This window comes from Nocardiopsis flavescens (assembly GCF_900141985.1).
GTDB lineage: Bacteria > Actinomycetota > Actinomycetes > Streptosporangiales > Streptosporangiaceae > Nocardiopsis > Nocardiopsis flavescens.
This window is the reverse complement of sequence record NZ_FQZK01000016.1, coordinates 55,594-111,221: the sequence shown is the minus strand read 5'-3', so window position 1 is coordinate 111,221 and position 55,628 is coordinate 55,594. Positions and strand designations below refer to the sequence as shown.

At 74.9% G+C, this 55,628-nt stretch carries 54 protein-coding genes and 1 tRNA gene (2 of these 55 only partly in view); 26 read left to right on the top strand and 29 right to left on the bottom strand.

Going from position 1 to position 55,628, the window contains the following annotated elements:
* The 10 genes from BUE45_RS22830 to BUE45_RS22785 all read right to left on the bottom strand — a co-directional run.
* On the bottom strand, positions 1-597 hold the 5' portion of the coding sequence (locus BUE45_RS22830; protein ID WP_084737665.1) for an ABC transporter permease. Its footprint begins 276 nt before the window's first position; only the first 597 of its 873 coding nucleotides appear in the window; the start codon lies at positions 595-597; its stop codon lies off the left edge, out of view.
* Positions 597-1,451 carry an ABC transporter permease gene (locus BUE45_RS22825; protein WP_073381500.1) on the bottom strand — a complete coding sequence of 285 codons (855 nt, stop codon included), beginning with the start codon at positions 1,449-1,451 and terminating at the stop codon, positions 597-599. The genes BUE45_RS22830 and BUE45_RS22825 overlap by 1 nt, the downstream gene beginning before the upstream one ends.
* Positions 1,448-2,551 (bottom strand): ABC transporter substrate-binding protein, encoded by a 1,104-nt coding sequence (locus BUE45_RS22820; RefSeq protein WP_245833414.1) that lies wholly within the window; start codon positions 2,549-2,551, stop codon positions 1,448-1,450. Before BUE45_RS22820 ends, BUE45_RS22825 begins: the two co-directional genes overlap by 4 nt.
* 340 nt (positions 2,552-2,891) lie before the next feature.
* Entirely contained in the window at positions 2,892-3,866 is a 975-nt protein-coding gene (locus tag BUE45_RS22815; protein ID WP_073381497.1) for a LysR family transcriptional regulator, read from the bottom strand.
* Between the two features lie 449 nt (positions 3,867-4,315).
* Positions 4,316-5,995, bottom strand: a complete 1,680-nt coding sequence (gene ptsP, locus BUE45_RS22810; protein WP_073381495.1) for a phosphoenolpyruvate--protein phosphotransferase — start codon at positions 5,993-5,995, stop codon at positions 4,316-4,318.
* A 95-nt stretch (positions 5,996-6,090) separates the two neighbouring features.
* On the bottom strand, positions 6,091-7,131 hold the full coding sequence (locus BUE45_RS22805) for a zinc-dependent dehydrogenase (protein WP_073381493.1): 1,041 nt from the start codon (positions 7,129-7,131) through the stop codon (positions 6,091-6,093).
* 250 nt (positions 7,132-7,381) lie between these two features.
* On the bottom strand, positions 7,382-7,837 hold the full coding sequence (locus BUE45_RS22800; RefSeq protein WP_073381491.1) for a PTS mannitol transporter subunit IIA: 456 nt from the start codon (positions 7,835-7,837) through the stop codon (positions 7,382-7,384).
* Entirely contained in the window at positions 7,827-8,135 is a 309-nt protein-coding gene (locus BUE45_RS22795) for a PTS lactose transporter subunit IIB (protein ID WP_073381490.1), read from the bottom strand. Before BUE45_RS22795 ends, BUE45_RS22800 begins: the two co-directional genes overlap by 11 nt.
* Positions 8,132-9,244 (bottom strand): mannitol-specific PTS transporter subunit IIC, encoded by a 1,113-nt coding sequence (gene mtlA, locus BUE45_RS22790; RefSeq protein ID WP_073381489.1) that lies wholly within the window; start codon positions 9,242-9,244, stop codon positions 8,132-8,134. Before mtlA ends, BUE45_RS22795 begins: the two co-directional genes overlap by 4 nt.
* Before the next feature lie 137 nt (positions 9,245-9,381).
* Positions 9,382-10,143, bottom strand: coding sequence for a DeoR/GlpR family DNA-binding transcription regulator (locus BUE45_RS22785; RefSeq protein ID WP_073381488.1), 762 nt, complete (start codon positions 10,141-10,143; stop codon positions 9,382-9,384).
* A gap of 317 nt (positions 10,144-10,460) precedes the next feature.
* Between BUE45_RS22785 and BUE45_RS22780 the strand changes: the two genes are divergently transcribed.
* Positions 10,461-11,414 (top strand): 1-phosphofructokinase family hexose kinase, encoded by a 954-nt coding sequence (locus tag BUE45_RS22780; RefSeq protein ID WP_073381487.1) that lies wholly within the window; start codon positions 10,461-10,463, stop codon positions 11,412-11,414.
* A 32-nt stretch (positions 11,415-11,446) separates the two neighbouring features.
* Complete coding sequence (locus tag BUE45_RS22775) at positions 11,447-11,710, top strand: HPr family phosphocarrier protein (protein ID WP_073381486.1); 264 nt, start codon at positions 11,447-11,449, stop codon at positions 11,708-11,710.
* Between the two features lie 152 nt (positions 11,711-11,862).
* On the opposite strand, the gene BUE45_RS22770 is transcribed toward BUE45_RS22775, so the two are convergent.
* Positions 11,863-12,627, bottom strand: a complete 765-nt coding sequence (locus BUE45_RS22770) for an SDR family NAD(P)-dependent oxidoreductase (RefSeq protein WP_073381485.1) — start codon at positions 12,625-12,627, stop codon at positions 11,863-11,865.
* A 212-nt stretch (positions 12,628-12,839) separates the two neighbouring features.
* Here BUE45_RS22770 and BUE45_RS22765 point away from each other — a divergent pair, with 212 nt between their 5' ends.
* Both BUE45_RS22765 and BUE45_RS22760 read left to right on the top strand, forming a co-directional pair.
* Positions 12,840-14,090 (top strand): MFS transporter, encoded by a 1,251-nt coding sequence (locus BUE45_RS22765; protein ID WP_073381484.1) that lies wholly within the window; start codon positions 12,840-12,842, stop codon positions 14,088-14,090.
* Between the two features lie 91 nt (positions 14,091-14,181).
* Positions 14,182-15,219, top strand: a complete 1,038-nt coding sequence (locus BUE45_RS22760; protein ID WP_073381482.1) for a nitronate monooxygenase — start codon at positions 14,182-14,184, stop codon at positions 15,217-15,219.
* A gap of 245 nt (positions 15,220-15,464) precedes the next feature.
* Here the strand turns inward: BUE45_RS22760 and BUE45_RS22755 are convergent, their stop codons facing one another.
* A complete protein-coding gene (locus BUE45_RS22755) occupies positions 15,465-15,929 on the bottom strand; it encodes a MarR family winged helix-turn-helix transcriptional regulator (protein WP_073381473.1) in 465 nt (154 codons plus the stop codon).
* A gap of 57 nt (positions 15,930-15,986) precedes the next feature.
* On the opposite strand from BUE45_RS22755, the gene fepB reads away from it, so the two are divergent.
* Positions 15,987-16,976, top strand: coding sequence for a Fe2+-enterobactin ABC transporter substrate-binding protein (gene fepB / locus BUE45_RS22750; protein ID WP_178378620.1), 990 nt, complete (start codon positions 15,987-15,989; stop codon positions 16,974-16,976).
* A gap of 326 nt (positions 16,977-17,302) precedes the next feature.
* Complete coding sequence (locus BUE45_RS22745) at positions 17,303-19,840, top strand: penicillin acylase family protein (protein ID WP_178378619.1); 2,538 nt, start codon at positions 17,303-17,305, stop codon at positions 19,838-19,840.
* Positions 19,841-19,895: 55 nt separating this feature from the next.
* Here the strand turns inward: BUE45_RS22745 and BUE45_RS22740 are convergent, their stop codons facing one another.
* On the bottom strand, positions 19,896-20,774 hold the full coding sequence (locus BUE45_RS22740; protein WP_073381469.1) for an oxidoreductase: 879 nt from the start codon (positions 20,772-20,774) through the stop codon (positions 19,896-19,898).
* A 79-nt stretch (positions 20,775-20,853) separates the two neighbouring features.
* Here BUE45_RS22740 and BUE45_RS22735 point away from each other — a divergent pair, with 79 nt between their 5' ends.
* Entirely contained in the window at positions 20,854-21,438 is a 585-nt protein-coding gene (locus BUE45_RS22735) for a TetR/AcrR family transcriptional regulator (protein ID WP_073381467.1), read from the top strand.
* A 178-nt stretch (positions 21,439-21,616) separates the two neighbouring features.
* Here the strand turns inward: BUE45_RS22735 and BUE45_RS22730 are convergent, their stop codons facing one another.
* Positions 21,617-23,137 carry a hypothetical protein gene (locus BUE45_RS22730; RefSeq protein WP_245833412.1) on the bottom strand — a complete coding sequence of 507 codons (1,521 nt, stop codon included), beginning with the start codon at positions 23,135-23,137 and terminating at the stop codon, positions 21,617-21,619.
* Positions 23,138-23,196: 59 nt separating this feature from the next.
* On the opposite strand from BUE45_RS22730, the gene BUE45_RS22725 reads away from it, so the two are divergent.
* From BUE45_RS22725 to BUE45_RS22715, 3 genes are all read left to right on the top strand, one after another.
* A complete protein-coding gene (locus BUE45_RS22725) occupies positions 23,197-24,804 on the top strand; it encodes a sensor histidine kinase (RefSeq protein WP_073381465.1) in 1,608 nt (535 codons plus the stop codon).
* A 9-nt stretch (positions 24,805-24,813) separates the two neighbouring features.
* Positions 24,814-25,491, top strand: coding sequence for a response regulator (locus tag BUE45_RS22720; protein ID WP_281256364.1), 678 nt, complete (start codon positions 24,814-24,816; stop codon positions 25,489-25,491).
* Positions 25,492-25,609: 118 nt separating this feature from the next.
* Positions 25,610-26,875, top strand: a complete 1,266-nt coding sequence (locus BUE45_RS22715) for an alpha/beta hydrolase family protein (protein WP_073381463.1) — start codon at positions 25,610-25,612, stop codon at positions 26,873-26,875.
* A 52-nt stretch (positions 26,876-26,927) separates the two neighbouring features.
* Here BUE45_RS22715 and BUE45_RS22710 read toward each other — a convergent pair whose 3' ends face one another.
* Both BUE45_RS22710 and BUE45_RS22705 read right to left on the bottom strand, forming a co-directional pair.
* The gene (locus tag BUE45_RS22710; protein WP_073381462.1) at positions 26,928-27,743 is read right to left on the bottom strand and encodes an ABC transporter permease; all 816 of its coding nucleotides are present in this window, start codon (positions 27,741-27,743) and stop codon (positions 26,928-26,930) included.
* Positions 27,740-28,657, bottom strand: coding sequence for an ATP-binding cassette domain-containing protein (locus BUE45_RS22705; protein ID WP_073381461.1), 918 nt, complete (start codon positions 28,655-28,657; stop codon positions 27,740-27,742). Before BUE45_RS22705 ends, BUE45_RS22710 begins: the two co-directional genes overlap by 4 nt.
* A 191-nt stretch (positions 28,658-28,848) precedes the next feature.
* Between BUE45_RS22705 and BUE45_RS22700 the strand changes: the two genes are divergently transcribed.
* The gene (locus BUE45_RS22700) at positions 28,849-29,043 is read left to right on the top strand and encodes a DUF1918 domain-containing protein (protein ID WP_073381459.1); all 195 of its coding nucleotides are present in this window, start codon (positions 28,849-28,851) and stop codon (positions 29,041-29,043) included.
* A gap of 129 nt (positions 29,044-29,172) precedes the next feature.
* Here the strand turns inward: BUE45_RS22700 and BUE45_RS22695 are convergent, their stop codons facing one another.
* The 3 genes from BUE45_RS22695 to BUE45_RS22685 all read right to left on the bottom strand — a co-directional run bounded on the left by BUE45_RS22695 (position 29,173) and on the right by BUE45_RS22685 (position 30,624).
* Positions 29,173-29,871 carry a hypothetical protein gene (locus BUE45_RS22695; protein ID WP_073381457.1) on the bottom strand — a complete coding sequence of 233 codons (699 nt, stop codon included), beginning with the start codon at positions 29,869-29,871 and terminating at the stop codon, positions 29,173-29,175.
* Positions 29,868-30,155: a hypothetical protein gene (locus BUE45_RS22690; RefSeq protein ID WP_143173448.1), complete on the bottom strand. Its 288-nt coding sequence runs from the start codon at positions 30,153-30,155 to the stop codon at positions 29,868-29,870. The genes BUE45_RS22695 and BUE45_RS22690 overlap by 4 nt, the downstream gene beginning before the upstream one ends.
* Positions 30,156-30,420: 265 nt before the next feature.
* Positions 30,421-30,624 (bottom strand): hypothetical protein, encoded by a 204-nt coding sequence (locus BUE45_RS22685; RefSeq protein WP_073381454.1) that lies wholly within the window; start codon positions 30,622-30,624, stop codon positions 30,421-30,423.
* Positions 30,625-31,255: 631 nt separating this feature from the next.
* Between BUE45_RS22685 and BUE45_RS22680 the strand changes: the two genes are divergently transcribed.
* The 3 genes from BUE45_RS22680 (at position 31,256) to BUE45_RS22670 (ending at position 33,513) form a co-directional block, all read left to right on the top strand.
* On the top strand, positions 31,256-32,122 hold the full coding sequence (locus tag BUE45_RS22680; RefSeq protein WP_073381452.1) for a DMT family transporter: 867 nt from the start codon (positions 31,256-31,258) through the stop codon (positions 32,120-32,122).
* 128 nt (positions 32,123-32,250) lie between these two features.
* Positions 32,251-32,817, top strand: a complete 567-nt coding sequence (locus BUE45_RS22675) for a dihydrofolate reductase family protein (RefSeq protein ID WP_073381450.1) — start codon at positions 32,251-32,253, stop codon at positions 32,815-32,817.
* Positions 32,818-32,910: 93 nt separating this feature from the next.
* A complete protein-coding gene (locus BUE45_RS22670) occupies positions 32,911-33,513 on the top strand; it encodes a TetR/AcrR family transcriptional regulator (RefSeq protein WP_073381449.1) in 603 nt (200 codons plus the stop codon).
* 37 nt (positions 33,514-33,550) lie between these two features.
* On the opposite strand, the gene BUE45_RS22665 is transcribed toward BUE45_RS22670, so the two are convergent.
* Entirely contained in the window at positions 33,551-33,988 is a 438-nt protein-coding gene (locus BUE45_RS22665) for a CoA-binding protein (RefSeq protein ID WP_073381447.1), read from the bottom strand.
* A 267-nt stretch (positions 33,989-34,255) separates the two neighbouring features.
* Here BUE45_RS22665 and BUE45_RS22660 point away from each other — a divergent pair, with 267 nt between their 5' ends.
* From BUE45_RS22660 to BUE45_RS33910, 8 genes are all read left to right on the top strand, one after another.
* Complete coding sequence (locus BUE45_RS22660; protein ID WP_073381445.1) at positions 34,256-34,462, top strand: hypothetical protein; 207 nt, start codon at positions 34,256-34,258, stop codon at positions 34,460-34,462.
* 16 nt (positions 34,463-34,478) lie between these two features.
* The gene (locus tag BUE45_RS22655) at positions 34,479-34,670 is read left to right on the top strand and encodes a hypothetical protein (RefSeq protein ID WP_073381444.1); all 192 of its coding nucleotides are present in this window, start codon (positions 34,479-34,481) and stop codon (positions 34,668-34,670) included.
* A 16-nt stretch (positions 34,671-34,686) separates the two neighbouring features.
* Entirely contained in the window at positions 34,687-34,887 is a 201-nt protein-coding gene (locus BUE45_RS22650; RefSeq protein WP_073381443.1) for a hypothetical protein, read from the top strand.
* An 87-nt stretch (positions 34,888-34,974) separates the two neighbouring features.
* A complete protein-coding gene (locus BUE45_RS22645) occupies positions 34,975-36,867 on the top strand; it encodes an alpha/beta fold hydrolase (protein WP_073381442.1) in 1,893 nt (630 codons plus the stop codon).
* A complete protein-coding gene (locus tag BUE45_RS22640) occupies positions 36,864-37,454 on the top strand; it encodes a hypothetical protein (protein WP_073381441.1) in 591 nt (196 codons plus the stop codon). Before BUE45_RS22645 ends, BUE45_RS22640 begins: the two co-directional genes overlap by 4 nt.
* Positions 37,451-38,263 carry a class I SAM-dependent methyltransferase gene (locus BUE45_RS22635; protein WP_073381439.1) on the top strand — a complete coding sequence of 271 codons (813 nt, stop codon included), beginning with the start codon at positions 37,451-37,453 and terminating at the stop codon, positions 38,261-38,263. The genes BUE45_RS22640 and BUE45_RS22635 overlap by 4 nt, the downstream gene beginning before the upstream one ends.
* Positions 38,260-40,062: an ABC transporter ATP-binding protein gene (locus BUE45_RS22630; RefSeq protein WP_084737662.1), complete on the top strand. Its 1,803-nt coding sequence runs from the start codon at positions 38,260-38,262 to the stop codon at positions 40,060-40,062. The genes BUE45_RS22635 and BUE45_RS22630 overlap by 4 nt, the downstream gene beginning before the upstream one ends.
* 113 nt (positions 40,063-40,175) lie before the next feature.
* Positions 40,176-41,645, top strand: coding sequence for a phytoene desaturase family protein (locus tag BUE45_RS33910; protein WP_073381438.1), 1,470 nt, complete (start codon positions 40,176-40,178; stop codon positions 41,643-41,645).
* A gap of 67 nt (positions 41,646-41,712) precedes the next feature.
* Here the strand turns inward: BUE45_RS33910 and BUE45_RS22620 are convergent, their stop codons facing one another.
* A complete protein-coding gene (locus BUE45_RS22620; protein ID WP_073381436.1) occupies positions 41,713-42,720 on the bottom strand; it encodes a phospholipase D-like domain-containing protein in 1,008 nt (335 codons plus the stop codon).
* Between the two features lie 194 nt (positions 42,721-42,914).
* On the opposite strand from BUE45_RS22620, the gene BUE45_RS22615 reads away from it, so the two are divergent.
* A complete protein-coding gene (locus tag BUE45_RS22615) occupies positions 42,915-44,753 on the top strand; it encodes a hypothetical protein (RefSeq protein ID WP_073381435.1) in 1,839 nt (612 codons plus the stop codon).
* On the opposite strand, the gene BUE45_RS22610 is transcribed toward BUE45_RS22615, so the two are convergent.
* The 4 genes from BUE45_RS22610 to cysS form a co-directional block, all read right to left on the bottom strand.
* Complete coding sequence (locus BUE45_RS22610; RefSeq protein ID WP_073381433.1) at positions 44,725-45,132, bottom strand: hypothetical protein; 408 nt, start codon at positions 45,130-45,132, stop codon at positions 44,725-44,727. The two genes, BUE45_RS22615 and BUE45_RS22610, sit on opposite strands and share 29 nt — an antisense overlap.
* A 182-nt stretch (positions 45,133-45,314) precedes the next feature.
* Positions 45,315-45,387, bottom strand: a tRNA-Thr gene (locus BUE45_RS22605).
* A gap of 121 nt (positions 45,388-45,508) precedes the next feature.
* Positions 45,509-46,483, bottom strand: a complete 975-nt coding sequence (rlmB, locus tag BUE45_RS22600; protein WP_073381432.1) for a 23S rRNA (guanosine(2251)-2'-O)-methyltransferase RlmB — start codon at positions 46,481-46,483, stop codon at positions 45,509-45,511.
* A gap of 218 nt (positions 46,484-46,701) precedes the next feature.
* On the bottom strand, positions 46,702-48,102 hold the full coding sequence (gene cysS, locus BUE45_RS22595; RefSeq protein ID WP_073381430.1) for a cysteine--tRNA ligase: 1,401 nt from the start codon (positions 48,100-48,102) through the stop codon (positions 46,702-46,704).
* A gap of 327 nt (positions 48,103-48,429) precedes the next feature.
* On the opposite strand from cysS, the gene BUE45_RS32675 reads away from it, so the two are divergent.
* Positions 48,430-51,012 carry a hypothetical protein gene (locus BUE45_RS32675; protein ID WP_073381429.1) on the top strand — a complete coding sequence of 861 codons (2,583 nt, stop codon included), beginning with the start codon at positions 48,430-48,432 and terminating at the stop codon, positions 51,010-51,012.
* A gap of 14 nt (positions 51,013-51,026) precedes the next feature.
* On the opposite strand, the gene BUE45_RS22585 is transcribed toward BUE45_RS32675, so the two are convergent.
* From BUE45_RS22585 to phoU, 4 genes are all read right to left on the bottom strand, one after another.
* Complete coding sequence (locus tag BUE45_RS22585) at positions 51,027-51,989, bottom strand: endonuclease/exonuclease/phosphatase family protein (RefSeq protein WP_084737659.1); 963 nt, start codon at positions 51,987-51,989, stop codon at positions 51,027-51,029.
* 146 nt (positions 51,990-52,135) lie between these two features.
* Positions 52,136-52,615, bottom strand: a complete 480-nt coding sequence (ispF, locus tag BUE45_RS22580) for a 2-C-methyl-D-erythritol 2,4-cyclodiphosphate synthase (protein WP_178378618.1) — start codon at positions 52,613-52,615, stop codon at positions 52,136-52,138.
* Positions 52,616-52,641: 26 nt separating this feature from the next.
* Positions 52,642-53,124 carry a CarD family transcriptional regulator gene (locus BUE45_RS22575; protein ID WP_073381426.1) on the bottom strand — a complete coding sequence of 161 codons (483 nt, stop codon included), beginning with the start codon at positions 53,122-53,124 and terminating at the stop codon, positions 52,642-52,644.
* Between the two features lie 322 nt (positions 53,125-53,446).
* Positions 53,447-54,109, bottom strand: coding sequence for a phosphate signaling complex protein PhoU (gene phoU / locus BUE45_RS22570; RefSeq protein ID WP_073381424.1), 663 nt, complete (start codon positions 54,107-54,109; stop codon positions 53,447-53,449).
* Between the two features lie 124 nt (positions 54,110-54,233).
* On the opposite strand from phoU, the gene BUE45_RS22565 reads away from it, so the two are divergent.
* Entirely contained in the window at positions 54,234-55,427 is a 1,194-nt protein-coding gene (locus tag BUE45_RS22565) for a sensor histidine kinase (RefSeq protein ID WP_378656775.1), read from the top strand.
* Positions 55,424-55,628 carry the start of a response regulator transcription factor gene (locus BUE45_RS22560; RefSeq protein WP_073381423.1) on the top strand. The gene runs 500 nt beyond the window's last position, so the window shows 205 of its 705 coding nt (coding positions 1-205); the start codon lies at positions 55,424-55,426; its stop codon lies beyond the right edge, outside the window. Before BUE45_RS22565 ends, BUE45_RS22560 begins: the two co-directional genes overlap by 4 nt.

The window sequence follows — 55,628 nt, the reverse complement described above, 5'->3', positions numbered from 1 at the left end:
GGTGACCTCCCAGAACACCCGCAGGCGCCCGGCGCCCAGCGAGCGGGCGGCCAGCACCAGCTCCCGGGGCACCTGCTCGACGCCCGAGACGACGGCGAGCATGAGGGGGAAGACGACCGTGTAGACGATGACGAACGTGACCGCGGTCAGGCTGAAGCCGAACCAGACGATGACGATCGGCAGCCAGGCGATGTCGGCGATCGCCTGGAAGAACAGCAGGATCGGCCACAGGGCTTTGCGCACCCGCAGGGACAGCGCCGTCAGGAAGCCCATGACGATGCCGATGGCCAGGCCGAAGCCGGCGCCGTAGGCCAGGCGCTCCAGCGAGTCGGCCAGGTAGCCGGGCAGCACGCCCTTGCGGAGGAGTTCGGCGAACTCCACGACCACGCGGTCGGGGCCGATGAAGAACGCGGGGGGGAAGACCTCCAGCGCGGCGATGAGCCACCACAGGCCGACCACCGGGACGAAGGGCCCCAGGGTGCGGAACGCGGAGTTGCGGCTCAGCCGCAGCCACGCCCTGCGGTGCAGCGGGGCGGGGGCGCGGGCGGGCCTGCCGGAGCCGGCCTTCCGCGTGTGTTCGGCGGAGTCCACCGCCATCACCCCTCCCCGGAGGTCATGCCCCAGCGGCGGACCGTGCGCCGCTCCAGGGGGGCCAGCAGCAGGCGGTCCGTGCAGAGCCACAGGACGCCGATGATCACCATCGCGGCGATGATGACGTCGGTCGAGAACGAGGTCTGGGCCAGGAAGAGCGCGTAGCCCAGGCCGGCGTGGGTGGCGATGATCTCCGCGGCGACCAGGCCGCGCCAGCCGTAGCCCAGGCCGATGCGCAGGCCCGAGATGACGCTGGGCATCGCCCCGGGCAGCAGCACCTCCCAGAAGAGCCGCCACGGGCCCGCTCCCAGGGAGCGGGCCGAGCGCAGCAGCGAGGTCGGGATGCGGCGCACGCCCAGCATGGTGTTGTAGGCGAGCGCGAAGAACATGGCGTTCCACACGATGAAGATCACCGCGCCGTCGCCGTATCCCAGCCACAGGGTGGCGATGGGGATCCAGGCGATGCCCGCCAGCGCCACCGAGAAGCGGAGCAGGGGCGAGAAGAACGCGGACAGGGCCCGGCTCGCGCCGAGCGCGATGCCGAAGGGCAGCGCGGTGGCGACGGCGATCACGGAGCCCACCAGGACCCGGTACAGGCTGGCGCCCAGGTGCAGGGCCAGCTCCCCGCTGACCGCCATCTCCCACAGGGCCAGCGCCACGTCGGTGACCTGTGGGAAGACCCGGGTGGGGACCCCGGTGGCGGCGACCGCGCCGGCCCACAGGGCCACCAGCACCGCCAGCGGGGTCACGAACCAGGCGAGATCGACGGCCCACGACCCGGTACGGCCGCGGCGTGGAACGGCCGCACCGGGACGGGGCACCGCCGGGGCGTTACCGCCCCGGGCGGGCAGGTCGCTCATACCGCGCACGAGTTCTGTGCTACCTCGCGGATGAACGTGAAGTCCGGGTCGATCTGCGCGTCGGTGGGAACCTCGGGCAGGTCGGAGAACAGCTCCGGGTTGTTCTCCTCGACGGCCAGGATGGGCGCCGGGGCGAACAGGTCGTTGATGTCGAAGCCGTACTCCAGGGCCTCCTGCTCCTCCAGGAGCAGGGCGACGGTGTCCGCGGCCAGGTAGTTGCAGGAGGAGAAGCGGGCGTCGAGCTGCTGGACGTTGTACTCCATGGCCGCGAGGGCGACCTCGGGCTCGGTGCCGGTCAGCCAGCGCGCGGCGGAGTCGGCGGCGTCCTCGGGGTTCTCGCGGATCCACTGGTCGGTGGCGGCGCGGGCGGTGAGGAACGCCTCCACCAGGTCCGGGTTCTCCTCCAGGAACTGCGGGGTGGTGACGATGTACCCGATGAAGGGGATGTAGCCGCCGCCGCGGACCACCTCGTAGGAGCCCTCGACCTGGTCCTGGATGGTGATCGGCCAGGGGTCCCAGTTGACGGCGGCGTCGGCGCCGCCGGTCTCCAGGGCGACCGGCATGTCCGGCGGCGCGGTGTTGACCAGCTCGACGTCCTCGACGTCGATCCGCTGGTCCTTGAGCAGGCCCAGCAGGTAGAGGTGGTTGATCGACCCGAAGGTGGTGGCGATGGTGGCGCCCTTGAGGGTGCTCAGGTCCTCGGGGTCGATCTCGGAGCCCTCGGCCGCGACGATGGCGGCGGTCTCGTCGACGCTGCGCTGGACCGCGGAGCCGGTGTAGTTGCCGATCAGGGCCAGCTCGACGCCCTCCTGGGCGGCGGCCAGGGCGGGGACGCCGACCTGGATGACGTCCACCTCCCCGGCGGTGAGGGCGGTGATGGCGTCGACACCGGTGGGGAACGGGTCGGCGAGGGTCACGTCAATGCCCTGCTCCTCGAAGAGGCCGAGCTCGGTGCCGACCGGCAGGCCGATCTGGTCGATCGCGGAGACGTAGCCGGCGTTGATGGAGCCGCTGACGGACTCGGACGCGCCCTCCACGTCGTCGTCGACGGTGGACCCGCCGGAGCAGGCCGTCGCCAGGAGGACGAGCGTGCTCGCCACGGCGAGAGGGGCAAGAGGGGGTCGGAGCATGGGGATCTTCCGGTTCGCGTGACCGAACACCCTCGCGCGCGGCTGGCGGGGACCGGGCGTCCGCGACCGGGCTGAGGGGGGCACAGTGGGCCACCCGGGCCGAGGAACACACAGGAGCCGGAACGCAGGGGATCGGGGGAGGGACGGTGGCGGGCGCTGGTGCTGGGGCGGGGCACGGGGGTGCCGCGCGATTCCTCCTCGCGCCGTCGCCCACGACCGTACCGAGATATCCCTGATGCCGTTAAGGGCGATTCTTTTATAGCTATATCAGCAAGCCGAATACAGGGGACTTGGAGGTGTGGAGGACCCCTCATCGGGGCAGCGGCACATGCTTCCTGGCGGCCGACTTATTCGGAATCCTGATCGTGCCCTCCGGGACGGCGCGCTCGGAGATCTCCTTGAGGACGATGCGCGCCGCGGGGTTGAGGGGGCGGGTGGAGTCCCAGCAGACGGCGACGCCGCGCTCGGGCGCCCCCGCGAGCGTCCGCACCCGGACGCCGGTGGTGTCGGCGGTCTTGGCGGCCAGCCAGTTGGTGACGCCGACGCCGATCCCGCGGGCGACCAGGGACACCAGGGTCTGGGGCTGGTTGGTGGCCTGGACGGGCTCGATGACGAGCCCCTGGTCCCGGAACACCTGGTAGGTCTCGAACTCGGAGGTCTCCGGGGCGTCGAGGCGGCCGATCGAGACGATGGGGTGGACCGCCACCTCGTGCAGGGGGACGGGGTCCGGGACCAGGTCCAGCGGGTGGTCCTCGGCGTGCACGACGACCAGGGGCTCGCGCCACAGCGGCAGGCAGGTGACGGACTCCGAGACGGGGCGGGGGAGCATGGGCCTGAGGTAGAGGTCGACGTCGCCGGAGATGAGCGCGTCGTCCAGCTCCAGGGTGGCGCGCTCGGACAGGACCACCCGGATGTCGGGCTCGCTGTCGGCGAGGTCGCGCAGCAGGTCGGGGACGAACGCGGCGCTGACACTGGGGTAGGAGCCCAGGGCGACCATCCCCAGGGCGCCGCCGCGCCAGGGGGCCATCGCCGACTCCGCCTCCTCCAGGGCCTGGAGGACGTTGCGGGCCTGGACGGCGAGGGCGGCGCCGGCCTCCGTGAGCCGGACCGGGCGCTTCTTGCGGTCGAAGAGGGGCTGTCCGATCTCCCGTTCCAGCGCGGCCACGTGCTGGCTCACCCGGGGCTGGGACCTGCGGGTGGACTCGGCCGCGGCGACGAAACTCCCGGTGTCGATCACGGCCAGGAAGGATACGAACCATTCCAGACGTATGTCCGTGTCGAGCATGCGGATTCGCTCCCGTATAAAGTTGTCACTGGGGCTGGTGTTGAGCAGGATACAAAACACGTATCCACCCCAAAGCGGGGCGTAACCCACCCGAACCTGGCATCGCGGTCCATTAAACCAGGACTATTGGTCTTTCTGATCAGAGCATCCGGCCCGGACGCCCGACCGCGCACCGCTCCCGTGCCCCGGGGAGCCCCGATCGGCCCTCCATACGCGCCATAACGGCTTCATGAACATCCGAAGACCGGATCATCCCCGCATTGGATGATCCATGGAACAGTGGCGGCGGAGGCGGGTTCCAGGCCGCCCCCGCCGCGTGGGCGCCGCCCGGTCAGGCGGGGGCGCCCCGTGCCGCGGGCGGCGCGCCGGGCCGGTCCCACGGCCGGACGTGACTCCGCGACGTTCTGGGGACCGCGGCCGGGACGGGGGCGGGGACCCGGCCGCGGCGGTCAGGGGGTGTCGGTGTGCGCGGCGGAGCGGACGGCCTCGCGGGCCTGCTCCGCACCCGCCGCCGCCAGGGCGAGGTGGGCCAGCCGGCGGCACTCGTCCAGGGTGTGGCGGGACAGCGCGTGGCGCACGCCCGGCAGGGCCGGAGCCGACATCGACAGGCTCGTGGCCCCCAGGCCCACCAGGACCAGGGCCAGCAGCGGGTCGGCGGCGGCCTCGCCGCACACGCCCACCGGGACGCCCAGGTGGTCGCCGGCCCTGCCCGCCGTGCCGATCAGGGACAGCAGCGCGGGCTGCCACGGGTCCAGCAGGTCCGGCAGGGAGCCCAGGGTGCGGTCGACGGCCATCGTGTACTGGGCGAGGTCGTTGGTGCCGATCGACACGAAGTCGACCTCGTTCAGCAGCCGGTCGGCGAGCAGCGCCGCCGCCGGGACCTCGATCATGACGCCCACCCGGGTCACGCCCTGGGAACGGGCGAGCTCGGCGAACTCCCGCGCCTCCTTGGGCGTGGACACCATCGGCGCCATCACGCGGATGTCGGCGCCGGTCTCCTTGGTGGCGGCGGCGATGGCGGCGAGCTGGTCCACCAGCAGTTCCCGGTGCAGCCGGGCGGTGCGGTAGCCGCGCACGCCCAGGGCCGGGTTGTCCTCGGCGCCCATCGGGACGAACGCCAGCGGCTTGTCCGAGCCCGCGTCGAGCGTGCGGACGGTGAGCGGGCGGCCGGCGAACGCCGAGAACAGCTCGACGTAGGAGGCGGTCTGCTCCTCGCGCGTGGGCGGCTCGGTCTGGTCGAGGAAGAGGAACTCGGTGCGCAGGAGCCCCACGCCCTCGCTGTCGTGGGCGGCGGCGGCGCGGGCGTCGCCCTCCCCGATGTTGAGCAGCAGCGGGACGGAGACGCCGTCGGCGGTGGTGCCCGGTCCGGTGGCCGTGGCCGCCAGTGCGCGCCGCTGCTCGGCGCGGCGCAGGGCCCGCTGCACGGTGTCCTCGTCGGGGTCGGCGACGACGGAGCCGTCGTCGCCGTCGATCGCCACCACCGTGCCGTCGGCGAGGGTGTCGGCGCCCTCGCAGCCGACCACCGCCGGGATGCCCAGGGCGCGGGACAGGATGACGGTGTGGCTGGTGGGCCCGCCGTAACGGGTGACGATCCCCAGCACCTTGGCCGGGTCCAGGTGGACGGTGTCGGCGGGGGCGAGGTCCTCGGCCACCAGCACGTGCGGGACGCCCGGGTCGGGCAGGCCCGGCATCGGCAGGCCCAGCAGCAGGGACACCGCGCGGTCGCGGATGTCGGCGAGGTCTGCGGCGCGCTCGGCGAGGTAGCCGCCGGCGGCCTTGAGCATGTCGCGGTAGGTCTCGCAGGAGGAGTGGACCGCCCAGGCGGCCGGGTCGCCCGCCTCCGCGCGCTCGCCGATCCGTCGGGCCAGCTCGGGGTCGCGGGCCATGAGGGCCTGCGCCCCCAGGACGGCGGCGGCCTCACCCTCCAGGGCGGCGGCCTGCTCGTCGAGCCCGGCGGCCACCTGCTCCAGGGAGGCGCGTGCGGCCTCGGACTCGGCGGCGGGGTCGCCCGCGACGGGGCGGTCGTCGGGCAGGCGCGGCGGCGGTGCCATGCGCGCCACCGGGCCGACCGCCGCACCCGGCGCCGCCGGGATGCCGCCGAGAGAGGAGAGGGATCGGGTCTGCGCCATGGTCGCTCCGTGGATCGGTGAGTGGGTGGAGGGGAGGGGGTGGGAGGGGGCTCCGGCCGTCGCGGCTCGGGCCCCCTCCCCGGGCTGCGGACGGGTCAGGGCTGGATGGTGACCTTGATGGCCGTGCCGGAGGCCACCGTCTCGATGGCCTTGTGCACGTCGGACAGCGCCATCCGCTCGGTGATCAGGTCGGCGACGGGCACGGCGCCGGTGGCGATGAGCTCCAGGGCGCGCTTGTTGTGCTCGGGGCTGGAGCCGTTGGCGCCGAAGATCGAGATCTCCTTGTAGTGGACGACGTTGGAGTCCAGGGAGATGATCGGGTTGTCCTTGGGCAGTCCGCCGAAGAAGCTGATGCGCCCGCTGCGGGCGACCATCTTGAGGGCGTCCTCCTGCGCGCGGCCGGCGGCGGCGGCGGTGATGATCACGTCGGCGCCGCGGCCGTCGGTCAGGCGCAGCACCTCCTCCACCGCGTCGACCTCCTCGCCGCAGATGGCGGCGTCGGGCTCGACGATCTGCGCGGACATGTCCAGGCGGCCGCGGTTGACGTCGACCAGGTACACCTTCTTCGCACCCTTGGCGCGGGCCAGGCGGACGTGCAGGCAGCCGATGGGGCCGGCGCCCATGACCACGACGGTGTCGCCCTCGCCGACGCCGGCGATCTCCTGGCCGTTGAGGACGCAGGCGAGCGGCTCGGCCACGGAGGCCTCCGCGAAGTCCAGGCCCTCGGGGATGCGGTTGACGCCGTCGACGGCCAGGACGGCCTCGGGGACGATCATGTACTCGGCGAAGCCGCCGTCGAAGTGGTAGCCCATCGACTTCTGGCGCGAGCAGACGGTGAACCGGCCGTCGCTGCACTCGGGGCAGGTGCCGCAGGGGATCGCGGCGATGATCTGGACGCCGTCGCCCTCGGCCCAGCCCTCGACGCCCTCGCCGACCTGGACGATACGGCCGGCGATCTCGTGGCCGATGACGCGCGGCGGGTCGATGTGGTGGTGTCCGTGGCGGAAGATCTTGACGTCGGTGCCGCAGGTGGAGCAGTTCTCGACGGCGATCTTGAGCTGCCCGGGCCCGGCGGTGGGCTCGGGTGCCTGCTCCAGGCGGATGTCACCGGGTGCGTAGAAGCGGGCGACGAGCATGTTAGGGCCTTTCGTGGTGCGAGACCGCGCGGGGTCTTCCGCGCGGACGGGACTGCGCCGGAGGCGTTGCGTTCAAGGGGGGTGGGCTGCGCCGGAGGCGTGCGTTCGAAGGGGCGGCCCGTGGGCGCCGGTCGAGGACGCCGGTGGGCGGCGGACGGGTTCGGGCGGTCCCCCGCCCGCCGCTCCGGGGAGTGAGCGGAGGGCGGGCGGGGGCGGGAAGGACGGCTCGGCCGCGGCGGCCCGGCCGCGTTCAGCCGTCCGAGGCCGGAGGGTTCAGGAGCGCGACGACGTCGGCGGGGTCGGTGGCCCCGCGCAGCCGGGCGGCCTTGTCGGGGTCGGTCAGGACCCCGGCCAGGGCGGTCAGGATGCCCAGGTGCTCCTCCCCCGTGGCGGCGATGCCGATGGCGACGTTGACGGTGGACCCGCCCCAGTCGACACCCTCGGGGAACTGGATCACGGCCAGCCCGGTCTGCTTGACGTGCACCCGGGACGGGTCGGTCCCGTGCGGGATCGCGACGCCCTCCCCCAGGAAGGTCGACACCGACGCCTCCCGCTCGTGCATGGCGGGCAGGTAGCCGGGGTCGACCGCGCCGAGCTCCAGGAGCAGCTCACCGCACTGGTCGATGACGTCGGCGCGGTCCTTGGCGGTGCGGCCCAGGCGGACGGCGTCCTCCGTGAGGACCAGCCGGACGGGTTCAGTCGGCAAGGGTGCCACCGTCCCGGATGGCGCTCTCGACCTCGGTGAAGACCGGGTCGCCCAGGAACATCCGGAAGCCCTTGACCACGGTGTTCGGGACACGGGTGCGGGCGCGGGAGGCCAGGCCCTCCTGGGTCAGGACGAGGTCGGCGTCCTCGGGGATGCGGTCCACCGGCGAGTGCTCGACGGTGACGCCGTACTTGCCCAGGCTGCCCTTGAGCTGGGTGGTCAGCAGGACGCTGCTGCCCATACCCGCGTCGCAGGCCACTACGACCTTCTTGACGTCGGAACCTTGGATGCTGCTCATGCGGCGTTCTCCTCGCTCTTTTCGGCGTTCTTCTGGGCGGCCTCTTCGCGGGCGGCCTTGCGCTCGGAGCGGCCGAAGCCGAGCAGGAGCGAGGCGACCACGAAGGACACCACTGTGGCAGCGGTGACGCCGGCCAGGACGGACAGGTGGCCGCCGGGCGGGGTGACGATCATCAGGGCGATGATGCTGCCCGGCGAGGCGGCGGAGATCAGACCCGCGTCCAGCACCATGAAGGTGGCGACGCCGGCCATACCGCCCGCGATGGCGGCCAGGATCAGCTTCGGCTGGGCCAGGATGTACGGGAAGTAGATCTCGTGGATGCCGCCGAAGAAGTGGATGATGATGGCACCCGGGGCGGTGGCGCGGCTGATGCGCGGGCCGAACAGCATGCAGGCGATGAGGATGCCCAGGCCGGGACCGGGGTTGGTCTCCAGGAGGAACGCGATCGAGCTGCCGTTGGCGTCGGACTGGGTGGTGCCCAGCGGGGTGAAGACGGCGTGGTTGATCGCGTTGTTGAGGAACAGCACCTTGCCCGGCTCGACGAAGAGCGAGACCAGCGGCAGCAGGCTGTGGGTGACCAGGAACTCCACGACGGCGCCGAGGCCGTCGGCGATGCGGCTCACGACGGGGCCGACCGCGTAGGCGCCCAGGATCGCCAGCAGCGCGGCGAGGATGCCGGCGCTGAAGTTGTTGACCAGCATCTCGAAGCCGGCCTTGATGCGCGGCTGGACGACCCGGTCGAAGTGCTTCATCAGGTACGCGGCGAACGGACCCATGATCATCGCGCCGAGGAACATGGGGATTTCCGCGGAGACGATCACACCCATGGTGGCGGCCGCGCCGACCACGCCGCCGCGCTGCCCGTGCACCATGGTGCCGCCGGTATAGGCGATGAGCAGGGGCAGCAGGAACTTGATCATCGGGTCGACGAGCTGCGCCAGGTACTCGTTGGGCAGCCAGCCGGTCGGGATGAACAGCGCGGTGACCAGGCCCCAGGCGATGAACGCGCCGATGTTGGGCATGACCATTCCGGCGAGGAACCCGCCGAAGCGCTGGATTCCCGACCTGACGGAGTCGAGCCTTGGGTTCTGCTTCTGGTCAGTGGACATGTGGGGGACCTCCAGGGAGGTTGGGCGGGTGTGGGCCGCGCCGGTGAGGGTGTGGTGGATGGGGGGCGTCCGTCCGGCTGGACGGGGAGGGCGATCGGACGGGTCACGCACCTCGGTCGAACGGACGCCGGTCCTGGTCAGACCACGCGGACACGGGGTCCGGCGGTTTCCAGTTCGTCGGCGAGGCCCCCTGCGAGACCCTGGTCGGTGATGATCAGGTCCAGGTCCTCGACCGAGGCGAATCGGGCGAAGTTGTCGTTGCCGACCTTGGTGTGGTCGGCCAGGAGGACGGCTCGCCGTGCCGAGGCGATCATGGAGCGCTTGACCTCGGCCTCCGCCGGATCGGGCGTCGTGAGCCCGCGTTCGACGGAGATTCCGTTGGCGGCCATGAAGGCCACGTCCACGAAGGATTCGGCCAGCGACCTCAGTGCCCACCCGTCGACCGTGGCCTGCGTACGGGTACGCAGACGGCCGCCCAGGAACATCAGGTTGATGTTGGTCCGTGTGGTGAGCGTGAGGGCTATGGAGAGGGAGTTGGTGACGACGGTGAGCTCCCGGTCGGAGGGCAGCTGCTCGGCGAGGCGTCCTGTGGTGGACCCCGCGTCGAGCAGTACGGCCCCCTCGGCGGGGAGTTCGTCGAGCGCCGCCTTGGCGATCCGCTCCTTCTCCTGGGTCATGACGGAATCGCGCACGTTGAGCGTGGGCTCGAAGCCCAGGCGCTCGACGGGGATCGCGCCACCGTGGACCCGCCGCAGGACTCCGTGGCGCTCCAGCGCCGTGAGGTCCCGTCGGATGGTCTCGTAGGTGACGTCGAACTCCGCGGCGAGTCCCGTCACGTCGACCCGGCCGTCCCGGCGGGCGCGTTCGAGGATCGCCTGCTGGCGCTCTTCCGCGTACATGTTGGATCACCTGTGTTTCGGTGTGGTTTTCGGTGAGTTTAATCGTGTTGCCTGGGACACACAAGGGGTACCTTCCCCCAATATCCCACCGGGACCCCCGAACGCCCACGTCCGCGACCCCCCGGGGCGGGCGCCTTCCCCCCTCCGGAGGACGACTTCCCGGAAACCCTGTGACCACCCCCGACAGGCCTCCGCACCAGGCCACGGAACCGGAAACAAGAGGACAACAGTGTTGACACACACAGATGAACACACATAATCAAAGACAGTCCAACATCCATACCGGGCCGGGCGCAGCGACCGCGAAAAGAGCTCCCATGATCCTGACCCTCACCCCCAACCCGAGCGTGGACCACACCCTGGAGGTGGACCGTCTCGCCCGAGGCGAGGTCCTGCGGGTCGACGCCACGCGCGCCCAGGCAGGAGGGAAGGGCGTCAACGTCGCCCGGGCCCTGCACCTGGCGGGCGTGGACACCCGCGCGATCCTGCCGGTCGGCGGAGGCGGCGGCGCCGAACTGACGGCGCTGCTCGACGACCTGCCCCGGCTGACCGTCCCCATCGAGGGCGAGACCCGCGCCAACGTCGCGGTCACCGAGGCCGACGGCACCACCACCAAGCTCAACGCCCCGGGCCCCGCCCTCTCCCCCACCGAGGCCGACGGCCTGCTGGCGGCGCTGGAGGGCGAACTCTCCCAGCGCCCCGAGTGGATCGTGGCCAGCGGCAGCCTCCCGGCCGGCGCCGGGGAGGACTTCTACGTCCGGGTCGCCGGGCTGGCCGCCGAATACGGCGTCCCGCTGGCCCTGGACACCTCGGGCAAGCCGCTGGAGGCGGCGGTACGCGCCGGCTCCCTCGGCCTGCTCAAGCCCAACCTGGAGGAGCTGTCGGAGCTGACCGGCACCTCCCCCTCGACCGTCGGCGAGGTCGTGGCGGCCGTCCGCGAACTCCTCGCGCAGGGCAACGGCTCCGCCCTCGTGACGCTGGGCGGAGGCGGTGCCATACTCGTCTGGCCCGAACAGGCGTGGTGGGCGCGCGGCCCCCGGGTCCGCACGCGCAGCACCGTGGGCGCGGGCGACTGCGCCCTCGCCGGGTACCTCACTCCGGCCGACTCCCCGGTCGACCGCTTGCGCAACGCGGTGGCCTGGGGGACGGCGGCGGTGTCCCTGCCCGGAACGACCATCCCCACACCCGACGACGTCCGCCCGGACGCCGTCGAAGTGGTGACCGAACCCGATCCCTCCTGGTCCCTCGACTCGCTCGCCGAGCGCACCTGACCGGCCCCTCGACCCCTCTCAAGGAGCAGTAGATGCCCCAGCGCACCGTTGCCGTCGGTTCCGCCCAAGGACTGCACGCGCGGCCCGCCACCCTTTTCGTCCAGGCCGCCACCGCCACCGGCCTGCCCGTCACCATCGCCGCCGAGGGCAAGGACCCGGTGAACGCGAGCAGCATGCTCGCCGTGATGACCCTGGGGGCCAAGCACGGCGACGAGGTGACCCTGACCGCCGAGGGCGAGGGCGCCGACGCCGCCCTGGACTCCCTGGCGGAGCTGCTGGCCTCCGAACTCGACTAGGACCGGCCCCCGGCCCGCCGCGGCCCGCCCGCCGCCGTCCCCCCGGGGACACGGCAGGGCCGCCGGCGGCGGGCCGGAGGAGTCCGGCCGTACACGGACGCCCGACCCGCGAAGTGCCGCGGGGCGGGCGTCCGGCGTTTCGGAGGCGCGGGTCAGCCCTGTTCGGGGGCGACCCGGTGGACCTTGTGCTGGGCGGCCTGGGCGCGGGGGCGGAGCACCATCAGGTCGATGTTGACGTGCTGGGGCCGGGTGACCGCCCACACCACGGCGTCCGCGACGTCCTCGGCGGTGAGCGGGTCGGGCACGCCCGCGTACACGGCCTCGGCGGCGTCGGCGTCCCCGCGCATGCGGTTGAGCGAGAACTCGTCGGTCTTGACCATGCCGGGGGCGATCTCCAGCACCCGGACGGGCTGACCGCACAGCTCCAGGCGCAGCGTCGCGGCCAGGGCGTGCGCGCCGTGCTTGGCCGCCGCGTACCCGCCGCCGCCCTCGTAGACCACGTGCCCGGCCACGGAGCCGACCACCAGGACCGTGCCCGCGCCGCCGGCGACGAGCAGGGGCAGCAGCGCCTGGGTGAGGTGGAGCACGCCCAGCACGTTGACCTCGTACATCGCCCGCCAGTCCGCGGGGTCCGCCTCGGCCACGGTCTCGGTGCCGACGGCGCCGCCCGCGTTGTTGACCAGTACGTCGCAGGAGTCCAGCTCCGCGGCGAAGGCGTCGACGGCGGCGCGGTCGGTGACGTCCAGGGCGCGGGCGCGGGCGCGGTGCCCGGCTCCGACGAGCTCGGCGGCCAGCCGCTCGACACGGTCCGCGCGGCGGGCGACCAGGACCACGTCGTAGCCCCGGGCGGCCAGGCCCCGGGCGGTGGCGGCGCCGATACCGCTGCTGGCGCCGGTGACGACGGCGGTCGCTGTCATGTGGGTCCTCCCCCTGCAAGGTCGCTGTCGCGCCGAGCGTATCCGGGGGCGGGGGCCGCGGGCCGCGCGCCCCCGGCGCACCCGCGCGGCGGGGCCGGGAAATCCGATGGCACCGAAAACGGAAGCGGTGCTAGCGTGGAATCCCCCTCCGGAATTTCCACACATTCCGCATACCCTTTTTCGGATATCCCGCCCTTTTCGGGAGGCCCGCCGTGCATCCAGGGGAACCGCCCCCGCGCCCGCCCCTACTCCGCAGGTACGCCCTTTTCTCCCTGGGCGCGACCACGGCCGACTTCGCTTTCGGCGCGGTGTTCATCACCGTTCTCCTGGACCGGGGCACGGACCCCGGCACCCTGGGCGCGCTGATCGCCGTGTCCACCCTCTTCGGGCTGGTGGCGGAGGCGCCCAGCGGGGCGCTGGGCGACCGGTACGGGCACCGGCGGCTGCTCTCCGTGGGCCTGGTGGTCTGGGGCGCGGGCTTCGCCCTGTTCGGCTGGGCCGACGCCCTGGCCCCCACCCTGGCCGGAGCGGTGCTGTGGGCGGTGGGGTTCCACCTGCACACGGGCACGCTGACCGCGCTGGTGGTCAACCGGGTGGGCGTGCGCGACCGCACCGCCCGGGTGGCCCGGGTGACGCGCTGGGGCCAGGTCGCCTCCCGCCTGGGCGGGGTGGCGGGCGCCGCCTCGGTGATGGTCGCCGGGACCTGGCTCTCCGCCGACCTGCTCGTCCTGGCCGCGGGTGTGCTGCTGGTGGCCCTGGGACTGGCGGCCCCGCTGGCCTTCCCGCCCGCGCCGGGCCGGCCGGGCACCTCGGTGGCCGGGCTGCTGAGGGAGTCCGCGGCGGCGCTGGCGGGGCGGCGGTTCGTGCCGCTGGCCGTCACGGTGGTCGGCCTCACCCTGGCCAAGGTGGTCCTGGTGATCTGCTGGCAGCCCCTGGTGGCGCGGGAGTACGGGGGCGACGTCCGGTTCAACGGCCTGGTGCTGCTGGGCATGAGCCTGGCGCTGGCGGCGGGCGCGGCCTGCTCCCGGTTCGCCGACCACCGGAGGCCGCACCTGTGGACTCCGCTGGGGACGGTCGCCACCACGGTGCCGCTGTTCCTGGCGGCCTGGGGGGCGCTGCCGCTGCTCGTCGGCCTGGTCCTGGCCGAATTCCTGCTCGGACTGGCCCTGGCGCTGTTCTCGGCGTGGGAACACCTCATGTACAGCGACGCGGCGCGCAATACGCTTTTCTCGGTGATGTCATTTCTGGGGCTGGCCGTGGTCGGGGCCGCATACGCTGTTTTCGGATGGGCGTGGGAGGCGTGGGGAATCGAAACGGCGATGTCGGCGCTTCTGGGGCTGGCCGTGGCGATCGCGGCCGCGGTGGTGCCGCTGGCATTCGCCTTTCCCGAATCCCGCCGTTTCTTCGACCCCGGCGCGGCCGGGGGGACGGCGCGGGAGCGGGAGGCGGGTGCCGTCGAGTGACCCGGGCGGCGGGCCGGGCCGGGTCGCCCCGGGGCCCCGGCGCCGGTTCCGTTAGCCTGCCCGTGCACGTGTCGGGGAGAGCGGGGGGATCATGAGTCATCTGTCGGATCTGCTGCGGGAACGGCCGCTCGTGCAGGCGCCCATGGCGGGCGGCACCTCCACCCCGGAGCTGGTGGAGGCGGTGGTGCGCGCCGGGGGGACCGGCTTCCTCGCCGCCGGCTACCTGGCACCGGAGCGGGTGGAGGAGCAGGTCGCGCAGGTGCGCGGACGCGGGGTGTCGGCGTTCGGGGTGAACGTGTTCGTGCCGGGGCCGGCGGCGGACCCCGCCGTGGTGGAGGGCTACCGGGGCGAGCTGCACGCGGAGGCCGAGCGGTACGGCGTGGAGCCGGGTGCGCCGGCCCACGACGACGACGCCTGGGACGCCAAGATCGACCTGCTGGAGCGGCTCGGCGTCCCCGTCGTGAGCTTCACCTTCGGCTGCCCGGACGGCAACGTGCTGCGCCGCCTCCAGGAGGCGGGATCCGCGGTCGTCGTCAGCGTGACCTCGGTGGACGAGGCGCTGCTGGCGGTGGCGCGCGGCGCCGACGGCGTCTGCGCCCAGGGCGCGGAGGCGGGAGGCCACCGGGCCGCGTTCGACCCGGCGCGGGACGGGAACCTGCCCGCGGTGGAGCTGGTGGCCGCGGTGGCCGGGGCCGTCGAGGCCCCGGTGATCGGCGCGGGCGGGGTCATGACGGGCGGCGACGCGGCGGCCCTGCTGGACGCGGGGGCCGCGGCGGTGCAGGCGGGGACGGCGTTCCTGCGGTGCCCCGAGAGCGGCGCCCGGCCCGCCCACAAGCGGGCCCTGGCCGACCCCGCCCTCACCGGGACCGCGCTGACCCGGGCGTTCACCGGGCGCCCGGCGCGCGGCCTGGTCAACCGGTTCGTCACCGAGCACCCCGAGGCGCCCGACGCCTATCCCGAACTGCACCACATGACCCGGCCGCTGCGGGCCGCCGCCGCCCGGGCGGGCGACGCCGGGGGCATGGCGCTGTGGGCCGGGACGGGTTTCCGGCGGGCCACCGACGACCCCGCGGCCGAGGTGGTGGGGCGGATGCGCCGGGAGGCCGCCCTGGCGGGCGCCCGCCTCTGACGGCGGCCGGGCCCGGGGCGCGCCGTCCGCGGGCCCCGGGTCCGGGGGCGGCGCTCCCGGTCGCCGGCGGCGAAGGCCGGGGCGGCGGGGAGCCCGGCGCGCCGGACGCGCTCCCGGTACACCTCGGGGCCCGGGCCGCCCCGGCGGCGCCGGGGGTGGGGACGCGTTCGGACCTGACGGTGCGCTTGAGGCACGGAGGGATCGTGCGGGTCCGCATGCGGCCCCTTCCTCGCCGGTGGCGCGGCTCAGGTCTCGGGGACGGCCTCCACCTCGGCCATCAGGTGGTACAGCGCGGTGATCCGGTCCTCGGGCAGGGCGCTGAGCGGGGACCGGGCCGTGAGCCCCGCGCCGATGGCCTCGACCACCCGGGTGCCCTCCGGCGTCGGCCGGGCCATCCGCATGCGCCGGTCGCTGATGGAGGAGATCTTCCTGACCAGCCCACGCTCCTCCAGCTCCCGGGTGACGACGGAGATCCGCGACGCGGTGCAGCCCAGCTGCCGGGCCAGCGCCCCCTGGGAGGAGACGTCGTGCAGGGCGCGCAGGGTACGGGCCTGGAACGCGGTGAGCCCGTGCTCCCCCGCCAGTTCGGAAAGCAGGCCCTCCACGCGGTGGGCGACGCGCAGCAGCGCCTCGCCCGCGTCCCGGGTCGAGGGCGCGCGGTGGGCGGTCGGCCCGGGCGCCCCCGGGGCCGTCGGCGATGTGGCCTTCATCCTTCCCCCACTTCCACGGATTGACATTTAGGATAGCCATACCTAAATATGCTTGTCATGAAGCAAGCAACACTCCTGCACAGCCTAGCCGCCGGCTCCGCACTGGTCATGGCCCTCACCGCCTGCGGTTCCGGGAGCGGCGACGAGACCGCCGGGCCGCAGGACACCGGTGCCGGGGAGACCCGCACCGTCTCCCACGTCTACGGCGAGACCGAGATCCCCGCCGCGCCCGAGAGCGTGGTGGCGGCCAGCGTCACCGCGGCCCCCGTCCTGCTCAGCCTGGACGTGCCCGTGGTCGCCGCGGGCACCACCAGCCCCAGCGCCCTCACCGACGACCGGGGCTTCTTCGCCCAGTGGGCGCCGGTCGCCGAGGAGCGCGGGGTGGAGCCGCTGCCCGGCCCGGAGATCTCGCTGGAGGCGATCGCGACCGCGGCGCCCGACCTCATCGTCGGCAACGGGTTCGGCGCGGACGCCATCGACGAGGCGACCTACGAGAAGCTCTCCGAGATCGCGCCCACCGTGGTGTACGGCGAGGGCGACGCGGCCTGGACCGACCTGACCGAGCAGTACGCCCGGGCGCTGGACCGCACCGAGCGGTTCGCGGAGATCACCGCGGAGTACGACGCCCTGGTGGAGGAGTCCTCGGCGGAGGTCTCCACCGAGCACCCGGTGGCGATCCTCAGCGTGACCCCCCACGGGTTCAACGTGTTCACGGCCGAGTCCGCCCAGGGCCGGCTGGCCACCGACCTGGGGCTGACGCTCCAGGAACTCCCCGAGGACGCGGCGGCCGACAGCACGCAGGGCGCGCGCGGCGACATCGTCGGCGTGGCCCACGAGAACGCCGACGCCCTGGGGGAGGCGACCCTGCTGTTCGTCAACCCGCAGGGCGAGGAGGTCGGCTCCTACCCGGACACGGCACCGCTCCTGGAGAGCCTGCCCGCCTGGGAGGACGACCGCGCCTTCACCCTGGGGCCGTCGTCGTTCCGGATGGACTACTACAGCGTCCCCCTGCTGGCCGAGCGCCTGACCGAGGCCCTCCCCTCCTGACCCCGCGCCCCGCCCGGCCGCCCCGCCGCGGAGGCGGGCCGGACGGAGAGGGGCGGACCGCCGCGCGGGCACGCGACCGGGGCACGGATTCCGAGCACGCGCGCCCCTTGTACGCGACCGCCGGGGCGCCTGGACCGGAAGCCGGCGGGCCGCCGCGCGGACCCGCCGCCGGGGAACGGACCCCGGCCCGCGGACCCGGCGGCCGGGGACACTCCGGCTCCGTTCCGGCGCGGGCCCGACACCGCCGGTTTACCCACAGGTAACAATTGGGTCCACCCGTCACATGACCCTAGAGAGTGTGAGCCGCCGCACCTTAAAGTTCCGCCATGGGTGTATTGCGGAAACGTGTACTTGTTCGTGTACTTTTGGGCGTTCTTTCGACCGTCGTGGTGCTGGCGCTCGTCGGCGCGCTCCTGGGTGTGTGGACGGTGCGCAGGTCGTTCCCGCAGACCACCGGCGAACTCGCCCTCCCCGGCCTGAACGCGGAGGTCACCGTCCTGCGCGACGGGAACGGCGTCCCCCACGTGTACGCCGACGACGCGCAGGACCTGTTCACGGCTCAGGGGTACGTGCACGCCCAGGACCGCTTCTGGGAGATGGACTTCCGCCGCCATGTGACGTCCGGGCGCACCGCCGAGCTGTTCGGCGAGGCCCAGGTGGACACCGACGTCTACCTGCGCACCATGGGCTGGCGGCACGTCGCCGAGCAGGAGTACGACCTGCTCTCCGCCGACACCCGCGGCTACCTGGACGCCTACGCCGCCGGCGTCAACGCCTGGCTGGAGGAGAACGACGGGGCCGGGGCGAGCCTGGAGTACGCGCTGCTGGGAGTGCTCAACGGCGGCCACACCATCGAGCCCTGGGACCCGGTGGACAGCCTGGCCTGGCTCAAGGCCATGGCCTGGGACCTGGGCGGCAACATGCGCGAGGAGACCGAGCGCGCGCAGCTGCTCGGCCTCGGGTTCACCGAGGAGCGGATCGCGGAGCTGTACCCGGAGTACCCCTACGAGCAGCACCGGCCGATCACCGACACCGACGAGCTCGCCACCGAGGGCCCCGGGGGCGACCCCGGCGACGCGCGGCGCGCCCCCGAGCTGCCCGCGCAGGCCGTCTCCGCCGTGGAGGCGGTGTACGAGCGGGCCCTGGCCCTGCCCGAGATGCTCGGCCCCAGGAGCACCCCCGACCTGGGCTCCAACTCCTGGGTCGTGGGCGGCGAGCACACCGAGTCGGGCCTGCCCCTGCTGGCCAACGACCCGCACCTGGGCGCCTCCATGCCCTCCACCTGGCACCAGGTGGGCCTGCACTGCACCGAGCTGGGCGAGTCCTGCCCGTTCGACGTCGCCGGGTTCGGCTTCGCCGGGCTGCCCGGCGTGGTCATCGGCCAGAACGAGTCCATCTCCTGGGGCTTCACCAACCTCAACCCCGACGTGATGGACCTCTTCGTCGAGCGCGTCGAGGGCGACTCCTACATCGTCGACGGCGAGGAGCGCCCGCTGGAGACCCGCGCCGAGACGGTGCGGGTCGCCGGCGGCGAGGACGTCGAGTTCACCGTCCGCTCCACCCACCACGGCCCGCTGCTGTCCGACACCGCCGCCGGGGAGGACCTGGCCGGGATCGCCGGGGACCCGCCGGTCGAGGGGGCCGAGGAGGGCGCCGAGTACGGGGTCGCGCTCCAGTGGACCGCGCTCTCCCCCGGCACCACCGCCGACGCGCTGTTCGTCATGAACCGCGCCCGCGACTGGGAGGACTTCCGGCGGGCCGCGGCCGGGTTCACGGTGCCCGCGCAGAACCTCGTCTACGCCGACGGCGAGGGCAACATCGGCTACCAGGCGCCCGGCGCGGTCCCCGTCCGCGGCGAGGGCGACGGCCGCTACCCCGCGCCCGGCTGGGACTCCGCCTACGACTGGGACGAGTACATCCCCTTCGAGGACCTGCCCAGCGTGTACAACCCCGAGTCCGGGTTCATCGTCACCGCCAACCAGTCCGGCGTGGACGCCGACTACCCGCACTTCCTCACCGACGACTGGGACTACGGCTACCGCTCCCAGCGCATCAACGACCTGCTGGAGGAGGCCGTCGCCGAGGGCCCGGTGACCGGCGCGGACATGTCGGAGATCCACATGGACTCCTACCACCTGGGCGCCGAGGCGATCGTCCCCCACCTGCTGGAGGCCGACGTGGAGGGCACCGCCGCCCAGGGGAGGGAGCTGCTGCGCGACTGGGACCTGTACACCGAGCCCGACTCCGCGGGGGCCGCGTTCTACCAGGCCACCTGGCGCCACCTGCTGCCGCTGCTGTTCGAGGAGCTGGACCCCGTCTCGATGACCGGCAACTCGCGCGGCATGTACGTGGTGGGCGGCCTGCTGGAGGACCCCGGCTCCTCCTGGTGGGAGGGCGAGGGCGCGAGCGGGCGCGACGCGGTGCTGGCCGCCGCGATGGAGGCCGCCGCCGCGGAGCTGACGGACCTGCTGGGCGAGGACCCCGCCGACTGGCGCTGGGGCGACCTGCACACCCTGACCGCGACCCACCAGTCGTTCGGCACCTCGGGCATCGGGGCCGTGGAGTGGCTGTTCAACCGCGGTCCGGTGGAGAGCTCCGGCGGCTCGGCGATCGTCAACGCCACCGGCTGGGACGACAAGGAGGGGTACGGGATCACGGCGGTGCCGTCGATGCGGATGGTCATCGACATGTCCGACCGCGACGCCTCCACCTGGATCCACCTGACCGGCAACTCCGGGCACGCGTTCCACCCCCACTACGACGACCAGCTGGAGCCGTGGAGCCGCGGGGAGACGATGTCGTTCGCGTTCACCGAGGACGCGGTGCGCGCGGCGGCGGTCGACGAGCTGACGCTCACCCCCTGAAGGCCCGCGCGCGCGGGGGCCGCACCGGACGGTGCGGGTCCCCGCGCCGCGCGGGTCAGCCCCGGAGCGGGAAGGAGACGCCGGTGCGCTCCTCCGACAGCTCCCACAGGCGGCGGGCGGCGCCGGCGTCGCGGGCGGCGGGGCTGCGCCAGGACGGGCCGGGGGCTCCGCCCGCGAGCCACCGCGGTCCGAAGAACCCCGCCGGGGGCACCTCCTGGGTGGCCGCGTAGAGCGTGGGCAGGGCCCCCGCCGCGGCGCTCTGGGCGAACAGCCGGTTCCCGATGCCGGTGAGGAGCGTCCGGGACACCGCGCCGGCGCCGTGGCTCTGGAGGTTGGTGGCGGCGTAGCCGGGGTGGGCGGCCACCGCCAGCACCGGCGACCCGGACTCGGTGAGGCGGCGCTGGAGCTCCAGGGTGAACAGCAGGTTGGCCAGCTTGGACTGGTTGTAGGCGCGGTAGGGGGTGTAGCCGCGCTCGAAGTCGACGTCGTCGAAGTTGATCCGCCGGGCCGCGGCGTGCAGTCCGGAGGAGAGCGTGACCACCCGGCCGGTGATGTGCTCCAGCAGCAGGTTGGTGAGGGCGAAGTGGCCCAGGTGGTTGGTGGCGAACTGGCGCTCGAACCCGTCGACGGTGCGGGACCGGGGCACGGCCATGACCCCCGCGTTGTTGACCAGCAGGTGGAGGCCGCCGCTCCAGGAGGCGGCGAAGCCGCGTACCGAGGAGAGGTCGGCCAGGTCCAGGCGGCGCACCTCCGTCTCGCCGGGCAGGTCAGCGGCGGCGGCGCGCCCCCGCTCCTCGTCGCGCACGGCGAGCACGACACGGGCTCCGCGGCGGGCCAGGACGCGGGCGGTCTCCAGGCCCAGTCCGCTGTTGGCCCCGGTGACGACGGCCGTGCGGCCGGTGAGGTCGGGCAGGACGACGGGTGTGCTGTTCATGCACTCACGGTAGGCACCCACCGGGAAGTTGTCAACGACAACAATATAGTCAGTGACAACATCTGTTTATCCTGGACCCATGACCGCTCGTCCCTATCACCACGGCGACCTCCGCGCCGTCCTGCTCGCGAGTGCCGAACGCACTTTGGCGGAGCGGGGTCCCGCCGCCCTGTCCCTGCGTGAACTGGCGCGGGAGGCCGGGGTGAGCCACGCCGCGCCCAGCCGCCACTTCCGGGACAAGACGGCCCTGCTCGACGCGCTCGCCCTCACCGGCTTCGAGCGTCTCACGGGCCGGATGGCCGCTGCCGCGGCCACGCCGGGCGACTTCCGCGAGGGCCTGCACGCCATGGCCCGCGTGTACGTCTCGTTCGCCCTGGGCAACGCCGCGCTGCTCGACCTCATGTACGCGCGCAAGCACGCCCCCGACGCGCCCCGGGAGCTGACCGAGCTGGTCGGCCGCCTGCTGGACAGCGTGATGGGCATCATCACCGAGGGGCAGCGGACCGGGGAGATCGTCCCGGGGGACCCCGGGGTGGTCGCGCTCACGGTGGCGTCCGCCCTCCAGGGGTTCGCCACCCTGAACTCCGGCGCCGCGCCGGAGGAGGCCGACGCCCTGCTGCCCGGGGTCGTGGACGTCCTCGTCACCGGCCTCCTCCCGCGCTGACGGGACCCGCGCGGGGCACCCGCCCCGGAGGAGGCCGACGCCCTGCCGCCCCGGGGCGTGGACCTCCTCGCCAGGCCTCCTCCCGCGCGAAGGCGCCGCGCCGGCACCGGCCGCGGGGAGGGCGGTCCGAACCGGACGGGCACCGCACGGCCGGCGCCGCCGGGGGCCGGGCGCCCCGTCAGCCCCCCGGCGGGGTGAACGGGTCGGCGGGCGGGTCGAACGGGATCCGCTCGTCCAGCAGCCACACCCAGTCGGGCCGCCAGCGCGGGTCCCGGCGGTCCATCTCGGCGGCGAGGTCGCCGACGGGCGCCCCGCCGCCGATCGCGAAGTCCTGCCCCGCCCACGCGGGCCAGTGGTCGTAGGCCCGGTCCACCTCGACCGCCTCCGGGGTGGCGCGCACGCGCAGGAAGAACCAGCGCCCGCGCTCGGGGTGGCCCTCGGCCCGGCGCAGCTCGAAGACCGGCAGGCCCGGGGACCCGTCCACCCGGGAGCCGTCGGCGGCGGTCAGGGAGGGCGAGGCCGACATCTCCCCCACCGACACCGTGTAGGCGACCGCGCCGCCGTGCTCGGCGGCCAGGCCGCGCAGGGCGGCGGACAGCTCGCGCAGGGGCGCGGTCTCCGGCGGCGCGGGGCGCTCCAGCTCGGCGCCCGCCCGCATCACCGGTTCGACGAGCAGGCACCACTCCTGACCGGAGAGCGTGCGCGGGCGCACGCGGTCGGCCGGGACCTCCGTCCCGGCGGGGACGGGGACGGCGTCGGGCGAGGTCCCCGCCAGGAGCCCGGCGCGGCGCAGCACGTCCGCCGCGGCCCCGGTGTCGCAGGCGGCCTCCTCCAGGAAGCGCAGGTCCGCCTCCGCGACGGAGCGGCGGCCGACCGCCTCCGCGAACCCCGCGACACGGGCCCGGAAGGCGTCGAAGTCCTCCTGCTCCGCCTCCTCCCACTCCTCCAGCTCCGCGAGGCGACCCTCCTCCAGGAGGTCGCTGATCGTGCCGGCGGTGCTCTCCGCGTCGGAGAACGCGTGCGCGTGGTAGCCGGCGCCGTCCTCCTCCACCCCCGCGGGGTAGGAGGAGCGCGACCACTCCCGCCCGTCCCACCAGTAGGCGAACCCGAGGGCGCCGCGCTCCTCGGCGCCCTCGATCCACTCCCAGGGCAGCCAGGCCGGGGCCTGGGCGAACAGGGCGGTGGGGTGGCGGAACGGGTTGGTGGTGTCGCCCGCCCGGTCCCAGCCGACCAGCAGGAAACGGCCGCCCTCCACCCGGACCAGCCGGGACCAGTTGCCGCCCCCGTCCTCCAGGAAGAGCGACCCGTCCGGGGCGATGCGCCGGAGCTCGGGCCAGAAGTCGCCCATGCCGGCGGCGACGGCGGCTCCGGACGCGGCGAAGGCCCAGAGGTCCTCGGGGTGGGGCAGGTGGTCGGCCGGGACGGGCATGGCGCGCTCCTGGAGGTGGTGGGTGCGGGCGCAGACTACCGCCCGCGAACAACGGAGCGGGAGGCCGGGACGCCGGCGCCACCGGGCGGGCGCCCCCGCGCGGGGTCCCGGGGCCCACCGCGGCGGGGCGGCGACGCCGTCGGCCCGTTCGGCCCCGTCGCGCAGGGCGGACTCGCCGAACACCCCGGCGGGCCGGGCGAAGGCCAGGGCGATGACGGCGGGGTTCTCGGCGGCGACGGCGACCGCCGCCCCCGACCGTGTCGCCCTCACCCGCCGCCTCCTGGAGGAGGCCTCCCTCCCGCGCGGAGCGGGCGCCTAGGGTCGGACCCATGAGCACGTCCGCGGACCGCCCCGCCACACGCCGGTTCGGGGCCGACCTGGGGCTGTGGGCCGCCCTCGGCGGCCTCACCGTCTTCGAGCTCTCCGGCTACCGCGCAAGCCTGCCCTGGTGGGAGGCGGGCGCCCTGCTCTCCGTCCTGGCCCTGGCCGCGGCCGTGGGCCTGTCCCGGAGCCGCCCCGACACCGCGGTCGCGATCACCCTGGCGGTCGCCGTCGCGGAGACGGCCGCCGCGGGCCTCTTCCTGACACAGACCCTGCTCCTCACCCCGTTCGTGTCCCTGGCCGCCCTGGCGCTGCTGGCCGGGCGGCGCTCGGGCCGGGCCGGGCCGATCGCCTCCATGGCGGTGACGGCCGCCCTGGTCGTCCTGGCCCTGTACACCGGCTCCACCCTGATGGCCTGGTCCGGCACCCGCGACCTGCTGTCCGGCCTGGTCGACGCACTCGGCGGGGCGCTCGGCCCGGTCGCCGCGCTCGTGTGCCCCTGGCTGCTGGGCCGCCACCTGATGTGGCGCAGCCGCTTCAACCACGGCGGCTGGGAGGTCGCCGAGCACATGGAGCGCACCCGGGCCGCCGAGGCCGACCGCGCCCGGCTGCGGGAGCGCGCCCGGATCGCCGCCCGCATCCACGACTCCCTCGGCCACGACCTGGCGCTGCTGGCGGTACGCGCCGCCGCCCTGGAGATGTCCTCGCAGGACTCCCCCGAGCGCGCGGCGTCGGCCGCCGGGGTGCGCGAGGCCGCGCACGCCACCACGCTGCGGTTGCGCGAGGTCATCGGCGTGCTCCGCGACGGGCCGGGCGGAGAGGAGGCGGGCACGGTGCCCGAGCTGGTCTCCGAGGCGGTCGACGCGGGCATGCGCGTGCGGCTGCTGCGCGAGGGCCCCGACCCCGATCCGCGCACACCCGGCGGCCGGGCGGTGGGGCGGGTGGTCCGCGAGGCCCTCACCAACGCCGCCCGGTACGCCCCCGGCGCCGACGTGGTCGTGCGGGTCGTGCGGGACGGCGGGCCGACCCGGGTGGAGGTGGCCGACACCGGGGCCGACACCCCCGCGGTGCCCGGGCGCGACGACGGGACCGGGCTGGCCGCGCTCCGCGCGGAGGTGGCCGCCCTGGGCGGAAGCCTCGACGCCGGGCCGCGCCCCGGCCCCGGGTTCGCGGTCCGCGCCCGGGTCCCCGACGGAGAGGCCGGGGACCCGGACCCCGCGCCCTCCCGCACCCGCCTGGCCCGGGAGGCGGCGCGCGCCGGGAGCCGCCGGAGCGTGCTCCTCGCGATCGCGGTCCCGGTCGCCATCGCCCTGCCCGCCGCGGCGGCCGGGTTCGCCCTGCTGTGGTGGACCGGGAGCAACTCGGTGCTGCCGCCCCGGGACTACGGGCGGATGCAGGTGGGCGACACCCGCGCGCAGGTCGAGGCGCTGCTGCCCCGGTACGCCTACCCCGAGCGGTCCGTGGACGGCGCGCCCCCGGCCCCGCCCGGCGCCGACTGCCGGTACCAGCTGGTGCGGCACGAGAACGGGCTGCCCCCGGTGTACCGGCTGTGCTTCGCCGACGGGGTCCTGGTGTCCAGGGAGATGATCGACCGGGAGGCCGCGGCCGACCAGTAGGGTGTGCGCGTGGAGACCGGGAAGGGCGCCGGGGCGCTGCGCGTGCTGCTGGCCGACGACGAGGCGATGATGCGCGCGGGACTGCGCGCCATCCTGTCCGCCGCCCCCGGGTTCGCGGTGGTGGGCGAGGCGGCCGACGGCGCCGAGGCGGTGGCCCTGACCGCCGAGCACCGGCCCGACCTCGTGCTCATGGACGTGCGCATGCCGCGGATGAACGGCCTGGACGCGGTGGAGGCCATCTCCTCCGCGTACCCCGGCACGGCGGTGGTCGTGCTGACGACCTTCGGCGAGGACGCCTACATCGAGCGGGCGCTGGCCGGCGGCGCCGACGGGTTCGTGCTCAAGACCGGCGACCCGCACCAACTGGTGGCCGGGCTGCGGGCGGTCGCGGACGGCGGCGCCTACCTGTCCCCCGAGGTGGCGCGCCGGGTGGTCGGCCTCCTCGACGGCTCCTCTCCGCGCCGTTCCCGCGCCACCCGCGCCCGAGCGCTGGTGGACCGGCTCACCGCGCGCGAACGGCAGGTGCTGGCGCTGGTCGGCGAGGGCTGCCCCAACGACGAGATCGCCCGCCGGCTGGGCATCGCGGCCGGGACCGTCAAGGTGCACGTGGGGTCGATCCTGACCCGGCTCGGTGTGGACAACCGGGTGCGGGCCGCGATCCTGGCCTACGAGGCCGGGCTGCTCTGACGCCGGGCGGGACCCGCCCCCGGCACCTCCCCGGGGAGGACCCCTACCCCTTTGTGCGTAGGAGGCCGCCGCCGTCCGGACGATGTGCCCGGACCGGCCCGCGGCGGAGCATGCGGGCATGGCACGATCAACGACACCCCGCGCCGTCCGGACCCGCGCCCTGCTGTGCGCAGCGCTGGTCCTGGCGGCCTCCCTGTCCGCACCGACCGCCCTGTCCGCCGTGACCGGCCCCGAGCCGTTCGCCCTCGCGCCCCCGCCGCCCACCGGCCCGCACGCCACCGGCCGCACCACGCTGCACCTGGTCGACGCCGGCCGCGGGCACCCCTGGGTCCCGGCCGCCGAGGACCGCGACGTGGTGCTCGACGTCTGGTACCCGGCGGAGGGGGACGGCGAGACCGCGCCGTACGTCCCGGAATCACTCGCCCTGTCCCTCCAACGGGACCTGGAGCAGTACGGCATCGCACGCGACACCGTGGACACCGCGGGGACCCCGACCTCCTCCCGGCTCGACGCCGCCGCCGCGGACGAGGACCTTCCGGTGGTCCTCTTCTCCCCCGGGATGCGCATGTCCCGGGCCCAGTACACCGCCCTGTGCGAGGACCTGGCCTCCCGGGGGTACGCCGTGGTCGCCATGGACCACCCCTACGAGGCGCCCGTCGTGGACCTGCCCGACGGCCGCCTGCTGCGCACGGCGATGCCCGCCAACGACACCGGGAACCGGCGGCTGGCGGCGCGGGTGCGCCTGGACGACACCCGGTTCGTGCTGGACCGGCTGGACGGGTTCGCCGCCGGGGACACCGAGGACGACTCCGGCCGCCCGCTGCCGCCCGGACTGGCCCAGGCCCTGGACACGGAGCGCGTCGGCATGTTCGGCCAGTCCTTCGGCGGGGTGACCACGGCCGAGACGATGCTCGTGGACGACCGGGTCGACGCCGGGGCGAACCTGGACGGCAGCATGGCCTACCACGTGGGCGACGAGGTGTGGTCCGACGCCACCCTGGCGGGCGCGGACCGCCCCTTCGCGCTGATGGGGGCCGGGGTCAGCGGGAGCCGGGGGCTGCCGCACCACTCCGACCACTCCCCGGACTGGGCGATGTTCGTCGAGGCGTCCGCCGGGCCGGTCCTGGAGGTGTACATCCCCGACGGGGAGCACATGTCCTTCACCGACCAGCAGTGGATCGCCCCGCAGGTGGACGCGGCCCTGGCCCCCTCCTCGGCGGCCTGGCGCAACGCGGTGGAGGGCGGGGTGGGGAGCGTGGACCCGCAGGAGTCGGTCGGCGCCCAGCGGGCGCACCTGGCGGCGTTCTTCGACCACCACCTGCGCGGCGGGGCGTCACCGCTGCCGGACCCGGCGCCCGGGGTCACCGAGGTGACCCGGCACTGACACGCGTGCGGCCGCGGACCCCCGGGAGGGGTCCGCGGCCGGTGCGGGCGGGTCACACGTCGCGGACGCGCAGCTCCGCGCGGGCGACGATCTGGGCGGCGACCGCCCACCCCGCCACCACGACGACGTTGACGGGGCCGTCGTGGGGCGCCGTGTAGAAGCCCACGTCGCCGCCCGCGTAGAACTCGATCCCGGCGGTGCCCGGGGCCAGCGCCGCCAGGTCGTCCAGCACCGGGTTCCCGGACAGCTGGAGCACCATCGGCAGACCCAGGAGCAGCAGGAACCCGAGCACGAACGTGCCGGGGGCGCTGCGCAGCGCCGTCCCCGCGCCCGTGAACAGGACGGCGAAGAGCGCCATGCACAGCCCCGCGCCCAGCGCGGTACCGGCGAGGGCGGGCAGGTCCGGGGAGGCGTGCCCGCCCACGAACCCGGCCAGGACCGCCGCGCCGACCGCGGTGGCCAGGACGCCGAGCGCCCCGGCCACGCCCGCGACCACCAGCGTGCGGGCGGTCAGCACCAGCCCCCGGTCCGGCCGGGCCAGCAGGGTCCCCGTGACGCCCCGGTCCCCGAACTCGCCGGTGGCGGCGAGCCCGGCCAGGGTCAGCACCGTGAACTGCACCAGGTAGAAGTGCCCCTGGGAGAGCAGCCGGGCGTAGGCCAGGGAGTCCGCCTCGTCGGGGTTCTCGGCGATCCGCGCCAGCTCGGCGCCTCCCATGAGCGCGGCGAACACGGCCATGCCGCACAGCGCCGCCGCCACCACCCACCAGGTGGAGCGCAGCGAGGTCAGGCGGATCCACTCCGCCGCGGTCTCCCGGCCCAGCTCCACCGGGAAGCGGGGCGGGGTCCCGGTCGTACGGTCGCCGGTCATCGCGCACCCTCCGCGGACGCGAACTCGACGGCCCCGCCGGTGAGTTCCAGGTACGCCTGTTCCAGGGACGCCTCCCTGGTCAGGAGCCCGTGGACGCGGACCCCGGCACCGTGCGCCAGGTCCCCGACCTCGGCGGCCGACGGGCCGAACACCCGCAGCAGGCCGGCGCCGGCCTCCACCCGCACCCGCGGTCCCAGGGCCGCCAGGCACTCCCCCAGCGACCCGGTGTCGGGGGTGCGCACCTCCACGTGGGTGCGCGACCAGGCGCCGATGACCTCGGACAGCGGGGCGTCGGTGATCAGCCGACCCCGGCCTACGACCACCAGGTGGTCGGCGACCGCCTCCATCTCGCTCATCAGGTGGCTGGAGACGAAGACGGTGCGCCCCTCCCCGGCCATCCGCCGCATGAGCCCGCGCATCCACCGCACCCCGTCCAGGTCCAGCCCGTTGACGGGCTCGTCGAACAGCAGCACCCCGGGGTCGCCCAGCAGCGCATCGGCCACGCCGAGCCGCTGCCGCATGCCCAGCGAGTACCCGCCCACCCGGCGGCCCGCGGCCCCGGCCAGCCCGGCCTGCTCCAGCACCTCCTCCACGCGGTCGCGGGGGACGCCCACGCTCGCGGCCTTGGCCCGCAGGTGGGCCCGGGCCGAGCGCCCGGGGTGGGCGGGCCCCGAGGGCAGCACCGCCCCCACCCGCAGCGCGGGCCGGGGCAGGTCGCGGTAGGCGCGGCCGTCCACCAGCGCCTCCCCGGAGGTGGCCGCGGCCAGCCCCAGCAGCACCCGCATCGTGGTCGTCTTGCCCGCCCCGTTGGGCCCGAGGAAACCGGTGACCCGGCCGGGCTCCACCGTGAAGGTGAGCCCGTCCACCACCGTCCTGTCCCCGTAGCGCTTGGTCAGCTCCCGTACCGCCAGCACGCGGCACCTCCTCGTCTCGTCCGTCCCGCCCAGCGTGCGGCCGGACGCCCCCGCGCCGCATCGGAGCTTCGTCAGCCCCCCGCTACCCCTTTGTGCGTAGGGGTTCCGGGCGGGGCCACGGTTCGGGGGGCGGGGGCGCCGGGTAGACCCCGGAACGGGCCGGGCGGGGGCCCGGCCGGAACGGGGGGATCATGCACGCGAGCGTCGGGGACCGCATCCACACGCACGGGGTCACCGGTGAAGGGGGCGGGCACGTCGGCGAGATCGTCGAGGTGCGCGGGGCCGGGGACGGCCCGCCCTACCTGGTGCGCTTCCCCGACGGATCGGAGCGGCTCGTGTACCCGGGGCCGGACACGGTGGTGGAGCCCGCGCACCGGGACGGCTGACGGGCGGAGGCGAAGGGCGGCGGACCACGCGGTCCGCCGCCCTCCGCGTGTCCGGGGGGGCGATGCGCAAGGGCCCGGCCGCGTCCCGCGCGGACACCGCCCGCCCCGCCCGCACCCGGGCGGAGCCCGTCAGCGGGCGACGGCGGCGCGCAGCAGGACGAGCTGGTCGTGGGTGTCCAGGACGGACTCGGCCAGACCGGTGTCCGCGTCCTCCAACTCCTTGAACAGGGTCTCCAGCAGGGGGATCAGGTCCAGCAGCCACATCACCACCTGGGGGTGGCGCACGGTGGGCGAGGTGGCCACCACCGTGCCCGCCGTGTCCGCGAACTGGCGCAGCGCGCGGGGGTGGGAGCCCCAGTTCCGCAGCCGCTCGGTCCAGGTGTCCAGGAACGGCGCCAGGTCGTCGAAGGCGGTGGCCAGCGTGTCCAGGAGCAGCACGGCGGGCCGTTCCTCGGGTTCGCGGTCCAGGGTGCGCAGCCACAGGGCGGCGAAGCAGGCCCGGACGGCGGCGCGCTCGTCGGCGGGCCACTCCCCCCAGCGGGCCAGGTCCAGCTTGGCGGCCACCGTGTCGATGTCGATGAACCCGTCGCCGGGCAGCGCGAGGTCGAGGATGCGCGGCAGGAAGTGCCGCAGGTCGTCCACTCCGCCCCAGGTGGTGAGGGCCTTGGCGACGAACCGGCGCAGGTCGCCCTCGCCCAGCTCGCGCAGGGGCGAGCCGCGGAGCATGCGCTGGTCCTCGTCCGTGACGCAGTGCGGACAGCCGTTGATCCGCGCCGACAGGCGGTGGCGCGCGAACACCGCGTACAGCCGCTCGACCGCCTCCTTCACGGCTCCCCCTCCCCGGCGAACGGCTCGACGCCGACCGGGCGGCCGGGGGCGGGGCCGGGGGCGTCGCGCGGGTCCGGGACGCCGGTGAGCGGGTCGGCCCCGGACGGGAGGCGGCGGAGGACACCCGCCCGGGCGGGCCCGACGCGGTCGGGGGCCTCGGCGGGGAACGCCCTGTCGGAACCACGCGCCGCGAAGACCTCCATCGCGGTACGCGGGATCTCCTCCCGCCGCCGATCGCGATCGCCACGCGCCGTCCGGCGCCGCCCCGGACTCGTTCTGCTCACCCGCAGGAGTCTACGGTCCCGCGGCGCCGGAAAGATCCACAACCCCTGGGGCTGCGGCTTTTCGCCCACCTGCCGAGCGCCCGGTGAAGGCGTCCGCACGGGGTGTGGCCGGACGCCCGCCACGTGCGCCCTCCCACCGCCGCGGCGCCCTCGGCCCGGGCGTCGCAGGCACCCCCGCCCGGACGCACCCGCTCACGCGCGGAGGGGACGGAATGCGACACACCGCCCCCCGCCCCGGGAGTGAACGGGGGCTGGGGCGCCCCGTTCACTCCCGGGGCGGGCGCCCGGCGAACCGCTGGACCGCGAGCAGCACCAGCAGGCCCAGGGCGGCGGCGGTGCCGAAGGAGGCGAGCGTCGCGGCGAGGCCGGGGCCGCCGAACAGGTCGGCGTACGGTTGCCTGGTGAGGGCCCGGGTCAGCGCGAAGACGGCGACGAAGAGCACCCAGGAGACGATCGAGGCGGTGTTCATCGGCGGGTTCCGGCGGGTGCGGTCGAAGGCATGCCGGGCATCCTAACCGACCCCGGCGGGGGCACCGCGGTCCCGGGACCGCGGTGCCCCCGCGCGCGGACACGGCCCGGCCGCCGGGGCGGGGACCGGCCGCGCCCGGCGCGGAACCCGGTGCGCGGGTGCGCGGGCACGGGCCCGGCGGAACCGGTGTCCCGGACGGGGAACCCGGCAGGGCCCGCCGACCGTTGGAGGCATGTGGAACCCGGACCGTACGGCGCCGGGCTCCGCGGGGGGCGCCCGTGAACCCGGCGCCCGTCCGACCGCGGCCCCCGGGCCGTTCAGGTGTCCGGCCCGGGGGTCCCGCGGCCCGCACGCGGGCGGACCGCCGGCACCGGCCCCCCGGCACCGAACACCGCACCGACAGAGCCTCCCCCGGCCGGTACGGCGGCTCCCCCGGGTCCGCCGGGACCGCCCGCACCCGGATCACCGAGGAGCCCCTTGCCCCCCGCCCGCCACCCGCACCTCCGCGGGTCCGGCCACCGCCCCGGCAGGACACCGCGGCACCGCGGACACGCACGGTCGCGCCCCGGTCACGCGGGATCATCCCCGGGCATGACGACACCGCCCCCGAGCCCGGGCGAGGATCGCTGACATGGACCCCTTCGTCTGGCTCGGCGCCCTGATGGGCACCCTGTCCTGTGTCGCCTACGCGGGGGCCGCGGTGTCCCAGTGGCGGCTGGCGGTCCTGGTCCCCGAGCCCCTGGTGGAGCGCGGGTCCCTCGCCGCCCTGCTGGCGCGCCCCCTGTGGTGGACCTCGATCGTGCTCAACGGGGGCAGGGCCGGCTTCCAGGTGGCGGCCCTGGCCTTCGCCCCGCTCACCGTGGTCCAGCCGCTGGGCGTCCTCGCCCTGGTCTTCGCGATCCCCTGGGCGACCCGGCTCGGCGGGCAGCGCCTGAGCCGCCGCCAGACCCGGGGGGCCGTGCTGGTCGTGGCCTCGGTGGCGGTCCTGCTGGGCCTGTCCGTGACGGACGGGCGCAGCGACCCCCTCACCACCGCCGACGGGTACGCCGTCACCCTGGGCACCCTGGTCCTGCTCGCCGCCGGCGCCTGGGCGGCGGGCCGCTGCCCGCCCACCTGGCGCAGCCACCTGCTCGCCGCCGTGGCGGGCGTCGCCTTCGGCGTCTCCTCCGCGCTGGCCAAGACCGCCGTGACCCTCGTCGGCACCGACGGCGCCGCCGCGCTCGCCCACCCGGCGACGGCGGGCACCGGCGTCATCGCCGTGCTGGGGGTGCTGCTCGCCCAGGCCGCCTACCAGGGCATGGAACTCGGCTCACCGCTGGGCGTGACGACGGTGGCCAACCCGGTCGCGGCCTCCGTCGTCGCCATCGCCTTCATGGGCGAGTCCTTCCTGGGCGGGCCGATCGGCCTCGTCCCGGCGGCCCTGGCCGCGGCGGGCTGCGCCTACGGCATCTCCCTGCTCACCGCGCGCCTCCCGGCGCCCGCGCCGCACCCCGCCTGAGCGGGCCGGGCGGGGGCCGGCCCGCCCGGCGGGGGAAATCCCGGAAAAGGTCCCGGCGCGGTGTCGATCGCGCCGGGCCCCGTTCGACGAGAAGGTGTCAGTGCGAGCGGAAACGGGGAACACACATCATGCGCACTCTGATCGTCACCGCCTTCATCTCCCTCGACGGCGTCATGGAGGCCCCGGGCGGCGAGCCCGGGTACCGCAACACCGGCTGGACCTTCACGGCCGTCGAGTTCGACCCGGCCGCCTACGAGATCAAGGCCCGCGAGCAGGACGAGGCGACCGCGCTGCTGCTCGGCCGCCGCAGCTACGAGGCGTTCGCGCCGGTGTGGCCCTCGATGACCGAGGAGTTCGCGGGCTACAACGCGATGCCGCGCTACGTGGTCTCCACCACCCTGGCCGAGCAGGACGGGCGCTGGCCCGCCACGCTGCTGCGCTCGCTGGACGACGTGGCCGCCCTCAAGGAGACCGACGGCGGGCCGATCATCGTCAACGGCAGCGCCACCCTGGCCCGGGGCCTGGCCGACGCGGGCCTGGTGGACCGCTACCACCTGCTCGTCTTCCCGCTGCTCCTGGGCGCGGGCGCGAGGCTGTTCAGCGACACCGACAAGGACCTCACCGCCCTGCGGCTCGTGGAGCACGAGGCGTACTCCAACGGTGTCCAGAAGCAGGTCTTCGACGTCGTCCGGTGACCCCGGCGCCCCTCCCCCGCGGGGCCGGGACACCGCCCGCGCCCCGGCCCCGCGGCCCGGCGGCGGTTCCGTACCGGGGCGTAGGATCGGGGCATGAGCGGTTCCCGGAGTACTGTCGTGGGTCGGCCCAGGGAATTCGACATCGACGAGGCCCTGGAACGCGCGATGCGGGTGTTCTGGGAACAGGGCTACGAGGGGTCGAGCCTGACCGACCTCACCGGTGCCATGGGGATCACCAAGACCAGCATGTACGCGGCCTTCGGCAACAAGGAACAGCTCTTCCGCAAGGCGCTGGAGCGCTACACCGAGGGTCCCGCCTCCTACACGGCGCGCGCCCTGCGGGAGCCGACCGCGCGCGGGGCCGCCGAGGCGTTCCTGCGCGGCGCGGTGCGCGCCACCACCCTCGCCGGACCGCCGGGCTGCCTGGTCGTGCAGGGCGCGCTGGCGTCGGGCGCGGGGAACCGGACCCCGCACGACCTGCTCGCCGACTGGCGCAGGACGTCGGGGCTGCACCTGGAGGAGCGCTTCCGCCGGGCCGCCGATGAGGGCGACCTCCCGCCCGGCACCGACCCGCGGCGGCTGGCCCGGTACGTCGTGACGCTGGGGTTCGGCATCGCCGTCCAGGCCGCCGACGGGGTGGGCCACGACGAACTCCAGGCGCTCGTCGACACGTCGCTGCGGCACTGGCCGCTGTAGCGGCCGCCCCGGGGCCGGGGCGGCCGGGCCCGGCCGCTCAGGCGCCGCGCCGCCCCCACTGGATGGCGGGGCAGGTGTCCATCACCATCGGCACCCCGGCCCGCTCGGTGCGCCGGAACGCCTCCTCGTCCACCACCCCGAGCTGGAACCACACCCCGCGGGCGCCGATCGCGACGGCCTGGTCCGCGAACTCCCCGGCCGCCTCGGAGCGGCGGAAGACGTCCACGACGTCGATGGGGCCGACGGCGGCGGACGCCTCGGCGAGCGTCGCGTAGGCCTTCTCGCCCAGGACCTCCTCGCCCGCGGCGGCGGCGCCGGGGTGGATCGGGACGATCCTCTTGCCCTTCTCCTGGAGCAGCCGGGCGATGCCGTACGCGGTACGGCCGGTGTCGTTCGACAGGCCGACGACCGCCCAGGTCGCGGTGTCGTCGAGGAGGTGGTCGATGGTCTTGCGGTCCAGCCACGGCTCGGTCATGTGGGTGGACAACGCCCCCGGCGCACCACCGATTCCCGCCGCCCGCCGGACCTGCGGAGCACCGGGGCCCGCGCGGGACCGCGCTCCCCCCTTGCATCATGCTGCACCGCGCGCGGCAGCCTCGTGCCGACGATCCGCCTTCACTTCGGCACCGTGCGTTGCGATCGTGGGAACGGCCCCCGCGGATCCCCTCCGTGAGGGCCTCCCCCGTCCGGGCCCGTCCCGGAACCACATCGGACCGCGGCAGCGCGGTCGTGAGGAGCGAGCATGCGGACACAGGTCCGACCGCACTGGGACATCGTCCCCGGTGCCCTGGAAGAGGACGCCGAAGGGCAGGTGTTCGAGTCCGGCCTCCCCGTCACGGCGACCCCCGTCGTGGTGGGGGCGGCCGGGGCGATCGTCGTCGCCTACGCCGCCGGCGCCCTCGCCAACGCCCTGGGCGGCGGCACCCACCCCACCCTCCCCCACGCCTAGAAACACAGGAGACGCAGTGAACCCCCTGACTCCCCCCGCCTCCCTCGTCGGCTCCGGCGCCCTGACCGAGACCGACGGCGGCAGCGTCCGCCTCGGCTCGGCCCCCGTCACGGCGACCCCGCTCGCCGTCACCGCGGGCCTGGCGGCCGGCGTGGCCCTGGGCTACGCCCTCGCCAACAGCACCCACCCCACCCTCCCCCACGCCTAGAAACGCAGGAGGCGCAGTGAACGACGTTTCCTTCCTGTCGCGCCCGGGTTCGATGGCCGACATCGACATCCGCGACCCGCACGGCCGGTCCGTGTCCGGGCAGGCCCCCGTCACGGCGACCCCCGGCGTGGCCGCGGGAGTCGCCATCGGCTACGCCCTGATCTACGCGTTCAACGCCGGGCTCAACAGCACCCACCCGACCCTGCCCCACGCCTAGCGGTCGGGGCCGCGGTCCGGGGCGTCCGGACGCCCCGGACCGCGGCCGCCCCTCCCCCTCCCTCCTCCCCCCACAGGAAGGTCCCCCATGCCCGCCTCCGGCAGAACCCGGCGAGTCCGCAGGCTCGCGGGCCGCGCCCTGTCCGCGCTCCTGGGCCCCGTCCCCCTCACCCGCGACCAGGCCCTGGGGGCCTCGGAGCGGATCTCCGCCCTCACCTCCCTGGCCTCCAGCGCGGAGTACCTGGTCGACCAGCACCGCCACGGCCCCTCCCGGCTGAACGAATGGGCCATCTCCCGCGACGGGTACGCCGGCTACGGCCCCGCCCTGCGGGCCGTGCTGGACCTCGCCTCCGACAAGCGCACCACCACCGCCCTGCACGCGGCCCGCGTGGCGGTCGGCACGGCGCTGCTGCTGCCCGGCCGCGGACGCTGGCGCGGGGCGGGCACCCTCTTCCTCGGGGTGAGCGGAACCCTGCTCTACCCCTCGCTGCGCTACGGCACCGACGGGTCGGACCAGGCGGCGATCGTGGTGCAGACCGCGACCGGCCTGGCCCGGATCTCATCCTCGCCCGCGGTCAAGGACGCGCTGATGTGGTACGTGGCCGCGCAGTGCACGCTCTCGTACCTGTTCTCCGGCTGGGTCAAGCTCCTCGGGCGCGACTGGCGGACCGGCGACGCCCTGTCCGGGGTGATGCGCACCCGCACCTACGGCCACGAGGGCGTCTGGAAGCTCACCCGCCGGTTCCCGCGGGCCTCGCGCCTGCTGGCGCACGGCGTGCTGGCCCTGGAGTGCGGCTTCCCGGTGCTCTACGCCAAGGGGGGCGCGCTGGTCCGCCCGGTGCTCGGCTCCGTCTTCCTCTTCCACGTGGCCAACGGGGTCGTCATGGGCCTGGGCCGGTTCCTGCCCGCCTTCACCGCCATGTACCCGATGGTCATGTACACCAGCGCCCCGCGCGGCCTGCCCGCCACGGCCGACCGCGACGACCGCCTCCCCGCGGTGGCGGGCCTGCTGGCGCTGGGGACCGCCGCCGCCTCCGCCGCGGTGGCCGCCCACCGGCGGGCCACCGTGCTGGAGCACCCGGAGCCGGGCGGCCGGGTCACCACCAGGCACGGCAACACCCTCGCCTACCACGGGACGGCCTCGGCCGACCGGACCGACCCGGTCGTGGTCTTCGTGCACGGCCTCGGCGCGATCCCCCTGCACTTCAGCTGGTACACCCGGGCCCTCAACGGGCGCGGCCTCCAGTGGCTCGTCCCCAGCCGGGCCGGCTACGGCCCCAGCCGGCGGGGGGCGACCGGCCCGTACAGCCTCGACGAGTCCGTCGACGACCTGGTGGACCTCGTCGCCGGGGCGGTGCCCGAGGGGCGCCGGGTGGTCCTGGCCGGGCACTCGCTGGGCGGCGAGATCTCGCGCCGGGCCGCCGCCGCCCTCGGCGACCGCGTGCACGGCGTCGTCTACCTCGACAGCTCGCACCCCGACCAGCTGCACCGGTCGGACCAGCAGGCGGAGAGCGCCGCCCGGGTCGGCGGGGCGCTGCGCACGGTGGCGGTCAGCCTGCGGCTGGGGATGGGCACGCTCATGAGCACCCCCTCCTGGGTGCGCAGCCTGCCCGACCAGGTCCGGGCCCGCGCCCTGACCGAGACGGTCGACGCCCGCGTGTGGAGGGCCGCGGTCCGGGAGTGGGACGCGGTGGAGCGGGACTTCGGCGACTTCGCCGGCCCGCTGGAGCCCCTGGACGCGCACGCGCTGGTGCTGTCCGCCCAGCACACCGTGGACCGCGACCCCGACCACCTGGAGCTGCACCGCGAACTCGCCGCCGCGCACTCCGCCGACCGGACCGTCCGCTGCGCCGTCATCCCCGGCAGCGACCACGACGACCTGCTGACCGACCCCTACCACGCCGCCCGGGCGGTGGGACTCCTGCTGGACTTCCTGGACGAGAGCACCGCGCCCGCCGCGGTCGGGACGGAGGAGCGATGACCCCGCGCACCACGGCGCGCCGCCCCCTGCCGGGAGGCGCGGACGGCGTCGTCCTCCTGGCGGCGGCCGCCCTGCTGGTGGGCACCATGTGCTCCCAGCACCCGCACCCGTCGTTCAACCGCGTGCGGCGGATGGACCCGCTGTCCACGCTCTTCCCCAACTGGTGCTTCTTCGCCCCCACCCCGGCCCAGCACGACTTCCAGTTCTACTACCGGACGCTCTCCGAGGCCGAGGAGACGTCGGAGTGGATCCCGCTGGAGGTCATCGCCGGGCGCCGCCTGCGGCAGATCGCCTGGTACCCCGAGCGGCGCGCGGAGAAGGCGATCTTCGACCTCGGGACCGAGGTGCTGCGCCACCTCGACAAGGGGTTCGGCCCGGCCGGGACCCTGCCCTCCTACCGCCTCCTGTGCTCCCACCTGGGCGACGTGATCGCCGCCTCCGGGGGCGCACCCGCCAAGGGCTTCCAGTTCTCCCTGACCCGCAACGCCGGATACGACACCTCCGAGGAGCCCGAGGTCCTCTTCGTCTCCCCCTACACGCCCCTGTCCCGCACCCCGGCGCCCGGGGTGGAAGGAGTGCCCGCATGACCACCGACACCGAGCAGGCGGCCGGCGCCGCGGGGCGCTCCCCCGTGGCGGACTCCGGCTACGGACGGGCCTTCGCCCACTTCTACGACCGCCTCTTCCCCCAGGACGGCTCCGACCGGGTCACCGCCGCGGCGCTCGCGGACCTGCACCCCGGCGGCGCCACGCTGGAGCTGGGCGTGGGCACCGGCCGGATCGCGGTCCCGCTGTCCGCCCTCGTCGGCGAGGTGACCGGCGTGGACTCCTCCCCCGAGATGCTCGACCGGCTCCGGGAGGCATCCGCCGCCTCCGCGGCCCCGGTCCGGCCGGCCCACGCCGACATCCGCGTCTTCGACGACGGCACCGAGTACGGGCTCGTCTACTGCGTCTGCGGCACCCTCTCCCAGCTCCTGACCCCCGAGGACCAGCGCGCGGCCGTGCGGCGCGCGGCGGGCAGGCTCGCCCCCGGCGGCACGCTGGTCGTGGAGACGCACAACCCGGGGCTCGTCGCCTCCCTGCACGAGGGGCTCCAGCGGACCTCGTTCTTCGTCCCCTACCCCGAGCCCGGCACCGGCCTACAGACCTACTCCACGCTCATGCCGGAGCGGGGCATCTGGCACACCACTCACCTGTGGCACGAGAACGGGAGCGTGTCCCTGGGCACGGAGATCACCCGGCTCACCACCCCGGAGGAGGTCGACCGCTACGCGGAGGAGGCCGGGCTGGTCCCGGTCTCGCGGTGGGGCGACTGGTCGGGCGGCGCCTTCGACGAGACGCACAGCCCGGTCCACATCTCCCGCTACACGGCCGCCGACGGCGGGGGCGCCCGGTGACGGCGCCGCGCGGTGGGGGGATCACCGCCGGGCTGGCCCGGGGGCAGCGGCGCCTGCTCGGGGCGGGGATCGCCGTGGGCGCCGCGGGCGTGGTCACCACGCTGGCCCAGCCCGCGCTCCTGGCCGGGCTGATCCAGGCGGCCGGGCTGGGCCGTCCGCTCACGGGCCTCATCGTCCTGCTGGTGTCCCTGTTCCTGGCGGACGCCGCGCTCTCCTCCCTCCAGGGCGTGCTCATCGGCCGGGCGGGGGAGAACATCGTCCGCGACGCGCGGGTCCTGCTGTCCGGCAGGGTGCTGCGCGCCGACCTGGCCCACCTGGACGGGCAGCGGATGGGCGACGTGCACACCCGCCTGGTCGGGGACACCTCCCTGATGAAGGTGTCCCTGACCCAGAGCCTCGCGCAGATCATCCTCAACGGGCTGGTCGTGCTCGGGTGCGTGGCCATGATGGCCTGGACCGACCCGGGCCTGATGCTCTTCACCGTGGCCTGCCTGGGCGTCGCGGCGTTCAGCGCCGTCGGGCTGGCGCGGTCGCTGCGCCGCGCGGCCCTGGCCAACCGGGAGGACACCGGGGCGTTCGGCGCCGACCTCCAGCGCGTGCTCACCGCCCTGCCCACGGTCAAGGGGGCGGGCGCCGAGGACGCCGAGCAGGAGCGGCTGGCCGGCCTGGCGGACCGGGTCCGCACCTCGGGCAACCGGGTGAACCTGCTCAACGCGCTGTTCACCCCGGTCCTGAACGTCGGGCTCCAGGCGTCGCTGGCGGCCGTGCTCGGCATCGGCATGGTGCGCGTCACCACGGGGGCGGTGGACCCGGCCGCCTTCACCGCGTTCACCATGTACCTCTTCTACCTCGTGTCCCCGCTGGTCGTGGTGTTCATGTCGATCGGCACCTACCTCCAGGGCCGGGCCGCCCTGGACCGGGTGGACGAGCTGAGCTGGCTCCCGCAGGAGGACGCGGGCGGCGGGCCGGCCGCGGCGGCGGCCCCGCGGGAACCGGCCGACGGCGAGCGCCCGGCCGTGGAGCTGCGCGACATCGTCTTCGCCTACGGGGACCGCCCCGTGCTCGACGGCGTCTCCTTCACCGTCCCGGCCCGCGGCCTCACCGCCCTGGTGGGCCCCTCGGGCGCGGGCAAGACGACGGTGTTCCAGCTCATCGAGCGGTTCTACCGGCCGAGCGGGGGGAGCGTGCTGCTGCACGGCCGCGACATCGCCGGCATGGCCCCGCCCGACATCCGCGGCCGGGTCGGCTACGTACAGCAGGACAGCGTGGCGATGGCGGGGACGCTGCGGGAGAACATCGCGTACGGGGCGCCGGACGCCACCGACGACGACATCCGCGAGGCCGTCGAGCTGGCCGGGCTGTCCGAGGTGGTCGCGTCCCTGCCCGACGGGCTGGACACGCTCATCGGCGACCAGGGCAACGGACTGTCCGGCGGCCAGCGCCAGCGGCTGACCGTGGCCCGCGCGCTGGTGCGCCGGCCCGAGATCGTCCTGCTCGACGAGGCCACCGCCCACCTGGACGCGGAGGCCGAGGGGGCGCTGCGCGACAGCCTGCGGCGCATCGCGGGCCGCTGCGCCGTGGTCGCCATCGCCCACCGCATCTCGACCGTTGCCGAGGCCGACCGCATCGTCGTCCTGGAGGAGGGCAGGGTCAGGGCCGTCGGCCGCCACGAGGACCTGCTCCGCGAGGACGGCCTGTACCGCCGCCTGGCCACCGCGGCCTTGGTGCACGATCCCTCCCGGGAGGCACCGGGTACACCAGAACCCACCGGTTTCCACAGTTCAGGAGTCTCGGTATGAACCCGCACCCCGCAGGCACCGCACCCCGGGCAGCGACCGCCTCCGCACCCGCGCCCGCGCCCCTGCCGCGGGGCAACGGGTGGCAGTGACATGACCGTTCGGAGGGACCGCACGTGAGCGAGTTCGACGCCGCCGTGGTCGGCAGCGGGCCCAACGGCCTGGCCGCGGCGGTCACCCTGGCCCGCGCCGGGCTGCGCGTCGTGGTGTACGAGGCCGCCGGGCGGCTCGGCGGCGGGCTGCGCGGGGAGGACCTGTTCGGCACCGGCGTGGTCCACGACATCTGCTCCGCGGTGCACCCCATGGCGGTCGCCTCGCCGTTCTTCCGCGCCTTCGGCCTCGCCGAGCGGGGCGTGCGCATGCTGCGGCCCGAGGTGAGCTACGCCCACCCCCTGGGCGGGGACCGGGCCGCCCTGGCGTGGCACGACCTCGACGCCACCTGCGCCGGGCTGGGCCCGGACGGGCCGCGCTGGCGCGCGCTGATGGAGCCGCTGCTGTCCCGCGGGCAGGACATGGTGGAGCTGCTGCTCTCCGACATGCGCCTGCCAGGGGGGCTGCGGGCGGCCCCGGCCACCGCGGTGCGCACGCTCCTGATGGGGAGCCGGGCGGGCTACTCGCTCTTCCGGGGGGAGGAGGCGCCGGCGCTGCTGGCCGGTGCCGCCGCCCACGTGGTGGGACCGCTGCCCTCGCTGCCGGGGGCGGCCGTCGGCCTGCTGCTGGCCCAGCTCGCCCACGGACCCGGGTGGCCGCTGCCCCGGGGAGGCGGGCCGAGCATCGTCGCGGCGCTGGCCGACGACATCCGGGCGCACGGCGGGACCCTGGTCACCGGGGAGGAGGTCACCGACCTGCGCCTGCTCGGCGGAGTGCCGCTGGTCCTGCTGGACACGGCGCCGACCGCCCTGCCGCGGCTGGCGCCGGGGAGGCTGCCGGCGGGCTACCTCCGTGCGCTGCGCCGCTACCGGTACGGGCCCGCGGCGGGCAAGGCCGACTTCCTGGTGTCGGAGCCGATCCCCTGGGCGGCGCCCGGCGTCGGGCGGGCGGGGACCGTGCACCTGGGGGGCACCGCCGCGCGGATCTTCCGCCAGGAGACGGCGAACGCGCGCGGGGAGCGGGGGGAGGAGCCGTTCGTCCTCGTGGTCGACCCGGCGGTCGCGGACCCCGCGCGCGCGGTCGGGGGCCTGCGGCCGGTCTGGGCGTACGCCCACCTGCCCGCGGGCTCGGCCCAGGACCCGCTGCCGGTGGTCAGGGCGGCGATCGAGCGGTACGCGCCCGGGTTCGGCGACACCGTCGTGGCAGAGCGCGGCATGTCGGGGGCCGACTACGCCCGCTACAACCCCAACTACGTGGGCGGTGACATCGGCACCGGCATGATCTCGCTGCGGCAGAGCCTGCTGCGGCCGGTCCCCCGGTGGAACCCGTACCGGACGCCGCTGCCGGGCGTCTACCTGTGCTCGGCCGCCACGCCGCCGGGGCCGGGTGTGCACGGCATGAGCGGGTTCCTGGCCGCCCGCTCGGCGCTGCGCCGGGAGTTCGGCCTGGCGGCGCCCCCGCTGGCGCCGACGGGGGCGCGGGGGGCAGCGCTCTGAGCGCGGAACCGCCTTCCGCGGCACCGGCGCTCCGCGCTCCGGGGTCCGGGGAGCGGGGCGCGGGGCGTCAGACCCAGCCGCGCTCCCGGGCCGCCAGCGCGGCCCGGGCCCGGTTGTTGGCCTGGAGCAGGCTGAGGAGGTCGGAGATGTGCCGCCGGTAGGTGCGCAGCGACATGCCCGCGCGCCGCGCCCCGGTCTCGTCCTTGCTGACCGTGCACATCAGCTCCAGGACCAGCAGCTGCGCCTCGGTCGGCGGGGCGGCCCCGGGCTCCTCGCCCAGGACCTCGCCCAGGTCCCGGGCGTCGTCCCACAGCCGGTCGAAGTAGCGGACGAGGCTCTCCACCAGGCTCGGCTCCTCGATCCGGAAGGCGCCCCGCCCGGAGTCCCGGGGGTCCATGGGAACCAGGGCCGTCCGCCGGTCGTAGACCAGCATCAGCTCCGAGAGCCGTTCGGCCACCCGCACCTGCGCGCCGGCCGCGCGCAGCCCCCGCAGGTGCTCCAGGGTCGCCGCGTCCCCGACCGCGCTGGCGCGGACGAGGTTGCGCAGGGCCACCCCCCGGCGCAGGCACCGCAGGTCGAGCGGGCGGGCGTGCCGGATGTTCTCCGGGGACAGCACGTCGTAGGGCTCGCTGGCCAGGACCTCGGCGCGGGCCGTGAACGCGAGCTGGTCGATGTGCGTCCGCACCAGGGGCAGGGTCTCCAGCCTGGCCAGGGAGCCGCCCGGACCGGAGACCGGGGTGCGCTGCGGCGGCGGGTACGGGCTGTCCTGCTGGAGGGACCTCATGATCGGCCCGATGTCCGCGATCTCGCGGATGGTCGAGTGCACGTGTTCCAGCCGGTCCTCCGACAGCCGCGCGACCGCGGCGGCGGGGTCGGCGGCCCACACCCCGGTCCCGTCGCCGTGCAGCAGGCCCAGGTCCCGCAACCGGGCCACCGCGGCGTCCACCTCCCGCCCGCCCCGCAGGACGGCGAGGTCCGCTGTCGCCTCGGGTGATCCGGGGTTGCGCAGGAAGTGGCGGTAGACGTCCTCTTCGACACCGTTCAGGCCGAGCACGGACATGGTGCGAGTCTCCATGGCGCTCTCTCCGAGTCCGGTCCCGGTCACGCGCCGGAACCACGGGGAAAAGCTAACCGAGACTCGCCCTCCCGCAGTCTCATCAACGTCTCATCTTCTCTCACGGCCGGCAGGGGGGTTCCCGGAGCCGCGGGCCCCTGCTTCAATGGGCCCCTCACCGCGCACCGCCCCCACGGAAAGCAACGCGAGATCCCATGTACGCCCCCCGGGCCGCCGATCCCCCGCTCCCGACCACGCCGGCGGGTCTGCTGAGCGCTCTGGAGCGCCACCCCCTGGTCAACCTCGTCGGCCCCCTGGGCTGCGGGAAGTCCGCACTGGTGGCGCGCCTGGCCCCGCTGCCCGTGCTGGCGCTGGAGGCGCCGGGCGCCGCCGGCGCGCTGCGGAGCGCGCTCGCCGAGGACACCTCGCGGCCCCTGGTCGCGGACGGCGCCGACGGGCCCGCGGGCCTGGCGGCGCTGAGCGCGCTGCGGAACCGGGCGCCCGGCGGCCGTCCGGTCCTGGTCGTGTCGCGGCGATCCCTGCTCTCCCGCCCGGGATGGGCGCTGTCCGGGGCACGGGTGCTCCCGTTCCGCACGCTGCGCGACGAGGAGGTCCGCGGGATCGCCGAACGCGCCCAGATACACGACCCGCGCTCCCTGGGCGTGGTCACCGACCTCGCCGCGGGCAACCCACTCATCGCCGAGGCCGCCTGCCGCGCGCTGCACGGGGGGACGGCCGCGGACCCGGGCGCGGTGGCGGTCCGGGTGGCGCCCGAGATCCTGTCCCGGCTCGACCGCGAGGCGCCCGGACGCGCCTGGGCCGACGCCCTCCAGGGCCTGGCCAGCGTGTGGAGCGGTGACGAGGAGGCGATCGGCGTCGACGGCGAGGCGTTCGCCGCCCTGGCGGAGCTGAGCGTGGTGCACGGCACCGAGGCGGGCCTGGTGCTGTCGGAGCCCTTCCGCCGGGTACTGGCGCTGGCCCGGCGGACCCGGCAGCCCGCGGGCCACCGCGAGGCCCGCGGCCGTGCGACCGCGCACCGCCGCCGGATGCTCCTGGTGGAGCCCCCCGGGCCGCGGCGCGGCCGGATCCTGGAGGGGATCGTCGCCCTGTCGGACGAGGAGGCGGTCCAGACGACCCTCTTCCCCGGCAGCCCCGAGAACGGTCTCGTCAGGACCGCCTCCCCCGGGGACGCGGACACCGTCGGCGCGCTCATGAACGGGTGGGCCCGGCACAGCGGGCTGGACCCGCGGCGCACCGACCGGCTCGTGGAGGGGTGGATGCACGCCGACCCCGGCGGCTTCCACCTCGTCTTCGACCCGCAGGGGGTCCCCGTCGGCGTCAGCGGCCTGCTGCGCGTGGAGGACCGCACCGCCGACAGCGTGGAACCGCTCCTGCAACAGCACACCGACGGCCTGCTCACCCGGTACGGGGGCCCCGGGCACAGCCTGGTCCTGGGCGCCGCCTTCTGCCCGGACCGGGGGCTGCACGCCCAGCTGCTGCGGTCGATCCTGCACCGGGTGATGGGGCTCGGCCTGTACCTGTCGGTCTCCACGGTCAACCCCGGCTACCAGCGGCTGCTGCACGCGCTGCGGTTCCAGCACCACGGGGGCACCCGCGACGACGTCTACCGCTGCGGCCGCGGCCCGGAGGTCCACGGCCAGGACTTCGGCTCGGACGCGTTCCTGGAGTGGGCCGAACGGCTGTCGGCCCCCGCCGCGGAGGCGGCCGGCACGCGCTCGACCGGCCGCGAGGTACGCCACGCGCTGACCCACATCGACTCCCCCGAGCGGCTGCGCGACAGCCCGCTGCTGGCCCTCAGCGGCGCCGCCTCGCCGGCCGAGCTGCGGGCGCGGCTGCGCGAGGAGGTCCGGGCCCTGTCCGTGAGCGGATCGGCGGAGGAGGCCGAGGCGGGCCGGATCCTGGCGCACTACTACCTCGACGGGGTGCGCGGCCACGAGCGGCTCGCGATCCGCCTCCACCTGAGCCGGGCCACCTACTTCCGCCGGCTGCGCTACGGGCTGGAGCTCATCGGTCGGCGGCTGGCCCGGGGCTGACGGCGGGAGCGGTGGGAGTACCGGGGTCCCCGGACACGCGGGGGGTGTCGGGGGTACCGGGGGCGGCGACTCTCCCAGGCGCGCCGGAGCCGTCGGCCGTGCCTACCGCACCGGCAACACCGGGCGCACCCGGCGTGGCATCGACACCCGGTGCGCCGGACATCCCGACGTCACCGGGTGCGCTCGGGGTGCCGGGCCCGCGCCGCAGGCGCCGCGCGATCCGCTCCGCCAGGACGTCGTTCTCCCCCAGCTCCGCCAGCAGCGCCCGCCACACGGAGGAGTGCGTGAGCGCGGGGCGGTCGGCCGCCTCTCCCAGCTCCAGGACGAGACGCCGCATGAGCCGGTAGTCGGCCCGGTCGAGGTCCACGCTGATGCGCACGCGGCCCGCGCGCTTCCCGCCGCCGCTCACGCGGCAACGCCGGAAGCCCGCACCGGCCCCGGAGCGGAAGGAGTGTCCATGGCCGCCCAACCTACCGACGGCCCCCGGCCCCCGAAAGGCCCCCGCGTGGCAGCATCCTGCCACCCGCACGGCCACGCACCCGCACCGAGGCGGGGAAAGTGAGCCGACGAGGAGACTTGAACTCCTAACCTGCCGCTTACAAGGCGGCTGCTCTGCCAATTGAGCTACGCCGGCGGGGCGTCGGGCTCCCCGGAGGGAGCCGCGTCCTCCCGCATGGTACCGGCTGAGGTGTGTTCCGGCCTACTCGGGAGGGCCGCACCCCGGCCCCGTGGTGCGGAGCCGGGGCGGGAGGGCGTCAGGAGTCGCGCCCCTCGGCCCGCAGGCGGGCCACCTCGTAGAGGGAGACCCCGGCGGCGACCGAGGCGTTGAGCGACTCGGCGTTGCGGATCGGGATGCTCGCGATCACGTCGCAGGACTCGCGCACCAGGCGCGAGAGCCCCTTGCCCTCGGAGCCCACCACCACGACCAGCGGGCCGGTGGCCAGGTCCAGGCCGGGGATGGCGACGTCGCCGTCGGCGTCGAGGCCGACGACGAACACGCCCGCCTTCTTGAACGCCTCCAGCGCGCGGGTGAGGTTGGTGGCCTGGGCGATCGGCATCCGGGCCAGGGTGCCCGCGGAGGTCTTCCACACGGTGGTGGTGACCCCGGCGGAGCGGCGCTCGGGGATGAGCAGGCCGTCGGCGCCGAACGCGGCCGCGGAGCGGGCGATCGCGCCGAGGTTGTGCGGGTCGGTGACGCCGTCGAGGGCGACGATGAGCGCCGGCTCCTGCGCGCCCAGCGCCCGCTCCAGCAGGTCCTCGGGCACCAGGTAGCGGTAGGGCCGCGCCTGGAGGGCCATGCCCTGGTGGACGGCGCCGGGCTGGCCGTTGCTCTCGCAGCGGCGGTCGAGCTCGGCGCGGGTGACCTCCAGCACCTCCACGCCCTGCTCGCCGGCCAGGCGGGCGGCCTCGTTGACGCGGTCGTCGGAGTCGAGGCTGTTGGACAGGAACAGGCGGCTGGCGGGCATGCCCGCGCGCAGCGCCTCCAGCACGGGGTTGCGGCCCACGAGCAGGTCGGAGTCGACGCGGCGGCGCTCGGACTCGCGGGCCGTGCGCGGGGCGGCGCCGGAGCCCTCCAGCTCCTTGGCCCGGCGGATCGCCTGGGAGCGCTGCTTGCCGTCGTACCAGTGCCGCTGCTCGGCGGGCAGGGTGCCCTTCTTGGCCTCCAGGGACCTGCGGCCCTTGCCGCCGCTGCCCTTGGTGGGGCCCTTCTTGCTCTTCTTCGCCGGCATGGTCGCCGTCCCTCCGCTACGTGTCGCGAGCATGCCGGAAGAATCCTCCGGCCGGTGGGGTGCCGCGTCGCCGATGGCGGCGGCAAACCCCCAGGATACCGCCGAGCCGGGACCGGACGTGTTGTCCACAGGTCCCCGCACGCCCGTGGCGGCGGGCGGCGGGGCGGCCTACGGTGGAAACCGGGGGGACTCCCCGCCCCCGGCCATGTGCGCTGCCCTCAGCCCCGGCGCAGGTCCCAGCGCGGTCCCTGAGGCGTGTCCTCCACCACCACGCCCGCGCCGGTGAGGCCGTCGCGGATGGCGTCGGCGGCCTCGTAGTCCTTGCGTCCGCGGGCGGCCTGGCGCTGCTGGAGGACCACGGACACGAGGGCGTCGACCACCTCGCGCAGGCCCTGGTCCCCGGAGGACCACTGCCCGCCCAGCGGGTCCAGGCCCAGGACGTCGAGCATGGAGCGCAGCTCCCCGGCGAGCTCGGCGGCCTTCTCCTTGCCGCCGGCGGCCAGGGCGGTGTTGCCCTCGCGGACGTGCCCGTGCACCACGGCGAGCGCCTGGGAGACGCCCAGGTCGTCGTCGAGCGCGGAGGCGAACCCGGCGGGGACCCGCCCGGCGGGGACGATGTCGCCCAGCACCTCGACGGCCCGGGTGAGGAAGCCCTCGATCCGCTGGTAGGCGACCGCGGCCTCCTGGAGGGCCTCGTCGGAGTAGTCGATGGTGGAGCGGTAGTGCGCCTGGCCCAGGTAGTAGCGCAGCTCGACGGGGCGCACCTTCTCCAGCATCTGCGGGATGCGCATCGAGTTGCCCAGCGACTTGGCCATCTTCTCGCCGCCGATCTTGAGCAGACCGTTGTGCAGCCAGTACTGGGCGAAGGCGTCGCCCGCGGCGCGGGACTGGGCCATCTCGTTCTCGTGGTGCGGGAAGACCAGGTCCAGGCCGCCGCCGTGGATGTCGAAGGCGGGGCCGAGGTACTTGGTGGCCATCGCCGAGCACTCCAGGTGCCAGCCCGGCCGGCCGCGCCCCCACGGGGTGGGCCACGTGGGCTCGCCCGGCTTGGCGCCCTTCCACAGGGCGAAGTCGCGGGGGTCGCGCTTGTCCCGGTCGGGGTCGGAGTCGGCCGCGGGCTGGACCTGCTCCAGCCTCTGGTTGGACAGGTCACCGTAGGGCGGGAAGGAGCGCACGTCGAAGTAGACGTCGCCGGAGCCGTCGTCGGCGGCGTAGGCGTGCCCGGCGTCGATGAGCCGCTGCATGAGCTCGACCATCTCCGGCACGTGGCCCGTGGCGCGCGGCTCGACGGTGGGCGGCAGGCAGCCCAACACGTCGTAGGCGTAGGTGAAGGCGCGCTGGTTGCGCTCGGTGACCTGCCACCAGGGGACGCCCTCGTCGGCGGCGACCCTGATGATCTTGTCGTCGATGTCGGTGACGTTGCGGCAGAAGGTGACCTGGTAGCCCCGGTGGGTCAGCCAGCGGCGCAGGATGTCGAAGTTCACCCCGGACCGGATGTGGCCGATGTGGGGCGGCGCCTGCACCGTGGCACCACACAGGTACAGGGAGGCGTGTCCCTCGCGCAGGGGGACGAAGTCGCGGACCTGTCGGGCACTGGTGTCATAGAAGCGCAGACTCACGTTGTCAAGCGTATCGTCTTTCCCCTCGCGACGATGTCACAAACCGACCCCTCCACGTGACGTGGGTCGGTGGCGCCTGTGGCTTCCGGTGCCCCTGTTTTCCTCATCGGACATTCCGAAGTGCTCATATACGGAGAACCGTATTCGGGCATCCGTTGTGTGAGATACCCCGGAACGAAGCGTCGCGACGGTGGAACGGCAGGTCACGAGATGCAGCATATTCCGACATAACGACACGGAACGCCCTTGACGCACGCGGTGCCGAAGCCACCGGAATCGGACGGAATCTCGTGTTAACGGCATCACCTCGACTACGCTGCGAAGGCGATGGCCCCTTACAACGATTCCCCCGGCACAGGAACACGGAACGGCAGCCCCGCGGGTCGCGGCACGGGAGTCGGCGCTCTCGCCGGCGGCGCCCTGTTCGTCGGTCTGATCGGGCTGTGCGCTCTCGTCATCTCCTACAACGGCGTCTTCCGGCTGGCCGAGTACGGCCACCCGCGCGGCGGACTGCTCGTCCACGTGTTCCCGGTGACGTACACGCTGCTCCTGCTCATGGCGTGCTGGACCAGCTACCTGATGCGCGACGCGCCGCCGGGCCGCCGCGCCTGGATCGACCTGGTGCTGATCCCGCTGCTGGTGCTGTTCGCGGCGGTGGTCATGGTGCTCAACAACCTGGGGCTGATCGAGGCGATCCCCCAGCGGGTCGCCAACGTCGTCGTGGCGGTGGCCCCGCTGCTGGCGCTGCTGACCGCCCTGCTGCTGTGGATGGCGGTACGCGCCCACCTGCGGTCCAGGCGCCGCTCGGGCGGGGCCCGCCCGGCTCCGCGGAGCGACCGCCCCACGGTGCTGCGCGCCCGCGCGGTGGTGCACGACGAGGAGCCGCGGACGGCCGAGCCCGACGACGGGCTGTCGCTGGAGGAGCGCCTGCTGGGCCTGGGGCTGGGCCCCACGGAGGCCGGCCCCGCGAAGCCGGAGGACGGCCTCCCCGCGTCCCCCGGGACGGACGCGCCGCGTGCCGGGGAGCGTCCGGAGCCGGAGCCCGTCGTCGTTCCGGTGACCCTCTCGGCCGCGCCCGCCGTCCCGGCCGCCGAGGAGGAGGACGCACAGGGGAAGGAGACGGAGCGGGCCGACCGGGAGGAGCCGGAGGCCTCGGTGCGCACGCTTGCGCTGCCGCGGCGCGGCCAGGGCGCGGGCAACCCCATCAAGCAGGCCGCCGAGAACCCGCCGCTGGCCCCGATCGCCCCGGAGCCCGAATCCGAGTCCGTGCCCGAGCCCGACGACGGTCCCGAGTTCGAGGCCGGACCCGCGTACGGTCCCGAGCCCGTCTTGGCACCGGAGCCGGTGCCGACGGGGCCGGTGGACGAGGGGTTCGAGCACGACCCGCTTCCGGGCGACCCGGTCACGGACGAGGCCGAGGCCCCCGTCCGGGAGCCGAAGGTGCACGGTGCCGTGGGGCCGGCGGCAGCCGGGGAGTACGCGCCCGCCGCCGCGAGCACGCCCGCCACCTCGGGTGAGCCGGACCCGGAGGAGCCGGCCCCGGAGGAAGCGGCGCCGGACGCGGACGGGACGCGGGCCGCCGCGGACGCGCCCCCGGCCACGGGGCCCCTGCCGCCCGACGAGGGGGACGACCCGGACGAGGCGTCCGCGGAGACGCCCGCCTTCGGCATCAGCTGGGAGCCGCCGGAGGACGACGGGGACACCTGGACCCGCGCCGAGTACGTGCCGCCGGTCTGGACGCCCCCGGAGGACGACGAGGCCCCCGAGCCGCAGGAGGAGACCGCGCCGGCGCTGGACCACGACACCGGTCCGACCGTGCGCGCGGCCTTCCGCATCCCGGACGACCCGATGGCCGCCTCGCGCTCCGCGCTCTCCGACGACCTGGTGGACGAGGGCCCGGTCTGGTCCCGGTCGGCCTCCGCCGGCCGCGGCGGCCCCTGGTCCGCCGACCGGTTCTCCCCCGCGGCCGAAGGGCGCGGCGGGGACGGCGGGCCCGTGGCGGACGGTGCCGGGGGGCCCGCGCGCACGGCCGTGCAGCGGCCCGCGGACACCGCCCCGGACACCGCACGGCCCGCGCCCGCGAGCGGCTCCGACAGCCCGCAGACGGTCCGACCCGACTCCGCGGACGACCTCCCGGACGTCGGCGGCCCCGATCGGACCGCGCACACCCACGCGCAGCCCGCCGGGCACACTCCGTTCTCCGAGCCCGCCACCGCGGAGAACGCGGACGACGACGAACCCCTCTGGCCCGAGGCCCGCCGCCCGGGCAGCCCCGGCGCGGCACCGGTCCCGGCCGCGGCCCGCCCCGCGGAAACCGCGCGTCACGGCGACGACCACGACGCCGCGGACGCCCCGTACCCCCGGCCCGCCGCGGAGGCGGCCCCCGCCGCCGCTGCCGAGCGCTCGGAGCGCACCCGCCCCGCCGGTGAAATCCCCTCCCGGGACGCCCCTGCCACCCGAGCCGACAGCGCAGCGGCCCCGGCGCCCGAGGTTTCGGAACCGGAGCGCCCCGCCGCGCACACCCCGGCCACCGGCCGCCCCGAGGCTGCCCCGGAGCCGGAGCCGGAGCGTATCCGCGCCGAGGCGGCGGCCCCTCCCGCCGACCGGCCCGTATCCGCCGGGGCACCGGCCGCGGCGGCTCCCGCCGACGGCCCCCTCCCCCCGGTCTCCCCCGAGGGTTCCGGGCGGATCCGCCGGACCGGCTTCGCCGCGCCCGCCGTTCCCCCGGGTGCGGCGCGCCCGCGCGAGGTCGACGACACCGACGAGCGCCCCACCGAGCCCCTGCGCCGCCGCCGGCCGCTGGAGAAGCGGCCCATGGTCCTCAAGCCGCCGCGGCCGCCCATGCCCGACTTCGCGGCCGGACCGCCCTCCCGGCGGGTCCGCAGCGAGCCCCTGCGCCCGGAGGAGTGACCGGGCTCAGAGCCTCAGGCGGGCGGCGACCGGCACGTGGTCGCCGCCCGCCTCCGGCAGCGACCACGATCGGGCGGCCTCCGCCCCACAGGTGGGGATGTGGTCGATCCGCACCCCGGGGAAGCCCGCGGGCCGGCTGAAGCCGAGCCCCTCCCCCGCCTGGCGGGCCGACTCCCCCTCCTCGACGTGGGCGGGCGCAGCCCCCGGTCGTCGACACTCGCGTTCAGGTCCCCCATGAGCACCACCCGCTCCAGCGGCTCCCCGGCGATCGCCTCTTCGAGCGCGCGGACGGCGGCGTTGCGCCGGTCGGCGTCGAACCCGGAGGCGTCCACCCGCACCGACGCCGGGCGCACCACGTACACGGCGGACACGCCACCGGGCCCGTCCACCTCGGCGCGCAGCGCCCGCGCCCACCCCTTACCGGTGTCCACAGGGGCCGCGTCCACGACGGGGTGACGGCTCCACAGCCCGGCGGTGCCTTTTCGCGCGGAGTACGGCAGCGGCCCGGCCGGCGCCGCGTCATAGGCCTCCCACCGCTCCCGGATCACCTCCTCCGGCGCCACGGGGTCGGGGGCGGCGGAGAGCAGCACCCCGGAGACGGCCGCGGGGTCGGAAGTGGCGGCGTCGACGTTGTGGGTGACCACGGTCAGGTTGGGCTCTGCCCCGGGGTCGGGGGCCACCAGCGGCGGCCCGGGCCCGAGCACCCGCACGGCGAGCAGCGGCAGGGCGGCCGACCCGGCGGGGAGGGAGCGGCGCACCAGCACCGCGGCGGCGGCCACGGGAACGGGCGGCGCACTCCAGGGCGGCACGGTCTCCCACAGCGCGCCCGGGTGGGCCGGGGTCTCGGGGACGAGGCAGGGGAGGGCCACCGCGAGGGCGAGCGCGGCGGTGAGCGCTCCGCGCGCCAGGGCCCCCGTCGGCCGCCCCGGCCGTCCACCGGGCCGCGCTCCGGGGCCCCGGGCCCCGAACGGCCGCATCGACGTCCGCCGTGCTCCCCTTGAGTCGGCTGTGTCGCTTATATGCGCATGTCCGGATCAGGAGGGCAGCGGGAGGAGTGTTGCGCCCCTGTGAAGCAACGGTGCCCCGCGGCCGGAGGCCGCGGGGCACCGTTGTCGATCGGTGGTCAGTCCACGGGGACGCACAGGGCGGTGGCGATGGCCGCGATGCCCTCGCCGCGCCCGGTGAGGCCCAGCCCGTCGGTGGTGGTGGCCGACACCGTCACCGGCGCCCCGACGATCTCCGTCAGCGTCTTCTCGGCCTCCGCGCGACGGGGCGCGAACTTGGGCCGGTTGCTGACGATCTGCACCGCGATGTTGCCCACCTCGAAGCCCGCCGCGCGCACGCGCGCGACCGTCTCACCGAGCAGCGCGGCGCCCGAGGCGCCCTTCCACCGCGGCTCCGAGGTCCCGAAGTTGGACCCCAGGTCGCCCAGGCCGCACGCGGAGAACAATGCGTCGCATGCGGCGTGCGCGGCGACATCCCCATCGGAATGACCGCTGACGCCGTCCTCACCCGGCCATTCCAAACCGGCGAGGAAAAGCGTTCTTCCAGGAGAAAACGGATGGACGTCGGTGCCGACGCCCACCCGAGGAATTTTCGTCATGAATTATGCGATTCCCAGACCGGGCTTCAGTTCGTGAGAACCTCGTCGAGGAGGGCTTCGGCCTTGTCCTCGTTGGTCTTTTCCGCGAGGGCCAGCTCGCTGACGAGAATCTGGCGCGCCTTGGCGAGCATCCGCTTCTCGCCGGCGGAGAGACCGCGCTCCTTGTCCCGGCGCCACAGGTCGCGCACGACCTCGGCGACCTTGTTGACATCGCCGGAGGCGAGCTTCTCCAGGTTGGCCTTGTAGCGCCTGGACCAGTTGGTGGGCTCCTCGGTGTGCGGCGCGCGCAGCACCTCGAAGACCTTGTCCAGACCTTCCTGCCCCACCACGTCGCGAACGCCGACGTCCTCGGCGTTCGCGGCCGGCACACGCACCGTCAGATCGCCCTTGTCGACCCTCAGAACGAGGTAGATTCTGTCCTCGCCCTTAATGGTGCGAGTCTCGATCGCTTCAATACGAGCAGCCCCATGATGGGGGTAGACAACAGTGTCGCCGACCTTGAAAGCCATGTGACAGGTACCCCTTCCGCTACCACAAGGATACCACGAATCTGTGACTTAACGTACCTATTAGCTTTGCGAACACGCAGGTCAAGCCCTACTTTTTAGGGCTTGACAAAGTCTACCCGACCTGGTGGGAGAAGCCGATCGGTGCAGGTCCGGGAGGGCCGGGGCCCCTTTAGCGGAAGGGATCGCGGACTCCCGCACGGGGGTCCGCGGAGTCGGCCCCCGACCCCGCCCGGACGTCCGGAAAGAGATTCGCATCACCATCCCGTGACCGCACGTGTACCCGTGGCCCCTCCCGCCCGGGAGACGGGCCTCGGGCGGCGGCTCAGCTCTCCGGCTCGTAGTCCTCCCGGCGCTCCCCCGTCACCATGTACACCAGGTTGTCCGCGACGTGGACCGCGTGGTCACCGAAACGTTCGTAGAACCGCCCCACCAGGGTGACGTCCATGGTGGCCTCCACCCCGTACTCCCACCCGGGCGCGAGGATGCGCTGGAGCAGCTTGCGGCGCAGCCGGTCCATCCGGTCGTCGTCCTCGTCCAGCTCCAGCGCGGTGTCGGGGTCGCGGTGCCGGATGACCTCGCCGGCCTTGGTGACCAGCATCTCCGCCTGGTGTCCCATCTCCAGGACGATGGAGCGCACGGGCTCGGGGATCGCCGAGTCGGGGTGCCTGCGGCGGGCGATCTTGGCCAGGTGGACGGCGTGGTCCCCCATCCGCTCCAGGTCTCCGCGCATGTACAGCGAGGTGATGATGGTCCTCAGGTCGGACGCCACCGGCTGCTGCCGGGCCATCAGGCTGAACGCGGTCTCCTCGACCTCCTGGTCGAGCCGGTTGATCCTCTCGTCACCGGAGATGACCTCCTGCGCCGCGTCCAGGTCGCTGTCCAGCAGTGCCGTGGTGGCGCGGGCGACGGCGTGCCTGGCCAGGCGGGTCATCTCGATGAGGCGCTCGCTCAGGCTGTCGAGGTCCTCGTGGTACGTATCGCGCATGGTGTCAATGCTCCCAGTGGATTTCTGAAGAGTCGGCCAAGAGTCGGTGAACGCTGGAAGAACCTCGACCATGACACAGCCCCTGACCGGGTAAAGGTCCAGTCCGCACGTTTACGATCGAAACGTGCAAGGGGAACTTCTCGCCGCTCTGACCGGCATCATCGGACTCGTCGCGGGCGTCGCCGTGGGCGTTCTCGCGGGCTCGTTCTTCCGGGCCGGCGCCGCCGAACGGCCGGCTCCCGCTCCGCAGCGCGGAAACGGCACCACACTGCCGCCGGGCATCGCCGAGGTCCTCTCCGCGCTTCCCTCCTCCGCCGTGGTCCTGGACTCGGCCGACCGGGTGCTGCGCGCCTCCTCGGCCGCCCGGGCCTTCGGGCTCGTCCGGGGCGAGGAGCTGGTCATCGACGAGCTCCTCGGCCTCGCCCGCCGGGTCCGGCGCGACGGCGTCATCCGGGAGACCGAGATCGAGGTCGCCGTCCGCAAGTTCGGCCCCGACGCGACGTCCTTCGCCGTGCGGGTGGCGCCGCTGGGCGGCACCGGGCTGGTGCTGGTGCTGGCCGAGGACCAGACCGAGCACCGGAGGGTGGAGGCCGTGCGCCGCGATTTCGTGGCCAACATCTCCCACGAACTCAAAACGCCGGTCGGTGCGTTGTCACTGTTGGCCGAAACCGTACAGGACGCGAGTGACGACCCCGAGGCCGTGCGCCGGTTCACCGACCGGATGCAGACCGAGGCGTCGCGGCTGACCGCGCTCATCCAGGACCTCATCACGCTCTCGCGCATCCAGGGCGCCGAGCCGATGGCCGAGCCCACCCGGGTGGACCTGGGGGCCGTGGTGGACGAGGCCCTGGACGCCGTGCGCATGCCCGCCGACGCCAACGGCATCGAGCTGGTGGGCAGCGGCGCCGAGGGCATCACCGTCCTGGGCGACGAGGGGCTGCTGGGCACGGCGCTGCGCAACCTCATCGCCAACGCCGTCTCCTACAGCCCCAAGGACACCCGGGTCGCGGTGTCGGTCGCGGTGACGCGCTCCACCGTGGACATCAGCGTCGCCGACCAGGGGATCGGCATCCCCCAGCAGGACCTGGAAAGGATCTTCGAGCGGTTCTACCGTGTGGACGCCGCTCGGAGCCGGGCGACCGGAGGCACCGGTCTGGGCCTGGCGATCGTCAAGCACATCATGACCCACCACCGTGGAGAAGTGACCGTGTGGAGCAAGGAGGGGTCGGGGTCGACGTTCACTCTGCGTCTGCCCAGACCCGACGACCGGGGGCTGGACGCCGCCCGGAACACCGACCGTCAGGAGGCGGCACCGTGACTCGTGTACTCGTGGTCGAGGACGAGGAGTCCTACAGCGACGCCCTGTCCTACATGCTGCGCAAGGAGGGTTTCGAGGTCGCCGTGGCTCCCACCGGGACCGTGGCCCTGGAGACCTTCGACCGCACCGGCGCCGACCTGGTCCTGCTGGACCTGATGCTGCCGGGGCTGTCGGGCACCGAGGTGTGCCGGAGCCTGCGCC

Coding starts and splice junctions, on each gene's coding strand:
- BUE45_RS22615 (WP_073381435.1), top strand. CDS start 42,915: ATGTACGCCCCCCGGGCCGCCGATCCCCCGCTCCCGACCACGCCGGCG.
- BUE45_RS22775 (WP_073381486.1), top strand. CDS start 11,447: ATGCCCCAGCGCACCGTTGCCGTCGGTTCCGCCCAAGGACTGCACGCG.
- BUE45_RS22825 (WP_073381500.1), bottom strand. CDS start 1,451: ATGAGCGACCTGCCCGCCCGGGGCGGTAACGCCCCGGCGGTGCCCCGT.
- BUE45_RS22685 (WP_073381454.1), bottom strand. CDS start 30,624: ATGAACACCGCCTCGATCGTCTCCTGGGTGCTCTTCGTCGCCGTCTTC.
- BUE45_RS22760 (WP_073381482.1), top strand. CDS start 14,182: ATGAGTCATCTGTCGGATCTGCTGCGGGAACGGCCGCTCGTGCAGGCG.
- BUE45_RS22815 (WP_073381497.1), bottom strand. CDS start 3,866: ATGCTCGACACGGACATACGTCTGGAATGGTTCGTATCCTTCCTGGCC.
- BUE45_RS22700 (WP_073381459.1), top strand. CDS start 28,849: ATGCACGCGAGCGTCGGGGACCGCATCCACACGCACGGGGTCACCGGT.
- BUE45_RS22805 (WP_073381493.1), bottom strand. CDS start 7,131: ATGCTCGTCGCCCGCTTCTACGCACCCGGTGACATCCGCCTGGAGCAG.
- BUE45_RS22675 (WP_073381450.1), top strand. CDS start 32,251: ATGCGCACTCTGATCGTCACCGCCTTCATCTCCCTCGACGGCGTCATG.
- BUE45_RS22680 (WP_073381452.1), top strand. CDS start 31,256: ATGGACCCCTTCGTCTGGCTCGGCGCCCTGATGGGCACCCTGTCCTGT.
- fepB (WP_178378620.1), top strand. CDS start 15,987: ATGAAGCAAGCAACACTCCTGCACAGCCTAGCCGCCGGCTCCGCACTG.
- ptsP (WP_073381495.1), bottom strand. CDS start 5,995: ATGGCGCAGACCCGATCCCTCTCCTCTCTCGGCGGCATCCCGGCGGCG.
- BUE45_RS22735 (WP_073381467.1), top strand. CDS start 20,854: ATGACCGCTCGTCCCTATCACCACGGCGACCTCCGCGCCGTCCTGCTC.
- BUE45_RS22780 (WP_073381487.1), top strand. CDS start 10,461: ATGATCCTGACCCTCACCCCCAACCCGAGCGTGGACCACACCCTGGAG.
- BUE45_RS22745 (WP_178378619.1), top strand. CDS start 17,303: ATGGGTGTATTGCGGAAACGTGTACTTGTTCGTGTACTTTTGGGCGTT.
- BUE45_RS22585 (WP_084737659.1), bottom strand. CDS start 51,989: ATGCGGCCGTTCGGGGCCCGGGGCCCCGGAGCGCGGCCCGGTGGACGG.
- BUE45_RS22740 (WP_073381469.1), bottom strand. CDS start 20,774: ATGAACAGCACACCCGTCGTCCTGCCCGACCTCACCGGCCGCACGGCC.
- BUE45_RS22755 (WP_073381473.1), bottom strand. CDS start 15,929: ATGAAGGCCACATCGCCGACGGCCCCGGGGGCGCCCGGGCCGACCGCC.
- BUE45_RS22645 (WP_073381442.1), top strand. CDS start 34,975: ATGCCCGCCTCCGGCAGAACCCGGCGAGTCCGCAGGCTCGCGGGCCGC.
- BUE45_RS22635 (WP_073381439.1), top strand. CDS start 37,451: ATGACCACCGACACCGAGCAGGCGGCCGGCGCCGCGGGGCGCTCCCCC.
- BUE45_RS22620 (WP_073381436.1), bottom strand. CDS start 42,720: ATGGAGACTCGCACCATGTCCGTGCTCGGCCTGAACGGTGTCGAAGAG.
- BUE45_RS22575 (WP_073381426.1), bottom strand. CDS start 53,124: ATGGCTTTCAAGGTCGGCGACACTGTTGTCTACCCCCATCATGGGGCT.
- BUE45_RS22710 (WP_073381462.1), bottom strand. CDS start 27,743: ATGACCGGCGACCGTACGACCGGGACCCCGCCCCGCTTCCCGGTGGAG.
- BUE45_RS22640 (WP_073381441.1), top strand. CDS start 36,864: ATGACCCCGCGCACCACGGCGCGCCGCCCCCTGCCGGGAGGCGCGGAC.
- BUE45_RS22665 (WP_073381447.1), bottom strand. CDS start 33,988: ATGACCGAGCCGTGGCTGGACCGCAAGACCATCGACCACCTCCTCGAC.
- BUE45_RS22715 (WP_073381463.1), top strand. CDS start 25,610: ATGGCACGATCAACGACACCCCGCGCCGTCCGGACCCGCGCCCTGCTG.
- BUE45_RS32675 (WP_073381429.1), top strand. CDS start 48,430: ATGGCCCCTTACAACGATTCCCCCGGCACAGGAACACGGAACGGCAGC.
- BUE45_RS22795 (WP_073381490.1), bottom strand. CDS start 8,135: ATGAGCAGCATCCAAGGTTCCGACGTCAAGAAGGTCGTAGTGGCCTGC.
- mtlA (WP_073381489.1), bottom strand. CDS start 9,244: ATGTCCACTGACCAGAAGCAGAACCCAAGGCTCGACTCCGTCAGGTCG.
- rlmB (WP_073381432.1), bottom strand. CDS start 46,483: ATGCCGGCGAAGAAGAGCAAGAAGGGCCCCACCAAGGGCAGCGGCGGC.
- BUE45_RS22660 (WP_073381445.1), top strand. CDS start 34,256: ATGCGGACACAGGTCCGACCGCACTGGGACATCGTCCCCGGTGCCCTG.
- ispF (WP_178378618.1), bottom strand. CDS start 52,615: ATGACGAAAATTCCTCGGGTGGGCGTCGGCACCGACGTCCATCCGTTT.
- BUE45_RS22670 (WP_073381449.1), top strand. CDS start 32,911: ATGAGCGGTTCCCGGAGTACTGTCGTGGGTCGGCCCAGGGAATTCGAC.
- BUE45_RS22725 (WP_073381465.1), top strand. CDS start 23,197: ATGAGCACGTCCGCGGACCGCCCCGCCACACGCCGGTTCGGGGCCGAC.
- BUE45_RS22770 (WP_073381485.1), bottom strand. CDS start 12,627: ATGACAGCGACCGCCGTCGTCACCGGCGCCAGCAGCGGTATCGGCGCC.
- phoU (WP_073381424.1), bottom strand. CDS start 54,109: ATGCGCGATACGTACCACGAGGACCTCGACAGCCTGAGCGAGCGCCTC.
- BUE45_RS22785 (WP_073381488.1), bottom strand. CDS start 10,143: ATGTACGCGGAAGAGCGCCAGCAGGCGATCCTCGAACGCGCCCGCCGG.